Annotated in this window: 46 protein-coding genes, 1 pseudogene and 1 riboswitch (2 of these 48 running past the window's edge); of the genes and pseudogenes, 37 read left to right on the top strand and 10 right to left on the bottom strand. The window is 28.1% G+C overall.

Features of this window, described 5'->3' with window-relative positions; genetic code table 11:
* On the top strand, positions 1–300 hold the 3' end of the coding sequence (gene orr, locus KGF41_RS08135) for an ornithine racemase Orr (protein ID WP_227856557.1). It extends 765 nt beyond the left edge of the window; the window shows 300 of its 1065 coding nt (coding positions 766–1065); the start codon falls outside the window, past its left edge; the stop codon is at positions 298–300.
* Positions 301–329: 29 nt separating this feature from the next.
* Positions 330–1751: a Na+/H+ antiporter NhaC gene (nhaC, locus tag KGF41_RS08130; protein ID WP_227827848.1), complete on the top strand. Its 1422-nt coding sequence runs from the start codon at positions 330–332 to the stop codon at positions 1749–1751.
* 134 nt (positions 1752–1885) lie between these two features.
* On the opposite strand, the gene KGF41_RS08125 is transcribed toward nhaC, so the two are convergent.
* From KGF41_RS08125 to KGF41_RS08115, 3 genes are all read right to left on the bottom strand, one after another.
* The gene (locus KGF41_RS08125) at positions 1886–3241 is read right to left on the bottom strand and encodes an APC family permease (RefSeq protein WP_227856556.1); all 1356 of its coding nucleotides are present in this window, start codon (positions 3239–3241) and stop codon (positions 1886–1888) included.
* A gap of 36 nt (positions 3242–3277) precedes the next feature.
* A complete protein-coding gene (locus KGF41_RS08120) occupies positions 3278–4498 on the bottom strand; it encodes a M20 family metallopeptidase (protein ID WP_227827846.1) in 1221 nt (406 codons plus the stop codon).
* Between the two features lie 368 nt (positions 4499–4866).
* Positions 4867–6855 (bottom strand): sigma 54-interacting transcriptional regulator, encoded by a 1989-nt coding sequence (locus KGF41_RS08115; protein WP_227856555.1) that lies wholly within the window; start codon positions 6853–6855, stop codon positions 4867–4869.
* Positions 6856–7467: 612 nt separating this feature from the next.
* Between KGF41_RS08115 and KGF41_RS08110 the strand changes: the two genes are divergently transcribed.
* Positions 7468–8118: a Crp/Fnr family transcriptional regulator gene (locus tag KGF41_RS08110; protein WP_227842670.1), complete on the top strand. Its 651-nt coding sequence runs from the start codon at positions 7468–7470 to the stop codon at positions 8116–8118.
* A 149-nt stretch (positions 8119–8267) separates the two neighbouring features.
* On the opposite strand, the gene KGF41_RS08105 is transcribed toward KGF41_RS08110, so the two are convergent.
* Complete coding sequence (locus KGF41_RS08105; protein WP_227856554.1) at positions 8268–9644, bottom strand: MATE family efflux transporter; 1377 nt, start codon at positions 9642–9644, stop codon at positions 8268–8270.
* A 15-nt stretch (positions 9645–9659) separates the two neighbouring features.
* Complete coding sequence (locus tag KGF41_RS08100) at positions 9660–11573, bottom strand: ABC-F family ATP-binding cassette domain-containing protein (RefSeq protein ID WP_227827842.1); 1914 nt, start codon at positions 11571–11573, stop codon at positions 9660–9662.
* Positions 11574–11708: 135 nt separating this feature from the next.
* Between KGF41_RS08100 and KGF41_RS08095 the strand changes: the two genes are divergently transcribed.
* Positions 11709–12341, top strand: coding sequence for a redox-sensing transcriptional repressor Rex (locus KGF41_RS08095; RefSeq protein ID WP_227434586.1), 633 nt, complete (start codon positions 11709–11711; stop codon positions 12339–12341).
* A 137-nt stretch (positions 12342–12478) separates the two neighbouring features.
* Entirely contained in the window at positions 12479–13033 is a 555-nt protein-coding gene (locus KGF41_RS08090) for an FmdE family protein (RefSeq protein WP_227827841.1), read from the top strand.
* 213 nt (positions 13034–13246) lie between these two features.
* Here the strand turns inward: KGF41_RS08090 and KGF41_RS08085 are convergent, their stop codons facing one another.
* On the bottom strand, positions 13247–13417 hold the full coding sequence (locus KGF41_RS08085; protein ID WP_009888017.1) for a DUF362 domain-containing protein: 171 nt from the start codon (positions 13415–13417) through the stop codon (positions 13247–13249).
* A gap of 283 nt (positions 13418–13700) precedes the next feature.
* On the opposite strand from KGF41_RS08085, the gene KGF41_RS08080 reads away from it, so the two are divergent.
* The 4 genes from KGF41_RS08080 (at position 13701) to KGF41_RS08065 (ending at position 18507) form a co-directional block, all read left to right on the top strand.
* Positions 13701–14768: a CapA family protein gene (locus KGF41_RS08080; RefSeq protein ID WP_227827840.1), complete on the top strand. Its 1068-nt coding sequence runs from the start codon at positions 13701–13703 to the stop codon at positions 14766–14768.
* Positions 14769–14938: 170 nt separating this feature from the next.
* Positions 14939–16840, top strand: a complete 1902-nt coding sequence (gene cooS, locus KGF41_RS08075) for an anaerobic carbon-monoxide dehydrogenase catalytic subunit (protein WP_227856553.1) — start codon at positions 14939–14941, stop codon at positions 16838–16840.
* Positions 16833–17306, top strand: coding sequence for a 4Fe-4S dicluster domain-containing protein (locus KGF41_RS08070; RefSeq protein WP_227842666.1), 474 nt, complete (start codon positions 16833–16835; stop codon positions 17304–17306). The genes cooS and KGF41_RS08070 overlap by 8 nt, the downstream gene beginning before the upstream one ends.
* Positions 17281–18507 (top strand): NAD(P)/FAD-dependent oxidoreductase, encoded by a 1227-nt coding sequence (locus KGF41_RS08065; RefSeq protein WP_227850258.1) that lies wholly within the window; start codon positions 17281–17283, stop codon positions 18505–18507. The genes KGF41_RS08070 and KGF41_RS08065 overlap by 26 nt, the downstream gene beginning before the upstream one ends.
* Positions 18508–18637: 130 nt before the next feature.
* Here the strand turns inward: KGF41_RS08065 and KGF41_RS08060 are convergent, their stop codons facing one another.
* Positions 18638–19825: an SAM-dependent methyltransferase gene (locus KGF41_RS08060; protein WP_227827836.1), complete on the bottom strand. Its 1188-nt coding sequence runs from the start codon at positions 19823–19825 to the stop codon at positions 18638–18640.
* 267 nt (positions 19826–20092) lie between these two features.
* Here KGF41_RS08060 and KGF41_RS08055 point away from each other — a divergent pair, with 267 nt between their 5' ends.
* The 16 genes from KGF41_RS08055 (at position 20093) to KGF41_RS07980 (ending at position 38020) form a co-directional block, all read left to right on the top strand.
* On the top strand, positions 20093–20917 hold the full coding sequence (locus KGF41_RS08055) for an ATP-binding protein (RefSeq protein WP_227827835.1): 825 nt from the start codon (positions 20093–20095) through the stop codon (positions 20915–20917).
* Positions 20918–21044: 127 nt separating this feature from the next.
* Complete coding sequence (gene gluD / locus KGF41_RS08050; RefSeq protein ID WP_227434603.1) at positions 21045–22310, top strand: Glu/Leu/Phe/Val family dehydrogenase; 1266 nt, start codon at positions 21045–21047, stop codon at positions 22308–22310.
* 406 nt (positions 22311–22716) lie between these two features.
* Positions 22717–23091 (top strand): M56 family metallopeptidase, encoded by a 375-nt coding sequence (locus tag KGF41_RS08045; protein WP_227827834.1) that lies wholly within the window; start codon positions 22717–22719, stop codon positions 23089–23091.
* Between the two features lie 113 nt (positions 23092–23204).
* Entirely contained in the window at positions 23205–23858 is a 654-nt protein-coding gene (locus KGF41_RS08040) for a M56 family metallopeptidase (protein ID WP_227856552.1), read from the top strand.
* 195 nt (positions 23859–24053) lie between these two features.
* A complete protein-coding gene (locus KGF41_RS08035) occupies positions 24054–25187 on the top strand; it encodes a M56 family metallopeptidase (RefSeq protein ID WP_227827832.1) in 1134 nt (377 codons plus the stop codon).
* Between the two features lie 440 nt (positions 25188–25627).
* Positions 25628–26656 carry an NlpC/P60 family protein gene (locus tag KGF41_RS08030; RefSeq protein WP_227827831.1) on the top strand — a complete coding sequence of 343 codons (1029 nt, stop codon included), beginning with the start codon at positions 25628–25630 and terminating at the stop codon, positions 26654–26656.
* A 291-nt stretch (positions 26657–26947) separates the two neighbouring features.
* Entirely contained in the window at positions 26948–27868 is a 921-nt protein-coding gene (gene pyrB, locus KGF41_RS08025) for an aspartate carbamoyltransferase (protein WP_227827830.1), read from the top strand.
* A 40-nt stretch (positions 27869–27908) separates the two neighbouring features.
* Complete coding sequence (locus KGF41_RS08020) at positions 27909–28601, top strand: dihydroorotate dehydrogenase electron transfer subunit (RefSeq protein ID WP_227827829.1); 693 nt, start codon at positions 27909–27911, stop codon at positions 28599–28601.
* Positions 28594–29496 (top strand): dihydroorotate dehydrogenase, encoded by a 903-nt coding sequence (locus tag KGF41_RS08015; RefSeq protein ID WP_227827828.1) that lies wholly within the window; start codon positions 28594–28596, stop codon positions 29494–29496. Before KGF41_RS08020 ends, KGF41_RS08015 begins: the two co-directional genes overlap by 8 nt.
* Before the next feature lie 87 nt (positions 29497–29583).
* On the top strand, positions 29584–30168 hold the full coding sequence (gene pyrE, locus KGF41_RS08010) for an orotate phosphoribosyltransferase (RefSeq protein WP_227827827.1): 585 nt from the start codon (positions 29584–29586) through the stop codon (positions 30166–30168).
* Positions 30169–30388: 220 nt separating this feature from the next.
* Positions 30389–31315, top strand: coding sequence for a ketopantoate reductase family protein (locus KGF41_RS08005; protein WP_227827826.1), 927 nt, complete (start codon positions 30389–30391; stop codon positions 31313–31315).
* A 106-nt stretch (positions 31316–31421) separates the two neighbouring features.
* Complete coding sequence (locus tag KGF41_RS08000) at positions 31422–33515, top strand: alpha/beta hydrolase family protein (RefSeq protein WP_227856551.1); 2094 nt, start codon at positions 31422–31424, stop codon at positions 33513–33515.
* 18 nt (positions 33516–33533) lie between these two features.
* Positions 33534–35489, top strand: coding sequence for an alpha/beta hydrolase family protein (locus KGF41_RS07995; protein ID WP_227856550.1), 1956 nt, complete (start codon positions 33534–33536; stop codon positions 35487–35489).
* Between the two features lie 15 nt (positions 35490–35504).
* Positions 35505–35696 carry a hypothetical protein gene (locus KGF41_RS07990; RefSeq protein ID WP_227827823.1) on the top strand — a complete coding sequence of 64 codons (192 nt, stop codon included), beginning with the start codon at positions 35505–35507 and terminating at the stop codon, positions 35694–35696.
* Positions 35697–35705: 9 nt separating this feature from the next.
* Positions 35706–36695: a permease gene (locus tag KGF41_RS07985; RefSeq protein WP_227856549.1), complete on the top strand. Its 990-nt coding sequence runs from the start codon at positions 35706–35708 to the stop codon at positions 36693–36695.
* A 590-nt stretch (positions 36696–37285) separates the two neighbouring features.
* On the top strand, positions 37286–38020 hold the full coding sequence (locus KGF41_RS07980; RefSeq protein WP_227850263.1) for an MBL fold metallo-hydrolase: 735 nt from the start codon (positions 37286–37288) through the stop codon (positions 38018–38020).
* A gap of 235 nt (positions 38021–38255) precedes the next feature.
* On the opposite strand, the gene KGF41_RS07975 is transcribed toward KGF41_RS07980, so the two are convergent.
* Complete coding sequence (locus tag KGF41_RS07975) at positions 38256–39152, bottom strand: LysR family transcriptional regulator (RefSeq protein WP_227827820.1); 897 nt, start codon at positions 39150–39152, stop codon at positions 38256–38258.
* 190 nt (positions 39153–39342) lie between these two features.
* Here KGF41_RS07975 and KGF41_RS07970 point away from each other — a divergent pair, with 190 nt between their 5' ends.
* The 8 genes and pseudogenes from KGF41_RS07970 (at position 39343) to guaA (ending at position 49394) form a co-directional block, all read left to right on the top strand.
* Entirely contained in the window at positions 39343–40374 is a 1032-nt protein-coding gene (locus tag KGF41_RS07970; RefSeq protein ID WP_227827819.1) for a YeiH family protein, read from the top strand.
* A gap of 293 nt (positions 40375–40667) precedes the next feature.
* Entirely contained in the window at positions 40668–41543 is an 876-nt protein-coding gene (locus tag KGF41_RS07965) for a DNA-3-methyladenine glycosylase family protein (protein WP_227827818.1), read from the top strand.
* Between the two features lie 19 nt (positions 41544–41562).
* On the top strand, positions 41563–43053 hold the full coding sequence (gene cls, locus KGF41_RS07960; RefSeq protein ID WP_227827817.1) for a cardiolipin synthase: 1491 nt from the start codon (positions 41563–41565) through the stop codon (positions 43051–43053).
* A 192-nt stretch (positions 43054–43245) separates the two neighbouring features.
* Complete coding sequence (groES, locus tag KGF41_RS07955) at positions 43246–43530, top strand: co-chaperone GroES (protein WP_003420907.1); 285 nt, start codon at positions 43246–43248, stop codon at positions 43528–43530.
* A gap of 32 nt (positions 43531–43562) precedes the next feature.
* Positions 43563–45191 (top strand): chaperonin GroEL, encoded by a 1629-nt coding sequence (gene groL, locus KGF41_RS07950; protein WP_227827816.1) that lies wholly within the window; start codon positions 43563–43565, stop codon positions 45189–45191.
* Between the two features lie 266 nt (positions 45192–45457).
* Positions 45458–46198, top strand: coding sequence for a nickel pincer cofactor biosynthesis protein LarB (larB, locus tag KGF41_RS07945; protein WP_227827815.1), 741 nt, complete (start codon positions 45458–45460; stop codon positions 46196–46198).
* Between the two features lie 47 nt (positions 46199–46245).
* Positions 46246–47471 (top strand): annotated as a pseudogene (gene larC / locus KGF41_RS07940) (nickel pincer cofactor biosynthesis protein LarC).
* A 59-nt stretch (positions 47472–47530) separates the two neighbouring features.
* Positions 47531–47632, top strand: a riboswitch (purine riboswitch).
* A 223-nt stretch (positions 47633–47855) separates the two neighbouring features.
* On the top strand, positions 47856–49394 hold the full coding sequence (gene guaA, locus KGF41_RS07935; RefSeq protein WP_227856548.1) for a glutamine-hydrolyzing GMP synthase: 1539 nt from the start codon (positions 47856–47858) through the stop codon (positions 49392–49394).
* 192 nt (positions 49395–49586) lie between these two features.
* Here the strand turns inward: guaA and KGF41_RS07930 are convergent, their stop codons facing one another.
* Positions 49587–50051 (bottom strand): MarR family transcriptional regulator, encoded by a 465-nt coding sequence (locus KGF41_RS07930; RefSeq protein ID WP_227842655.1) that lies wholly within the window; start codon positions 50049–50051, stop codon positions 49587–49589.
* Between the two features lie 194 nt (positions 50052–50245).
* On the opposite strand from KGF41_RS07930, the gene KGF41_RS07925 reads away from it, so the two are divergent.
* Complete coding sequence (locus tag KGF41_RS07925) at positions 50246–51127, top strand: hypothetical protein (RefSeq protein ID WP_227827813.1); 882 nt, start codon at positions 50246–50248, stop codon at positions 51125–51127.
* A 168-nt stretch (positions 51128–51295) separates the two neighbouring features.
* Here the strand turns inward: KGF41_RS07925 and KGF41_RS07920 are convergent, their stop codons facing one another.
* Entirely contained in the window at positions 51296–52129 is an 834-nt protein-coding gene (locus tag KGF41_RS07920; protein WP_227842653.1) for a serine aminopeptidase domain-containing protein, read from the bottom strand.
* A gap of 582 nt (positions 52130–52711) precedes the next feature.
* Here KGF41_RS07920 and KGF41_RS07915 point away from each other — a divergent pair.
* The 3 genes from KGF41_RS07915 to KGF41_RS07905 form a co-directional block, all read left to right on the top strand.
* Positions 52712–54955, top strand: a complete 2244-nt coding sequence (locus tag KGF41_RS07915) for a GGDEF domain-containing protein (protein WP_227842652.1) — start codon at positions 52712–52714, stop codon at positions 54953–54955.
* Between the two features lie 435 nt (positions 54956–55390).
* On the top strand, positions 55391–57421 hold the full coding sequence (locus KGF41_RS07910; RefSeq protein WP_227856547.1) for a PTS sugar transporter subunit IIA: 2031 nt from the start codon (positions 55391–55393) through the stop codon (positions 57419–57421).
* Positions 57418–57671 carry the 5' portion of a fructose PTS transporter subunit IIA gene (locus tag KGF41_RS07905; protein ID WP_227827809.1) on the top strand. It continues 199 nt past the right edge of the window, so 254 of the gene's 453 nt are visible here — the first part of the coding sequence; its start codon is at positions 57418–57420; its stop codon lies beyond the right edge, outside the window. Before KGF41_RS07910 ends, KGF41_RS07905 begins: the two co-directional genes overlap by 4 nt.

Raw genomic sequence — 57671 nt, 5'->3', positions numbered from 1 at the left:
TCAGTTCCTATTGGCGAAATAGGAGTGGATGCTTTTAGAAATAAACCTGTTTATGAAGACAAGGGAATCTTAAAAAGGGCAATCATAGCAATAGGTAAACAGGACATAAATATTGACTCTTTAATTCCAATAGACACTGATATAAAGATATTAGGGGCAAGTTCAGACCACATGATATTAGATGTAAGTAATACAAAATATGACTATAAATTAGGCGACAATGTAGAATTTTTATTAACTTATGGAGGCATCGTGTCATCTAGTACGAGCGAATATGTTTCAAAAAAAATTATAGTGTAGTGTTCAAATAATTAGGAGGAAATTATTTTATGAAAGAGCGAGAATGTAGAAAAGCAAATCTGTTTGATGCAATGATACCAATTACTTGCTTGATATTATTTTTAAGTTTAGGGGTATTAATGTATGGTTCATCACCTCATGTACCACTAATAGGAGCTGCAGCAGTAGCAGGACTTGTGGCTGTATATAGGCTTGGCTTTAAATGGAAAGACCTAGAATTAAGTATGTTCAATAGTATAAAGATGGCAATGCAAGCAATCTTAATCATAATTATAATAGGTGTACTTATAGGAACTTGGATAGTAAGTGGAGTAGTTCCATGTATGATTTACTGGGGACTAAAAATTTTATCACCAAATATTTTTTTAGTAGCATCAACGCTAGTATGTGCAATAGTATCTCTTGCAACAGGTTCATCTTGGAGTACAATGGGTACAGTAGGTGTAGCACTTTTAGGAATTGGCCAAAGTTTGGGTATGCCAACTGGATTAATAGTTGGTTCTATAATATCTGGAGCTTACTTTGGAGATAAACTATCACCTTTATCTGAAACGACTAACTTAGCTCCAGCTATGGCAGGAACAGATTTATTTACACATATAAAATATATGCTATATTCAACTATACCATCATTATTAATTTGTTTAGTAATTTATGGTGTAATCGGAATGAAGTATTCAGGTCAAGCATTAGACATAAAACAGATAGAGTTAATTAGGTCTACATTAGATTCTACATTTAATACTTTATCACCAGTATTATTATTAGCTCCAGCAATAGTAATTGGATTAGTTATATTTAAAGTTCCTGCGATACCAGGGCTTATAGTAGGTGCTGTATTAGGAGTATTGTTTGCAATAGTTTTCCAAGGAGAATCTATGAATGTAATATTAGACGCAGCACAAAATGGATATGTTTCATCAACACAAATAGAAGAGGTAGATGCTTTATTATCTAAAGGTGGGATTATGAATATGATGTCCACTGTATCTTTAACAATATGTGCTTTATCTCTTGGAGGTATTTTAGAAAAAACAGGCATGCTTGAAGCAGTAGCTTCTTCTTTACTAAGATTAGCAAAGGGTGTATTTGGAACAGTATTATGTACAATGGTAACTTGCACGGTTACTAACATAATAGCAGGTGAACAATACTTATCTATAGTTATACCAGGAAGAATGTATAATAAGGAATATAAAAAGAGAGGTATACACCCTAAGATGTTGTCAAGAGCTTTAGAAGATAGTGGAACTTTAAGTTCTCCACTGGTACCATGGAATACATGTGGAGCGTATATAACAGCAACATTAGGGGTATCTGCATTAACATATGGTCCATATGCATTATTAAATATTATAAATCCATTGGTATCTCTAGCATTAATTGCATGTAAGTTTAAAATAGCAAAAATAGAAGATGAACCTGAAACTTGTTTGAATTTTGATGTTTGATTATAGTATTTAATATATGTTACTTATTAGAAAAAATAAAGACCTAAACTTTGTGTAAATAACAAAATTTAGGTCTTTATTGACTTTTTCTATAAATTTAAAATAAAAAAGAATGTCAAGTAATCTATAAAATATTACTGAATTTTTTCTCTTGGGATATACAATTTTGAATCTTCTGATTTATTTTTGCACTCACATTCATTTTTTTTATTTTTTTTCATAAGTACATATAAAGGTGCTATCAATAACATTGCTCCTAGTCCTATCAAAACCCTATTTTGAGTTACAGGTTTTGACATATCTTCAAGCCAAGCTTGTTGTAACAACCATAAACTACCTAATATAGCTACTGTTGGTATAACAGGACCAAAAGGAATTTTAAATGAAGCCTGAATATCTGCTCTTTTTCTTAAAACTATTACTGACAAACAAGTTGGTATGTATTGAGCAAATCTGGCAATTACACTCATTACTGCAAGCTGTTCAAAACTTCCAGTTAATACAAGTGGTATACAGAAGATTAAAGACATTATTATTGCTACATATGGAGCATCATATTTATTTGTTTTTCCTATAAATGCTGGAAGAGAACCTTCTTCTGCTAGAGCAGAGCCACATTTAGGAGTTACTATTGAAGAACCTATATTTATTCCGAATATAGATATTAATGTTGCTACAGATATAAAGACTTTGCCATAATTACCTAAAAATACGCTTGAAGCGTCTGCGATTGGAATACTATTTTCAAATAGTTTGTCTCCAAGTATACCCATACAGACAACTTGAATTAAGATATAAATTATTGCACATATAAATATTGTAGTTATTAATGCTATTGGAAGATTTTTTTTAGGATTATCCATTTCTCCACTTGCTACAACAAATGATTCAAATCCAGTAAACGCGTAAAATACTAATATTATAGCTGGTCCTATACTGGAATTTAGAACATTACCTGAAGGAACAACATTATCAAATTTTATAAAGAATATTCCGATTATTACAAAAATTATTAATGGTACTAATTTAGCTATAGTTATTACATTATTCATTATCTTTGTGCTTTTAATTCCAAATAAGCTGTTTATTGAAAGTAATGTCACTAATGTCACTGCGATATACCCTTTATATTCAGTAGCAGCTTCTGGCCAAAATGCGCCTAAAGCTGTTGCAAATCCTACTGCCAGTGTAGACCATGATATGATTCTAATGACCCAAGACATTGTACCAACTTCAAAACCTATAAAATCACCAAATGCCTTTTTGGAGTATAAATATGCACCTCCATTTTTGTCAAACATACTTCCAGCCTCTGCAAAACATAAAAGTATTGATAGAACTAGAAGTGTAGCAAAAATATATATAAATATACTATTTTGGCTTGCTAGATTGTAAACTTTACCTGGTAGTAAGAATATACCTGAACCTATGATACTATTAATTCCTAATAATATCATACTAAATAACCCTAATTTTTTAGCTTTTTCCATATTAATTTATCTCCTATTCTTTTATTAATTACCATATTAATTAAAATATAAAGTATTCATTACATGTATCATAACTCCTATTGGCAGACAATCCTCATCTACATTAAATTTAGAGGTATGAAGAGGTGAAGTCAGCCCTTTTTCCTCGTTTTTGCACCCTAAATGGAAGAACGCTCCTTTGCAATGTTCTGTATAAAAAGAAAAATCTTCTCCACCTAATGAAGGGTTTGTTCTCAGTATAAATTTTTCTTCTCCAAGTAATTCCTTAGTACTTGAAATAACAGTATCTACTAATTCCTTTTCATTTATAACAGCAGGGTAATTTTCGTCACTCACATATAATGTTCCAATACATCCAAATGCAGATGCTGTATCTTCAACAATTTTAGTAATCTTATTAATTACAAAATCCCTTGTCTCACTATTTAAAGTTCTCAATGTACCTTCTAATTTTACATCTTCACATATTACATTATGTGCATCACCACCATATATTTTGCCTATAGTCAAAACTGCAGCATTATTTGGTTCTAGGTTTCTACTTATTATGGTTTGTAGTGATGTAACAATTTGTGAAGCTGTGACTATTGCATCAATACCATTTTCAGGGTATGCACCATGAGCTCTTTTACCCTTAACACTTATTTCTATAGTATCAACACTTGCATTTAATGTGTCGTATTTTGTTTCAATAAATCCTGTTTTAATGTGTGGCATGACATGAAGCCCAAATATATAATCAGCTTTAGGGTTTTCTAAACACCCATCTTCAACCAAGAATTTTGCTCCACCAAAACCTTCTTCTGCTGGTTGAAATAAGAATTTTACATTTACATTTAGACTATCCTTCATTGAATGAAGTACTTTACATGCTCCAAGTAGCATTGTTGTATGCGCATCATGACCACAAGCGTGCATTTTTCCATTATGTATTGATTTGTAAGGTATATCGTTTTCTTCTTCTATAGGAAGCGCATCCATATCTGCTCTTATACAAATAGTTTTATCTGCATTTTCTTTTAAAATGTATGCCATAATTCCATTGTGTTTTGTAAATTCCATATAATCAATTCCTATTTCTTTTAAATAAGAAATGACTTTTTGTTTTGTAAGATTTTCCTCAAGAGCTAATTCTGGAATTCTGTGTAATTCTCTTCTAACATCTATTAACCAAGGTTTTATAGAATTACAACTTTCTATTACAAAATCTTTTTCTAATTCTTTAACTTGATTTTCTAATTTTAAAGTTGGTTGCATTTTTATTCCTCCAATTGCTTTTTATTGTTTTGTTAATATAGTTAAGCAATTATTATGCCATATTTTTTTGCTTAAGAATTTTGTTTTTTATAAAAATATTGAATAAAAAAAATCATTATATTGTATGAAAAGTATGAAAAATAAATATTATATTGCAATTTTCAGTAAAAAATCTTATTTTGGATAAAGATTATGCTATATATAAGTGTTTATAAAGAAAATAGGAAAATTTTTATTTATCCTATTCCTATTAATTCCTATTAATTAGATAAAAATAAACTATAATTTTGATGTATTTAGCAAACAAAAAAATCTACTAAGGAAACAAATTATTCCCTAATAGATTTTTTATTTAATAGTTGATAAACTTATAGAGTTTCATACTTTAATTTATTATAAAAGGTTTCTCCTTTTTGAGTTATTTTACTTCCATATCTTCCTGAATTACAAATTATAAATTCTTCTTTTTTTAGATATTCAAATATTTTTTTTATTTTCCCTTCGGTAATTTGAATATTTTTATCTAGTAATCTTTGTAAAATTAGTCCTCTACCAATACCAACATCTGATTCTTTATTTAAAATTAACACTTCTAGTATATTTAAAATATCGTTTTTATTATACTTTAGTTTTAATGGGGAATTCTTATTATCTAAAGTTCTTAAGTTTGGAGGTAAGTCCTTTTCAAGTACAATATCATCACACATAATATTTAAATAAGATGTTACATTTTGGAGTTCTCTTATATTACCTTTCCATTTATAGTTTTGTAGAAGCTCTTTTGCTTCTGGTGTAATCAATAACTTTTTATTAATTAAATCTTCCATAATAATTAAGATATCTTCTTTTCTTTCCCTTAAAGGAGGTATATTTATTGGAATTGTATTTAATCTATAATATAAATCCTCTCTAAATTTACTATTATCAATCATTTGTTCTAGATTTTTATTAGTAGCTGATATGATTCTAACATCTATATTAATTATATTATGAGAACCGACAGGCATTATTTGTTTTTCTTGAAGAACTCTAAGGAGCTTTGTTTGTAGTTCTAAGGGCATGTCGCCAATTTCATCTAAGAATATAGTTCCATTGTTTGCTAGCTCAAATAATCCTTGTTTTCCTTCTTTTAGACCACCAGTAAAAGTACCTTTATCATATCCAAATAACTGACTTTCTAGTAAGTTTTCGGGAACAGCTGCACAATTTACTGCTATAAATGGCTGATTTTTTCTAGTTGAATTATTGTGTATAGATTGGGCTATGAGCTCCTTACCAGTTCCACTTTCACCTCTAATAAGTATACTTAAATCAGATTTAGAAACTTTTTTAGCTAAATCTATGCATTCAAGCATCTTTGGGCTATTTGTTTTTATATCTTTGAATGTATATTTTGCTATTTGTCCTTTTTCTCTTAATTTTTTAGTTAAATTTTGTTCTAGCTTTTTTATGTATGTTATTTCTTGTAAACTGTAATATGTGCCCATTTTTTCATCTTTATTGTATATGTTTTTTTTATTTACATTTATATACTTTTTATCAAATATAACAACCTTGTCCAATATCTCTTTTTCATTTAATAAAACCTTTAAACTATCTATAAACACTTCTTCAATATGTTTACCATAGATATCTTCTTTTGTATTTAAGATGTCTTTTACTTTACTATTATATGTATTTATTACACCATCTTTTGATAAGTTCAATATTGTATCTAATTCTTCTATCTTTAAAAACAGTTCCTTATATTTATCTTTTATACCTGTGTCTAAACTTATTATTTCTTCTGAGTATTTAACTAGATTAGATTGTATTTCTTTTGAATCGATTTGTAATAAGTTTATTATTTCTATAAAGGTAGAAATATCTATATATCTATGACCTAAATCAAAAATATCTGAGATAAAACTAGGGACTTTTTCTGGAACTCCTGGAGTTATAGCTATCTTTATATCTTTATAATTATTTTCGTTCATATATGGAACTGGTCTGATATTAGTTACTCCAATCTTATAAAATAAGCTTATAGTCTCTAAAGTAGTTTCATCAGAATCATTTACAATTAAAGCATTTGTACCTTGTGGTAAGGATAATAAATCATATACTTTATCTTCCTTAAAAGTTCTTCTTATTACAATAACTTTTTTCCTGTCCAATATATTATTTATAATTTTATCTAATCTCTCTACAGACATTACTAATATTACATCATCGTTTATAATATCATCATCATTTATTTCATTTATAAAATATCTGTTAATTTTTATGTAATCTCCAAAAACTAACTTTAAGTTATTTTCCAAAAAATCTATTAAATCTTTTCTGCTATCATTTATCAAAGCTACTGATTTTTTCATTGATTTCTCCTTATTTATATAATAAATAGTTTTTAATAATATTTACAGGAAGGTTATTTCCATAATCAATATATCTCATTGTATCTAAAATGGTACAAAACTTATACAATATTAATACTTAAACTATTCAACATTATTAATACTATAAAATAATTTAATTTTAATATCTTTTTTATGTAACATCAATAATTTTATATCTAACTTTTTAAATTTAATAGAGTTTTATACAAAAAAGAAGGTGCCTAGATATGATTTTTTGAGAATCATACATAGAAACCTTCTTCCTTATAATTAAATCTTGTCACCAAATCCCCCTAATTGTTGCTTAAAATCTAAAATGTATGTATATTTTTCATTTCTATTCGATTAAATTATAATATACATCTAAAAAATTTATTTTAACAAATTCTATTGATAATACAATTTCATAAATATAGAATTATATTAAAATAAATAATATATGAAAATATATATGTATAAGTTTATTCTGCTTGAGTAGAATAGATTTGTCAAGATTAATTTAATTGTTATATTATCTTTTGTTAAAAATTAGTCTAAATTAAAATATATAAATAGAATATTTTACATAATATATCATAAAAGGAGAATTTAATGAAAGCAGAAGAAACGAGCATATACCCAATTATTAAAAATAACTTAAATCAAGTATCCATTGTTGAATATAAAAAAGGGCAAAGATTTGTAGCGTCAGATGAAGATTTACAAGAAGTCTTTTTTATAATAGAGGGAGTTGCATTAGTAGAATGCTCTACTAGAGGAGGAAATAAATTTCTTGTTGATATTGTACCAGAAAATGAATTTATAGGTAAAATTAGTTATATATATGAACATAATTTGAAATGTGATATCTTTGCGAAAACTAATATAAAATTATTCCGATTTAAAAAAGATGTCTTTGATGAGTTATACCTTAAAAGAGATTTTATTGAATTATTTCACAGTAAATGTACAAGAAGAATATATGAGTTGTACAAGACTAGAATGGTAAGAGAATTATTTTCTTGTACAGAAGTCATTGCATATTGTATATTAAAAAAACAAGAGAATAGTACATGTAAAGCAAAGTATATTCGTAATTTTAGTGAAATTTATTCAATCAGTAGAAAGAGTAGATACCACTCCCTATTGAATTTAATTGAAAAGGGTATAATTAAAAAAATAGATAGTACATATGAAGTTTTGAACTATGATAAATTATATAGATTAGCCTTTGAAGTAAAGGAATTTTTAGAAGATAAATAGTTATAAATATTATTGTTATTTCACTTAAATATAATATAATAATTTCTATAAAAAATAAAAAATAGCTTCACTGAAAACCAGAAATAATTTAGCTGTTTTCAGTGAGACTATTTTAAAGTATTATATACTACTAAAATATACTATTGTTATTAATCAATTTCTTTAACTATGTTAATAGCCCATTTTTTAGATAATGCTCTAGGTACACCAAATATAAATTTTACAACTTCTTCACTGTAAGTGAGTAGAACAAGGATAAATATAGGTGCCCCTTTAAATGCAGCTATAAAAGTTAAAGGAAGTGAAGCTAACCACATACATCCTAATTCTAAAAATAGAGCATATTTAGTATCTCCACCACTTCTCAAAATACCAATTATAATTAATGTATTAAATGATTTTAGAGCCATTAGTATACCCATTATAAAAAATATTTTAGTTATATCAGAAGACAAGCTATCAGAAACACTGAACATCTTTAATAATAATGGGATATTTAAAATTAAAATAATTCCAAGTATTAAACCAGCTAAAAACACTAGTATAGAAAATTTCTTAGCATATTCAATGGCTCTTTTGATATGGTCAGCACCAAGTTCATTACCAAGCATAATAGATGCACCAGATGCAATACATACAGCAGTCATTATAAAAAAGTTACCTGTACTAGTTGCTATTTGACTTGCCGCTATAGCAGATGTACCTGCCCTTGAATAGGCAACAGAATACAGAACAGTTCCAACTGCCCATGCAGAGTCATTTACAAATATAGGGAAACTCTTTGATGAAAAAGATTTGATAAAAATCTTATCAATAGTCTTTAGATTTTTCAAACCAAATTTTAATATATAGTCTTTTTTATAAAAATAGACATAAGTAAGCATTAAAATTAATTCGCATATTCTTGCAATTACAGTTGCTAAAGCAGCTCCTTTTACGCCTAATGCAGGAAGCCCTAAATTACCAAATATAAATCCATAATTTAAAATAACATTTGTTACAAGAGCAAATGCACTGCAAATCATACCTAACTTAGGATTCCTAACACCTCTAGAACCAGTACTAAACACTGTACTTATAGCTATTAATGGATAACTAAATACTGCAATACTAAAATACTCTATACAAAGTCTTACAACCTCTGAATCATAAGAAAATATGTGTATTATTGGTTTTGGCGTTAGTAGAGCAGGGATAACAAATACAAAACTTAAAGCTAGTGCTAATATACAGGTAAGACCTGTAACCTTTCTTATATTACTAATATCTTTCTTTCCATAAAACTGTGAAATAAAAACTCCAGCTCCACCTGTAATACCAGACAGAGACATATTAAAAAGGAAGAAAAATTGGTTTGCAACTCCAACTGAAGCTACAGATACTTCACCTAAACTACTTATCATAACTGTATCTATTACATTTACAGACGTAGAAATTAAGTTTTGTATGATAATAGGTATACATAAAGATAGAAGTATCTTGTAAAACCTTTTATTTTCATCCTTTAAAGAAAACAATGCTTGCAAATAATCCTCTCCTTTTTACATAAACTCTTCCCACTCATCATATAGAGAGGAAAGGTCATTTTCTAAACTGATTTTTTCTTGACTGACTTCTTTAGCTTTCTCAGGATTAGAGTATACTTCTTCTTGACACAATAGCACATCTAATTCTTCAATTTTAAGTTCTAGTTTTTCAATTTCTTTTTCTATACTTTGCCTTTTTATTCTATTTTTCTTTTCTAATTCTCTTTGTTCTCTTTCTTTTCTTTTTTCATCCTTTATTTGAGTCCTTGTTTTTTCTTCTTTCTCTTCAACAATACTCATTTCCTGAACTTGTCTTTTCTTATCAATATAATAATCATAGTTACCTAAATATTCAGTAACTCCATCTTCATCTAAAACAAGAATCTTATCTACAACAGTATTTAGAAAATATCTATCGTGTGATATTGTAAATATAGTACCATCATAATTAGTTAATGCTTCCTCAAGAACCTCTTTAGAATCAATATCTAGGTGGTTAGTAGGCTCATCTAACAATAAGAAATTTGCATTGGATAGTATAAGTTTAAGTATAGCCACTCTGGCTCTTTCTCCACCACTTAATGTAGAAATTTTCTTGAAAACTTCTTCATCAACAAATAAAAATGCTCCTAACATATTTCTTAAAGTGGTTTGAGTAAGATGATTATTATTTTCCCAAATTTCATCAATTATGGTGTTATCCAAATTAAGAGTTTTTTGTTCCTGATGGAAGTAAGAAACATGGACATTAGTTCCAAACTTAATATTACCATTAAGAGGTTGTAGTTCGTTAGTTATTATTTTAAATAATGTAGACTTACCAATACCATTTGCACCTATAAGAGCAACTTTTTCTCCTCTATATATGTCTAAGTTTAAATCTTTAAAAAGTATTCTTTTTCCATATCCCATAGATACATCTCTAATTTGAAGGACATCATTCCCACTTTGAACAGAGGGAGTAAACTGTATACGAGCTTTTTTTCTATAAGCTTCTGGCTTATCTAAAACATCTACTTTGTCCAATGCTTTTTCTTTGCTTCTCGCACGTTTTAGGTGCTTTTCCCGACCATACGCTTTTAGTCTTTCAATAGATTCTTCTTGTTTTTTTATTTCTTTTTGCTGGTCTTCGAATTTTTTTAGTTCTAGTTCTTTTTCTATTTTAGACAGCTCAACAAATTTAGAATAGTTACCATTATATACTTTAAGTCTTTTATTGTGAATTTCAAAAATTCTATTTACAGCTTGGTCTAAGAAATATCTATCATGAGATATTAGCATAACAGTACCTTTGTATTGTTTTAAAAATACTTCTAACCATTCTATTGCTTCAGAATCTAAGTGGTTAGTAGGCTCGTCAAGTAATAATAAAGTTGGTTTTTTAAGAAGTAATTTTCCTAAAAGAACCCTAGTTTTTTCACCACCAGAAAGTATACTTATTGGTTTATCCATATCATTGTCACTAAATCCTAATCCTTTTAAAACTCCTTTAGCTTCAGACTTATATCCATATCCATTTAAATCTGAAAATAATTCTAACTTATGTGAATATTCATCCATGATTTTTTCTAAAATTGGAGAGTTTGTTTTTGTGCTTTCCTCAGATATTTTAACTTCCAATTCTCTTAAATAGGATTCCATATCTATCAAATCTTTAAAAACTTCCAACACTTCTTCTAAAATGGTATTATCCGAATAAAAATTGGTATTTTGTTCTAAATATCCGATTTCACAATCTTTAGAAGTGTAAATATCTCCACTATCATAGCCATAAATTCCCGATATTATTTTAAATAAAGTAGTTTTTCCAGTACCATTAATGCCAATTATACCAATTTTATCCCCTTCATTTACTGTAAAACTAATATTTTCCAATATAGAATCTATACCAAAACTTTTATTTAAGTTGTTGCATGACAAAACAATCATAAATTTCTACCTCCTTGAACTATCTAAAATTATAATGTTTTGATATAATATAATCAAGGTTATATGTATTAGTTTTGAAAAAGAAATATTTTATTGTGAATCAAACAAAAAAGAGGACACTTTTAGGAGGTGAAAATGTTGGGAAATAAAAATATATCAATGGCAGTTATAAGAAGGCTCCCAAAATATCATAGATATCTTGGAGACTTATTAGATAGGGATATACAAAGAATATCTTCTAAAGAATTGAGTGATATAATAGGTTTTACTGCTTCTCAAATAAGACAAGATTTAAATAACTTTGGTGGATTTGGACAACAAGGGTATGGTTATAATGTAGAGGCTCTTCATACTGAGATAGGTAAAATACTTGGATTAGACCGACCATATAATGCAGTTCTTGTAGGAGCGGGTAACTTGGGACAAGCTATAGCCAATTATGCAGGATTTAGAAAAGCTGGATTCGAGATAAAAGCTTTGTTTGATGCAAATCCTAGAATGATAGGTTTAAAGATAAGAGAATTTGAAGTGTTAGATTCAGACACTTTAGAAGAGTTTATAAAAAACAATGATATAGATATTGCTGTATTATGTATACCTAAAAATGGAGCACAAGAAGTTATTAATAGAGTTGTAAAAGCTGGAATAAAAGGTGTATGGAATTTTGCACCATTAGATTTAGAAGTTCCGAAAGGTGTTATAGTTGAAAATGTAAACCTAACAGAAAGCTTATTTACTTTATCATATTTGATGAAAGAAGGAAAGTAGACAACTTAAACATATTAATAATAAGTAACTATGAAGAGTATTGAGAAAGTCAGAAGATTTAATATTAAATCATCTGGCTTTTTAAAATATAAAAGCTAAAATTGATATAATATAGAAGTAAACTTAATATAAAGGGAGTGATATTAGTGGAAGAGTTATGGCAAAAAGCTATTGAATTTCATGGTCATGAATGTCCAGGTCTAGCTATAGGATTTAAAGCGGCACTTGCAGCGAGAAAATATTTGGAATGTAATCAGTCAGGGGATGAAGAGATTGTATGTATTTCTGAAAATGATGCATGTGGAATAGATGGTATACAAGTGGTATTAAGTTGTACGATGGGTAAAGGGAATTTGCTGCTTAGAATGACAGGTAAATCAGTATACCATTTTTTTAATAGGGAAAATGGAAAGTCTATAAGAATATATGTGAAATCAAAACCATTTGATATGGATAGAGAAGGGTATAAAAAATACTTATTAGAAAGTGAATTTGAAGATATATTTGAAATTACAGACACAAAATTAAGACTTCCAGAAAAGGCAAGAATATTTAAGTCTCTTAAATGTGAAGTGTGTGGAGAGTTTGCACCTGAGCAATATATAAGAATTCAAGATAGCAAGAAGGTATGCCTTGATTGTTTTAGCAAATACGAAAGATTTTATGAAGAAGGAAAAGAAACATCAAATTAAAAATATTAGGTTTATACATAGCAATGAAAGAGTCACAGCAAAGGATTATATACAATATTATTAAATTTATATAATAGAAATAAATGCTTTATTTTAATGGAGTAAAGTGATGATATTTAAAAATAAATGTTATTTAATTTATGCATAATAAAAAGAGACTGATTAATATTGATAAAATCAAATTAAGACAGTCTCTTTATGAATAACCAATTATTATTCTGGTTGAGGTGCATCTACAGGACAAGCTCCTGCACAAGAACCACAGTCTATACAAGAACCAGCATCTATAACATATGCGTCGTCTCCAGCTGATATACAGCTAACAGGGCATTCAGCCTCACAAGCACCACAGCTTATACAAGCGTCAGTAATTTTATATGCCATTTTGAAATCCTCCCTTTTATATGTATTGTAATTCAATAACATTATAACAAATATTATTGAATATAACAATTAAATTAATTCTACAATAAAAACTTTATTGTGATATTCTTATTTTAAAGTTTTACAATAAATTTTAATCTGCTTATATTTTTATTTATCTTAGAGAAGTTTACCTTAAAAATAAAATTAAAGTTTAAAAGTTATGTATGTAGTACATTTAAAAATGTTATACTCTTAAAGAGTATATTTTATTAAGAATTTGTTGATTTAAAGGAGATTTAATATGAAAAATAAGTCAGTTTACATATGTATTATGAGTTTATTGTTGCTTGTAGTAGGGTGTTCTAATAATTCGAATAAAGAAAACAATATTAAAAAAGATTCTAATAATAACCAAAGTCAGGTTGAAGAACAAAAAAGAGAGCCTATAATAAAAGATATAACTATAAGTTTTGCTGGTGATGTAACTATGGGAAACTATAAAGGTTCATCATACTATGGTAGTTTCGACCATGAATTTGAAAGACAAGGAAAGGACTATGATTATTTTCTTAAAAATGTAAAACCTATATTTGAAAAAGATGATTTGACAGTAGTTAACTTAGAAGGTCCTCTTACCAATGCATCAAAGGCGAAGGAGAAGAAGTTTGCATTTAAAGGCAAACCAGAATATATAAACATTTTGAAGTCTGGAAGTGTAGAGGCAGTAAGTGTTGCGAATAACCATTCAGAGGATTATTTTGAGGAAGGTATGAAGGACACTAAGTTCATATTGGATGAAAATAAGATAAATTACTTTGCTTTAGGTAAAGATGCAGTAATAGATGTTAATGGAATTAAAGTAGGTTTATTGGGATATAATGGATTGTCAACTGAATACAATGAAAAAAACTTAAAACAAATGGAAGATGAGATTAAAGCCCTAAAAGAGAAGTCAGATGTTGTTATGGTTTATTTTCACTGGGGAATAGAGCTGGAATATTCTCCAGATAAAAAACAAAAAGATTTCGCTCATTATGTGATAGATAAGGGTGCAGACTTAGTTATAGGTTCTCATCCTCATGTAGTTCAAGGTATAGAAAAGTATAAAGATAAGTATATAGCCTATAGTTTAGGAAATTTTTGTTTTGGAGGAAACAAGAATCCTTCTGATACAGACAGTTATATATATCAACAAACTTTTACCTTCTCAGATAATAAACTATCTTCAATTAAAGAGCCAAATATAATACCAACAGCAATAACATCTAGTAGCTCTAGAAATAATTATCAACCAAAAGTACTAGATGGAAGTGAGAAGGATAGGGTTTTAAATAAGCTAGAAAAAATAAGTAAAGATTTGAACAATTAAAAGTGTAAAAAAAAATAAATATATATATTTATTTTAATAATTTATATTTTGTTTGAAGCTTGGGAAAACGTGGTATCAAATAAGTAGATTTTAATAGTTAAATTGTAGTCAATCACTATAATGCTATTAAATCTACTTTTTTAATATAAAAATATAAGGGGGAATTTGTAATGGCTTGTAACACTTGTAAAATGTGCGAAAGCGCAGACAAGAAATTAGAAAGTTTTGTAGCTTCAAAGGATGTTGAAACAGCATTTCATAGAACTGAAGATCAAAAGGTTAAATGTGGTTTTGGACTTCAAGGAGTCTGTTGTAGACTCTGTTCAAATGGACCATGTAGAGTAACTCCAAAGTCACCAAGAGGTATATGTGGAGCAGATGCAGATACTATAGTAGCAAGAAACTTTTTAAGAGCAGTAGCATCAGGGGCAGCTTGTTATTTACATGTGGTAGAAAATACAGCTAAGAATTTAAAAAATGTTGGAATAACTAAAGGTGTTATTAAGGGAGAAAAAACATTAAATCAATTAGCAGAGATGTTTGGAATAGAAAGTGATGAAAAATACGATAAATGTATAAAAGTAGCTGATAAAGTTATAAATGATTTATATAAATCAAGAGATGACAAGATGGAATTAGTAGAAAAAATAGCTTATGCACCTAGAGTAAAAAAATGGAAAGAGTTAGGTATAATGCCTGGTGGTGCAAAATCAGAAGTGTTTGATGCAATAGTAAAATCATCAACAAATTTAAACAGTGACCCAGTAGACATGTTAGTCAACTGTTTAAATTTAGGAATATCAACAGGGTTATATGGTCTTACTCTAACTAATCTTTTAAATGATGTTATGTTAGGAGAACCAGTTATAAGAATGGCTCCTGTAGGATTTAATGTAATAGACCCAGACTACATAAATATAATGATAACAGGTCATCAACATTCAACATTTGCAAATTTCCAAGACAGATTAAAAGATGAAGATGTTATAAAATTAGCTCAATCTGTTGGGGCAAAAGGATTTAAATTAGTAGGATGTACATGTGTTGGTCAAGATTTACAATTAAGAGGAGAACATTACCAAGAAGTATTTGCTGGTCATGCTGGTAACAACTTTACAAGTGAAGCTGTTTTATCAACTGGAGCAATAGATATAGTTCTTTCTGAATTTAACTGTACTATACCTGGACTTGAGCCAATAGCAGATAAATATAAAGTAAAAATGGTTTGCTTAGATGATGTTGCTAAAAAAGCAAATGCAGAATATATAGAATTAGATAGAAGCAATTTAGATGAACTTAGTAATTCATTAATACAAAAAGCACTAGAATCTTATAAAGATAGAAGAGGAAGTGTTGAAATAGATATACCAAAAGACCATGGATTTGAGCAGTCTTTAACTGGTGTAAGTGAAAAGAATCTAAAAGCATTTTTAGGAGATTCATGGAAACCTCTTATTAATTTAATTGCAGGAGGAAAAATTAAAGGGGTTGCAGCTGTTGTAGGATGTTCAAATATGACAGCAGGAGGTCATGATGTAAATACTGTTGAATTGACTAAGGAGTTAATTAAAAAAGATATTATAGTACTTTCAGCAGGATGTTCTACTGGAGGATTAGAAAATGTTGGTCTTATGTCACTTGGAGCAGAAGAATTAGCAGGAGAAAACTTAAAAGAAGTATGTAAGACTTTAGGAATACCACCAGTATTAAACTTTGGGCCATGTTTAGCTATAGGAAGACTTGAAATAGTAGCAACAGAGTTAGCAGCTGAGCTTGGAATAGATTTACCACAATTACCATTAGTGCTTTCAGCTCCACAATGGTTAGAAGAACAAGCATTAGCTGATGGAGCTTTTGGACTTGCTCTTGGTTTACCTCTTCATTTAGCATTACCTCCATTTATAACAGGAGGAAAATTAGTAACAGAGGTATTAACAGAAAAATTAAAAGACTTAACAGGAGGACATGTTATAGTGAATCCAGATCCTAAATCTTCAGCTGATCAATTAGAACAAATAATAATAGACAGAAGAAAAAATTTAGGGTTAAAGGATGTGGAATGTAATGCATAGAATTTTTATAAATAAAGATTTATGTACAGGCTGTAAAAGTTGTGTATTAGCTTGTATGTTAAAGCATAATAAAGATTATGACATGTATACTCTTGATTTAGAAAATATAGATAATGATAGTAGAGGGCATATAGAACTAGATAGCAAACATAATAATCCAGTTCCAATTCTTTGTAGACACTGTGATGAACCGGAATGTGCCTTAGCATGTATGAGTGGTGCAATGCATAAAGATAGTCAAAGTGGAATTGTTTCATATGATGAAGAAAAATGTGGTTCATGTTATATGTGTGTGATGTCTTGTCCATATGGATTATTAAAACCAGATGATAGAAGCAAGCAAAATATACTTAAATGTGATTTATGTAAAGATGAGGAATATCCTAGATGTGTAGCTAATTGTCCAAGTGGGGCAATTGAATTACAGAAGGAGGAAAATGATGAATTATGTAGTGTTAGGGGCTAGTGCTGCTGGTATAAATGCAGCAAAAACATTGAGAGAATTAGATAAAGATTCTAGTATAGTGATAATTTCTAAAGATGAAAATATATACTCAAGATGTATGCTACATCATGTTATATCTGAACACAGAACTTTAAAACAAATAAACTTTGTTGATGAAGACTTTATGGAGAAAAACAATATAAATTGGATTTCAGGTAAAACTGTTAAAGGAATAGACACAGATAAAAAACTAGTTCAAATGGAAGATGTCACTGTAAATTATGATAAGCTTTTAATAGCTACAGGTGCATCTTCTGCTATTCCTCCTATAAAGAATTTAAGAGAAGGAAATTTTGTATACTCTGTAAGAAACATAGATGATATTTATAAAATAAAAGAGAAGGCAGAAAAATCGAAGAAAGTTGTTATAATAGGTGCAGGACTAGTTGGGATAGATGCTTTAATTGGTTTATTTAAATATGAACAGCTAGATATTTCAGTGGCCTTTATGGAAAAATATATTTTAGATAGACAATTAGATGAATATACAGCATCAGTATATGAAAATAAATTTAAAGAAAAAGGCGTAAAATTTTATCCAAGTGCATCAATACAAGAAATTGTTTTAGATGATAGCAAAGATGTTAAAGGTGTTGCATTTTCAAACGGAGAAATTCTTGATGCAGACATGGTAATCGTAGCTACAGGAGTGAAACCTAATGCTGACTTTTTGGATGAAACAGGAATAGAATATGACAGAGGCATAATAATAGATGATAGATGCCAAACAACACGAGAAGATATCTATGCAGCAGGGGATGTTGTAGGTAAAAATGCCATCTGGCCTATAGCTGTAAAACAAGGAATTATAGCTGCACACAATATGGTTGGAAAAGATAAAAAGATAGAAGATGAATTTGCTTTTAAAAATAGTATGAATTTTATGGATATACCAACCATTTCTATAGGCATGAATACACCTGTAGATGATAGTTATAAAGTATTAACTAGACATGGAAATGATTGTTATAAAAAGTTTGTTTTTAAAGATAATATAATCTATGGAGCAGTTATACAAGGAGATATTTCATATGTAGGTGTATTAACTCATTTGATAAAAAATAAGGTTGAAATATCTGATTTAGAAAATAGGATATTTGATGTATGTTATGCAGACTTCTTTAACATAAAAGAAAATGGAGAGTTTTGTTACAGTGTATAATAGCTGAATTAAAACTTATAAATAAATAGAGCTATTTTAAGATAAAAGATTTTAGTTTATAAAAAGCTTTACTTAAATATAGCTCTATTTTTATAATTAAGTTCAAATTTTGATTAATTTATAAAAGTACCTATTTTGAACAAGAGTACATATAATCTCTAGTTAGAGGTAAATCATTTTTGATACCTTTAGTGAAAAGTATCTGATGTATATCTATAATACCAGTATTGAAAGCAGCAGCACAAGAACAAAGATATAAATCCCACATTCTTATAAATTTATCATCAAACATTTCTTTAATCTTAGGAAGACTATCATAGAAGTTTTTATGCCAAGATAATAAAGTTTTTACATAATGTAATCTTAAACTTTCAACATCTATAGTATGATAGTTATAATCGCTACAAATATGTATCATTTCTCTTAAACTAGGAATAACTCCACCAGGGAAAATATATTTTTTTATCCAAGGGTCTCCATAAGATTCTTTTAAGCCACTTATATAATGAAGCAAAAATAATCCACTATCTTTTAAGACAGCATTTACATTTTTAATAAAAAGCTCATAATTTTCTCTGCCAACATGTTCAAGCATACCAACGCTAACAACTCTATCAAATGTAAGATTTGATTCTTTAAGTTCTCTATAGTCCATAAGTTTTACTTCAAGGTAATCTTGAAGATTCTCTTCTTTAATTCTAATATTAAACTCTTTAAATTGTTCTTCGCTAAGTGTAATTCCCACACCATGAATTTTATATTTTTTTGCTGCTTCTATTAATAGAAATCCCCATCCACAACCAATATCAAGAAGACTCATACCTTCTTCTAAATTTAGTTTAGTTAATATGTGATGAACTTTATTAACCTGAGCATCATAAAGATTATCATTATCATCTTTAAAATATGCACAAGAATAACTAAGTGTTTTGTCTAGCCATAAACTATAAAAATCATTTCCAATGTCATAATGAGCGTGTATTTCTTTTTTTTGATGTCTCATCGAATTAGATGAATGTAGCAAATGTTTTACAGCTGAGTTATCAATATTAAATTTGTCTATCTGTTTTAGAAGTAGATTTAAGGTTAAAAATAAATCTCCTTCAACCTCAATGTCTCTATTTATGTAGGCTTCTCCAAGTGCTAAAGATGTACTTTTTAATAATTCAGATTTGCTAATATCATTATTTACAATAACTTTAAATTGAGGAGAGCTATCTCCAACTAGAAATTCTTCCCCGTCTTTAAGCCTAACTAGAAATGGTGTTTCATTAAATCTTTCTAAATAGTCTTTTAAAAAATTTTTTGTAATGTTCATATTACCAGCTCCTTTTAATGTAAATCCAGTAAGTTTTCCTTGCTTAAAGTATATTATATTCCTTTTTTTAAAAAAGTAAAATTTTTTTTTGGTTAATTTTTACTTGAATGAACTTTTTATTTTATAAAGGAATTTTATCTTGTGATATTTTATTTTATAAATTTTAGTATTGGATATAATATTCAATTAGTAATGATATAATAATTTTAATTAATAATAAAGTTTTGAAGCAATTAGTTTGAAACTATTTAATGAAGGAGATATCAAATGGAAGTATATGCTTTAGTTGGGTCAAGTGGTACAGGAAAAAGTTATAAGGCACTAGAGTTTGCATATGAAAATGACATAGATTATATAATTGATGATGGGATTTTAATATATAGAAATAAAGTTTTAGCAGGTATATCAGCAAAACAAGCAAAGACTACTATTGAGGCAGTTAAAAGAGCTATTTTTTATAATTTAGAACATCGGCAAAAGGTTAGAGAGGTAATAGAAAAAGAAAACATAAATAAGGTTCTTGTTATAGGAACTTCAAAAAAAATGATTAATCAGATTGTAGAGAGATTATCAATCGGAAAAGTTTATAAATTTATAAATATTCAAGATATAAGTACTAAATATGAAATAGAAATAGCAAAACAATCTAGAAAAGAAGGAAATCATGTAATTCCTGTTCCAGCAGTTGAAATAAAAAATATGACAAGTGGTCTTAGTATAAATCCATTAAAAAGGTTTTTTAGAAAAGGAAATAATATAAATATGGTGGTTTTAGAAAAGACAATTATAAGACCTACTTTTAGTTACATTGGCAAAGTTTATATTGATGCAGATGTAATTAAACAAATAATTGAATATGAAGTGTACAACTTTGGAAGCATTGATAGAATAAATAAAACCAATATAGAGAATTGCAACAATTTTATGAATATTTTTGTAAGTATAAATATCAATGATTTAGAAGTTATAAAAAAAATTGAAAGTATGCAACATATAATAAAAAAGTCTATTGAGAGAATGACTTTAGTTAATGTACAAAAAATAGATATTAACATTCATAAAATTAAAAAAATAAACTTCCTCCCATGTTAAAAAATAAACTGAGAAAATGATATACTAATTTGCAATAAAGTGTGCTATAATTAAACTGTAAATTTAGGAAATGGTTTTTCTAAATGGAGTATACATAATTATAACGTATTTATAAGGGGGCTTTCAAATGTCAGGAAAAGATGTAAATGTCTTCGAGATGGCGCAATCTCAAGTAAAAAATGCATGTGATAAATTAGGTATGGAACCAGCAGTTTATGAATTACTAAAAGAACCTATGAGGGTTATTGAGGTTTCAATTCCAGTAAAAATGGATGACGGTTCTATAAAAACTTTTAAAGGATTTAGATCACAACATAATGATGCAGTAGGGCCAACAAAAGGTGGAATAAGATTCCATCCAAATGTTTCAAGAGACGAAGTAAAAGCTTTATCTATATGGATGACTTTCAAATGTTCTGTAACAGGTATACCATATGGTGGAGGTAAAGGTGGAATAATAGTAGATCCATCAACTTTATCTCAAGGTGAATTAGAAAGATTAAGTAGAGGATACATAGATGGAATATATAAATTAATAGGTGAAAAAGTTGACGTTCCTGCACCAGACGTAAACACTAATGGACAAATAATGTCTTGGATGGTTGATGAATATAATAAATTAACTGGACAAAGTGCTATAGGTGTTTTAACTGGTAAACCAGTTGAATTTGGTGGTTCTTTAGGAAGAACAGCTGCTACTGGATTTGGTGTTGCTGTAACTGCAAGAGAAGCTGCTGCTAAATTAGGAATAGATATGAAAAAAGCTAAATTAGCTGTTCAAGGTATAGGAAACGTTGGTTCTTACACAGTTCTTAACTGTGAAAAACTTGGTGGTACTGTTGTAGCTATGGCTGAATGGTGCAAATCAGAAGGTTCTTATGCTATATACAATGAAAATGGTTTAGATGGTCAAGCTATGTTAGACCATATGAAAGAACATGGTAACTTATTAAACTTCCCAGGAGCTAAGAGAATATCTTTAGAAGAGTTCTGGGCTTCAGATGTTGATATAGTAATACCAGCTGCATTAGAAAACTCTATAACTAAAGAAGTTGCTGAATCTATAAAAGCTAAATTAGTTTGTGAAGCTGCTAATGGACCAACTACTCCAGAAGCTGACGAAGTATTTGCTGAAAGAGGAATAGTTCTTACTCCAGACATATTAACTAATGCTGGTGGAGTTACAGTTTCTTACTTCGAGTGGGTACAAAACTTATATGGATACTACTGGTCAGAAGAAGAAGTAGAGCAAAAAGAAGAAGTAGCTATGGTTAAAGCATTTGAATCTATTTGGAAAATCAAAGAAGAATACAATGTTACAATGAGAGAAGCTGCTTATATGCATTCAATTAAGAGAGTTGCTGAAGCTATGAAATTAAGAGGATGGTACTAGAATTACTCTTAATAAATAATAGGATATAATTATTTAATATATAAAAGGGCTGTACTATGTACAGCCCTTAAAAGTTGTATGACTCAAAATAATTTGGGTCATTTTTTATTTTGTAAGATATATTAATGTAATCTATGCAAAAAAATTAAATACAACTATAATCAATAAAACTAAAGTTGATGTAATTAAAATTATTTACTTTCAAAACACTTATAATGTAATATTAGTAGGTTTTAGATAGAGTCTATATATTATAACTTAAACTAATTCTTGTCAATTGACGCACTAATTATGAATAAGATATAATTAAATAAAAATAGTTTTATAAACTTAATTGAAAAAATATTAAATAAAAATAAATATATTTCTAAATTAAATATGTTTCAAATGAGATAGGAGAGAGTTGATGGCTAACTTAATTCTAAATGGGATTTCTAGAACAGTTATAGTGAGTAGTTTATGTATATTTTTAATATTAATTTTTAAGCAAACGATATTTAAAAGATTTAGTAAGAAGTTCAATTATTATATATGGTTAATAGTAGTTCTTAAGTTGTTACTTCCATTTACCTATTATACCTTTACAGTTAATATTTTAAGAAATAAAACGAAAGCCAATATTGATAATATTAACTTAGAACATTTTAATAGTGTTTCAACTTTAAGTAATAGTATTTTGATATATGTTTGGATTTCTACTGTAATAATATATTTAACTTATACTATCTTTAAATACATAAAACTAAAAAACTTAATAAATGACTTATCTTATGATGTTTAGGATGAAGAAATAATAAATCTTTATGTAAGTATATTAAAAGAATTTAATATCACAAAAGATATAAAGTTAAAATATTCTTATGAAGTTGAAACACCAGCATTTTTGATTCATGTGTGCTTTTACCACCACATGATTATAAACTAAAAGAACTTGAATGGATTTTTAGACATGAGCTTATGCATTTTAAGAGTAAAGACCTCTGTTTGAAATATGTAGTGTTGTTTTTAAAAATAGTTTATTGGTTTAATCCAGTTATATATATAATGGATAAACATATGGATTTAGACTGTGAACTTTATTGTGATGAGAGGGTTTTAAAAAAGTTTAGTACAGAAGATAAAAAAGACTATGCTTTAACAATTATAAATGCAATGAGAAGAAGCTCAAATTCTTCAAACAAATTTGTAGCTGGGTTACATAAGAAATCTGATATTAAAAAGAGAGTAACGAATATGTTTAATGAAAAATATAAGAATGGTATATTAATAGCTTTAATTATATGTTTATTGTTTTCTGTTACGTTCTTTAAATTTGATTCAACTAGTCTTATTGAAGATACTGCTCCTTTAAATAAATCTGAGTGTGTATTTGAAGGAAGAGAGGAAGGAATGTTTATAACTATAGATTTTACATATGCAAATGCACCTGAAAAATTAAGAAGAGAGCATGAAGAAAACTGTAGAGCAGTTGGAATTATACCTAAAGATTCAGATTCAATAGAAGTTTTTCCCAGAGATTTTAGATATTGTTTGGATTTAAAAAAATAAAATTAACATCATAGAAGCTTTATATTTAAATTAAACAGTTAAAAAATTTAAGATTAATTACTAGAATATGATTTAAATAAGAAAAGAAGTAGTTTAGATTTAGTTTAAAAGGAGACATTTATATTAAGGATATAAAACTTAAAAAATAAGTAAATTGAAATACAAAATACTAATAAATAAGTTAGGTGAAAATATATGGTTAATTCAATTCTAAATGGGATTTTTAGAACTGTTATAGTAAGTAGTTTAAGTATTTTTCTGATATTGATTTTTAAGAAAAATGTATTCAAAAGATTTAGTAAAAAATTTAATTATTACATATGGATGATAGTTGTTATTAAGCTGTTGCTACCTTTTACATACTATACCTTTACAATAAATATCTTGAGAAGCAAAGAAAATATCAATATTAATAACATAAATTTAGAGGGCTTTAATAATATTTCAAATTTAAAGAATAACATCTTATTGTATGCTTGGATTATAACTGTAGCAATATATTTAATTTATACTATATTTAAATACATAAAACTTAAAAACTTAATAAATGATTTATCCTATGATGTTGAGGATGAAGAAATGATAAATCTTTATAAAGATATATTAAAAGAGTTTAATATAACAAAAGATATAAAACTAAAGTATTCTTATGAAGTTGAAACACCAGCATTTTTTAATTCATGTGTACTTTTGCCACCACATGACTATAATTTAAAAGAGCTCAATTGGATTTTTAGGCATGAACTTATGCATTTTAGGAGTAAAGACCTTTGTTTAAAGTATGTAATGATATTTTTAAAAATAGTATATTGGTTTAATCCATTTGTATATATAATGGACAAACATATAGATTTAGATTGTGAACTTTATTGTGATGAAAGAGTCTTAAAGAACCATAGTGAAGAAGAAAAAAAAGATTATGCTCTAACAATTATAAATGCAATGAGAAGAGGTTCAAATATTTCAAATAAATTTGTGGCTGGATTACATAAACAATCTGATATTAAAAAAAGAATAATGGATATGTTTAATGAAAAATATAAAAATGGTATTTTAATGGCATTAATTTTATGCTTATTATCTTCTATTACTTTTTTAAAGATTAGCTTAACTAGTATCATTGATTTGAATATATTGCCTAAAGATGTAAAAGTTACAGGAAACATTTTTTCTATGACAGTTTCAACCATACCATTTACATATGCAGATGCTCCTGAAGGTATGCGAAGAGATCATAAAGAAAACTGTGAAAGTATAGGGTTAACTCCTAAAGATTCTGATAGAATTGAGATTGTGGTAGAATTTTATGATGTATTAGTAGAACCATAAGTAAATTTAGAAAAAACTATAATCTAAAAGTCACTTTTATATGAGTGACTTTTTATTTAGAATAAGTTAAAAAATTCACTATATTTCTAACTTTATAGAAGTTTTATTAAAAAATATACGATACATAAAAACGCACAAAAAAACACATAAAACAATATTTATGCGTACTTTAGCTTCAAAAGGTACAAAATTCTTTACTTTTACAAACTCATATTATATAATTAAGTAAATAATGTATATTTAGGTGACATATTGGATAAGCTAATTAATTATTATTTATTAATATAATGATACTATAAAAGTTATATAAAGAGGTTTACAAAAAAGTTACAGATAGAGCTTTTATTAATGTATTGTGTATTAGTATTTTATCCTTAGGTACACTTCACCTACAAAATAGAATCATAAGATAATTATGGGAAAATTTTAGGAGGTTTATCGTGAAGAAAAAGATATTAATACCAGTATTTGCATCAGTTATGGCATTATCAGTAAGTTCAATTGTAAATGCAGATGAAATAAATGATTCATCTCAAAATAAAGATGATAAAACAAATACTGAATTAAATTTAGGCGAATATAAAGAAGTAAAATATAAAGTTGCAAGAATAAAAGATGGAGTAGCTATAAAGATAAGAGAAGAAGGTCAAGTTCAAAATATAGCTTATTCTGGAGACGAATTTACAGTTCTAGGAATCCAAGGAGAATGGGTTAAAGTTAAAGTTGAAGATGGCGAAGGTTGGTTGGCTACTAGATATGTAGATATATCTGAAGGGGTAGGATATACTAATGCTGATAAAGTAAACTTAAGAAAAGATAAAAGTGAAAATTCAGAAGTAATTGGGGAGCTAGAAAAAGGAAGCTCTTTATTGGTTTTAGAGGAAAATGGAGATTGGTTAAAAGTTAAAGATGGAGAAACAGAAGGATATGTAAAATCTTCTTATGTAACTGATAAAGCTCCAGTAATAGAAGAGCCACAAGTAGACCAAAATGTTACTCAAAATGGAGATTCTACAAACACAAATAACAATCAACAAAACAATACAAATAATAATCAACAAAATAATAATTCCAATGTGCCAACAGCTAACTCTAATGCAGTTCAAGCTGTGCTTAATTTGGCTTATTCTAAGCAAGGTTGCCCATATGTTTGGGGAGCAGAAGGGCCAAATACTTTTGACTGTTCAGGATTTACACAATATGTATACAGAAATGCAGTAGGAAAGAAGATACCAAGAACATCTAAGGCACAATCTAATTATGGACAAACTGTAAGTAAGGCAAATTTACAGCCAGGAGACTTAGTATTCTTTACAACTAATGGTTCTGGTTCTGTTAGTCATGTTGGTATATATGTAGGTGGAGGTAATATGATACATTCACCATCAACAGGAAAAACAGTTCGTGTAACTAGTATAAATTCAGCATACTATACAGCAAGATTTGTTACAGCAAAAAGAATCTTATAATCGATTTGTACTATAATAAATTGATAAATACATAAATACAAATGCTCTATATTATATTTAATTTAATCAGAAAATCTAAAATGATTATATGTTAAATGCAATATAGAGTTTTTTTGCGTTATCTTAAATTTTGATGTGGATTTATATTAATATTACTATTAAATAGTATTCTTTCCAGATAATGATTATTTGTGCAATACCTTGACAGGATAAGGTAAAGGTGATAAGCTACTAACAGTACAAAAATACTTTTAATTTTAGTTCAGAGAGGCTAAAAAAGGAGGACGAAAGATGTTAAAATCAAGAAATTTAATCCAACCAGAAGACTTTTCAATAGAAGAAATAGATGAAATATTAGAATTAGCTCAAAAAATAATTGACAATCCGTCAAAATATTCTCATATATGTGAAGGTAAACTATTAGCTACATTATTTTATGAACCGTCAACAAGAACAAGATTAAGTTTTGAATCTGCTATGAACAGACTAGGAGGTCGTGTCGTAGGTTTTTCAGAGCCAAACTCATCATCTGCATCAAAGGGTGAAACTTTAGGTGATACGATGAGAATAGTATCTAGTTATGTTGATATAATAGCTATGAGACACCCTCAATCAGGTGCAGCTATAGAAGCATCAAAATTCACAGAAGTACCATTTATAAATGCAGGAGATGGCGGAAATCAGCATCCAACACAAACACTTACAGATTTACTTACTATAAAATCATTAAAAGGAACTTTAGAAAATCACACAATAGGATTATGTGGTGATTTAAAATATGGAAGAACTGTACATTCTTTAGTTAAGGCTATGGCAAGATACAAAAATACTAAGTTTGTATTTATAGCACCTGAAGAACTAAAAATGCCAGACTATATAAAAGAAGCTATAAAGGGACATGCTTACTATGAAACTAATAATTTAGATGATGTTATAGGAAGTTTGGATGTTTTATATATGACTAGAATTCAACAAGAAAGATTTGAAGATAAATCAGAATACGAAAGACTGAAAAACTATTATATTTTAAATAAAGCTAAATTAGAAAAAGCATCTGAAAGTATGTTAGTAATGCATCCATTACCAAGAGTAAATGAAATAGATGTTGATGTAGATACAGATGATAGAGCTGTTTATTTTAAGCAAGCTAAATATGGAATGTTCGTTAGAATGGCATTAATAATAAAGCTTCTAGGTATAAATGAAGGCTAGTAGTTACATTATATAATAGTAAAGTAAAGGAGATTTTGGGATGTATAAAATTCTAGAAAATATATACATAGGTGAAGATATGTATAGAATGAAAGTAAAAGGTACTTTTGAAGGTAAGATGGGGCAATTTTATATGCTAAGAGCATGGGATACTTATCCAGTACTTTCAAGACCTATAAGTATACATGATATAGATGAAGAAGGTATAACTTTTCTTTATAAAGCAGTAGGAGAAGGAACTCAAATTATTAGTAATCTAAAAGTGAATGATACTATAAAGCTAGAAGGTCCTTATGGAAATGGATATAGTAAAGTTGATGGAAAAGTAGCTCTAGTAGGTGGTGGAATCGGTGTAGCACCATTGTATTTAGTTGCTAAAAATATAAAAGACTGCGATGCTTATCTTGGATTTAGAGAAGATGTTATATTAGAAAATGAATATAAAGAAGTTTGTAATGAGGTATATACAACAGTAGGAAATACGTTTGTAACAGATATAATTGATGTAGAAAAATATGACTATATATTAACATGTGGGCCAACTCCAATGATGGAAAAATTGGTTAAAATGGTAGAAGGTACTAAAACAAGGATTATGGTGTCACTTGAAAATCATATGGCATGTGGAGTAGGAGCGTGTTTAGTATGTACATGTAAGACTACTAAAGGAAACAAAAAAACTTGCAAAGATGGTCCAGTATTTTGGGGAGAGGACGTGATTTTTAATGGCTAATTTGAACATAAAATTTGGAAATATTGATTTTAAAAATCCAGTAATAATGGCGTCTGGGACTTTTGGATTTGGAAGAGAATATAATGAAATTTATGAGATACAAAAACTTGGTGGGATAAGTAGTAAAGGTCTTACTTTAAATAAAAAACCTGGTAATAATGGTATGAGAGTTCATGAGACACCATCAGGTATGATGAATAGTGTTGGACTTGAAAATCCTGGAGTTCAAGGATTTATAGACAGTGAACTTCCTTTCTTCAGTGAGTTAGATTTAGTTAGAATTGCTAATGTTGGAGGCGGAACATTAGAAGATTATCTACTTGGGGTTAAGCTGTTAAATGACAAGCCTGTAGATATTATTGAATTAAACATATCTTGTCCAAATGTCAAAGCAGGAGGAATGGCTTTTGGTATAAAAAATGAAGTGGCAAGAGAAGTTGTTCGTGAGGTAAGAAACGTAACTAAACTACCTCTAGTAATAAAATTATCGCCTAATGCTGAAGATATTGTGGGTATGGCAAAAGTTTGTGAAGAAGAAGGTGCTGATGGAGTATCTTTAGTTAATACTTTTAAAGCAATGGCAATTGATATAAAAAATAGAAAGCCAGTATTTGAAAATGTATATGCTGGATTATCTGGACCAGCTATAAAGCCTATAGCTCTTAGAATGGTACATGAAGTTTGTAAAAATGTAAATATACCAGTAATGGGAATGGGTGGAATAACTAAAGCTACAGATGCCATAGAATTTATAATGGCAGGAGCTACTTGTATTCAAGTTGGAACTGCAAATTTCATGAATCCTAAAATTGGTCTTGAGATAATAGATGGAATCAATGAATTTATGGATAGAGAAGGAATAAAGAGTTTAGAAGAAATAAGAGGAATTATATAAGTCAGTGTAGGTATGATAAATAAGTATAACTAAATCAAATAATATAAATTAAAATAAATATAATATTAACATGGAGGAAAAAATAATATGAGTAAAGTAGATGTAGTAGATATATTAAAGAAAAGTGATGCATTATTAGAGGGACATTTTTTATTATCTTCAGGAAAACACAGTAACAGATATGTGCAATGTGCAAAGTTATTAAGATTCCCAGAGTATGCAGCTGAGGTATTAAATACAGTTGTTGAACAAATTAAAGATTTAGGTATAGACTTAGTAGTTGGGCCAGCTATGGGTGGAGTAGTAGTTTCTTATGAGTTAGGAAGACAGTTAGGAAAAGAAGCTATATTTACTGAGAGAAAAGATAATACAATGGAGTTAAGAAGAGGATTTGAAGTTAAAAAAGGTGCAAAAATAATAATTGCTGAAGATGTTGTTACTACTGGTAAGTCAACTATGGAAACAAAAAGAGTATTAGAAGCATTAGGTGGAGAAGTTATAGGTGTTGCCTGTATAGCTGATAGAACTAATCATGATATAGGTATGCCTATATATAGTGCAGTAAAACTTGATATTCAAGTTTATGAAGCTGGTGAATGTCCTTTATGTAAAGAGGGAAAATTACCAGTTGTTAAACCTGGAAGTAGAGAGTTTAAAGAATTAGGAATGTAATAACTAATTAATTAAATTTAACATTATTTGAGGAAATACAAATTTTTTTGACTAAAAAAATATCAATTTAAATATATAAATAAGAGATAATAAACAGCTAGCTTTCATTTAAAAGGCTAGCTGTTTTTTGTTGAAAATATATTTACAAAACAGTAGCTAGTAGCAGTACAATATAATTATAAAATAAAAAATTATTATATATATTGGGGAGGGTTTCGGTATGAGTAATCAATTAAAGAAAAATCAAAAAAAGGTTGTATTTTTTGGTGTTGGTGCTGTTGGAGCTACCTTTGCAGAACAATTTTTAAATTCTAAATATGATTTTAAAATTCTTTGTGACCAAAAAAGAAAAAAAAGATATTTAGAAGATGGTTTTATAATAAATGGAAAAAGATATGACTTCGATTATATAACTAAAGATGAATATAAACAAGAAGCTGATTTTATAATTATAGGTTTAAAATACAATAACCTAAAAGAAAATATAGAAGAGTTAGATGGATTGGTTGGAAAAGATACAGTAATAATGTCTTTATTAAATGGAGTTAATAGTGAAGAGATAATAGGAGAAAGATTTGGAATTGAAAAAATGGTATATTCATATGTAACAAATATAGATGCAAAAAAAATAGAAAATAATATTATACATACTACAGATGGAATAATTGTATTTGGAAATAAAGATAATAGTGAAGATAGAAAAACAGATATAATAACTGAAGTTTTTGATAGTGTAAATATAGAATATGTATTATCAAAAAATATTCAACGAGATATGTGGTGGAAATACATGGTTAATATTGGGGTAAATCAAACTTCAGCTATACTTGGAGCTTCTTATGGAGTGTTTCAAGACTCTGAATATCTAAGAGAGTTAGCAAAATCTGCAATGAGAGAAGTTGTTGATATAGCTCAAGTAAAAGGTATATGTCTTACAGAAGATGATGTAGAAAATTCATTACATAGAATACTAGAACATTCAAGAGAAGGTAGAACATCAATGCTTCAGGATGTAGAGGCTCATAGACTTACAGAAGTAGATATGTTTTCTAAGAATATTTGTGAACTTGGAAGAAAGTATAACATACCAACTCCTATAAATCAGACTCTTTTTTATATGATAAAAGTAATTGAAAGTAGATTTTAGAAAATTTTTAGAAAAAAATTGAGGCTGTGAGTAAATCTGTGTAAAACAAATTTATCTACAGCTTTTTTAGTAGACACAATTGGTAAAAATGGTTATACGTCAAATTATGAATACTAAAAAAATAAAAAATTTTAAATTTAAAATAAAAAATTTGAAAGGAATTTTGAATAAAATTATTACAGAAAGGATAGAAAATACTATGAAAAAGCTATTTACAAGTGAAACATTTTTGGAATTTCAGTTTATCAGTGACTGCCAACTGTCTCCAGATGGAGGATATACAGCCTTTGTTGTAAAGAAAGCTGATATCAAAGAGAATGGTTACACAAGCCAACTTTATGTATTAGACAATAAAAGTGGAGAATTGAAACAAATAACTTCTATAGATTCTGTAGGAGCATATGCTTGGGAAAATGAAAATACGATTTTGTTCCCTGCTTTGAGAAATGAAAAAGTAAAAGAAGATATTAAAAATGGCAAGCACTGTATGAGTTACTATGCTTTATCTTTACATGGTGGAGAAGCAGAAGAACTTTTTAGATTACCCATCAAAGGTGGTAAATTGAATCCTATAGGAAAAGGTTTGTATGCAGTAATTGATTCTTATGATAATGACCAACCTGCTATGGAAGGATTGTCAGAAGAAGAACAGCAGAAAAAAATAAATGCTTATAATAAAAGACAATATGAACACTTTAAGGAAATTCCTTATGCTGTCAATGGTGAAGGATATATTAGTAGGAAAAGAAAGCGCCTGTACTTATATAACAATAATACAAAGGAATTAAAGCCAATTACAGTCCCAATGTTTAATGTGGTAGGTATGAAAATAAATGATGGCAAAATATTATATGTAGGACAGGAATTTGAAAATGTAAAAGGTTTAAAAATTGGAGTTTATGTGTTTGATACTAAGAATAATACAAATGTTTGTATATTAGAAAAAGATAATTATATTATAAAAGGTTTTGAATTATATAAAAATAAAGCAGTGTTAAATTTAACAGATGCTTTGTCTTATGGTAATGGCGAAAATGGAGATTTTTATACCATTGATATTGATACAAAAGAAATGAAACTTCTTTCAGAACATCAACATCATTGTATAGGAAATACAATAACATCTGATATTAAAATAGGTACAGGGCAGACAACAAAAGTAGATGGTGAATATATTTATTATACTTCTACAGTAAATATGGACTGCATTATTGAGAGAATACATATTCCAACAGGAAAACAGGAAAAAGTTACAAAAACAGGCTCTGTTGATTTTATCGATGTGAAAGATGGCAATATTGTATGTGTAGCTTGTACAGGAAATCAATTACCTGAAGTTTATACAGTAGAAAATGAAACTTTATGCAAGAAAACATATTTGAATGAACATATTCTACAGGAATATAAAATTTCTGAACCAGAATATATGGAATCAAAAGGAAGTTCTAATTGGGAAATACAAGGATATGTATTTAAACCAGTAGATTATGAAGTAGGAAAAAAATATCCAGCTATATTGGCAATTCATGGTGGGCCAAGATTGACATATGGACCATATTTTATGAATGAAATACAGGTATTTGCAAGTTCAGGATATTTTGTATTCTTCTGTAATCCAAGAGGTTCCGAAGGTCGAGGAAATGATTTTGCTGATATTAGAAAACAATTTGGAGATATTGATTACATAGATTTTATGGAGTTTACAGATGCTGTACTTGAAAAATATCCTGATATTGATGAAACGAAGTTGGCTGTAGAAGGTGGAAGCTATGGCGGATTTATGACAAACTGGATAATTGGTCATACAAATCGTTTTGCTGCTGCTTGTGCTCAACGTTCTATTGCAAACTGGAGTGGTATGGAGGGTACAACAGACATTGGTTATTATTTCTGCAAAGGGCAAACAGGAGCTTCTCACATGGAAAATCATGAGCTTCAATGGAAACAATCTCCTCTTGCTTACGCTGATAAATGTGTTACTCCAACTTTATTCTTACATGGGGAAAAAGATTATCATTGCTATATGCAAGAAGCATTCCAGATGTTTTCTGCATTGAAAATTCATGAATGCCCTACAAAACTTTGTCTTTTTGCAGGAGAAAATCATGAGTTATCACGTTCTGGTGGACCAAAACAAAAACTGCAAAGATTCGTAGAAATGTTAAATTGGTTTTCAATATATGTTAAAAAAGAGCAGTAAAGAGAGGAGAATATAAAAATGGAAAAACTAAAAATTGAAAGTTCAGATATTTATGAATATTTATTTCCTCATGATATTTCTTGTTCCCCTGATGGAAAGTATATTGCTTATATTATATCAAATATCAATGAGGAAAAAGATTGTTATGAACATGACTTATATGTTATGGAAATAAAAACAAAGAAACAAATACATTTAACTCAAACAAGAGATGTAACAGCATTTAGCTGGATTTCTAATACAGAATTATTTTTTACTTCAAAAAGAGATAAACCAAAAGCAGGTACAACAGATTTTTACACTATTTCTATACAAGGAGGAGAAGCAAAAAGAGCATTTTCTATTCCAAAAGCCTGTGGTCTACCTGTATCGTTGGGAAATAAATTGTGGTTATTGATGACAAAAAATCCAAAAGATGCTAAAAAATCAGAACCAGATAGAGCGGTAGAAGGTGTGGACTATTGGACATTTACAGATAAACCTTTTATAAGAGATGGAGAAAATTTTTCTCAAAGAAGACGTGTTACTTTAGAGTTGTATCAAGAAGGAAAAAATGAAACAAAAGCTATTACACCAAAATATTGTGAGGTAGCAAGTTTAGATGTTTCTTCTGACAAAAAAAGAATTTTATATATTGGTCAGATTTATGAAGATTGTGCGACACCTTTTTCTGGTCTTTGGGAGTATCATTTAGAAACTGGAGAAACAAAAGAACTTGTTCCACAGGGAAAGTATCAAATTAGCTTGGCTAAATATGTTGGTGAAAATAAAGTAATGTTGCAGGCTTCTACATTAGACCGTTCTATTACACAGAACCATGATATTTTTATGCTTAACTTGGAGAATGGTGAAATTAATATGATTGCAAGTACAGATGGTATGTATGCTACATTATTGGATGTAGATGCTGTATATGGTGGTGGGCGTAGTAATAAAGTCATAGGAGATAAGTTTATTGGTGCAAGAATTTGCAGAACTATGACAGAGTTTAATGAATTTGACACAAAAACAGGTAATATACGCATTATTACAAAAGTAGATGCTTTTACCTCTTTTGATGTTTATGACAACACAATGTATGTAGTTATGTTGAAAGACTATGAATTAGCAGAAATATACAGCATTGATATGATGACAGGAGAAATGATAAAAATGACTACTTTTTCTAAATCATACTTAGATAGTCATAAAGTATCTTTACCTGAAAAATTAACATTTGTGGCAAAAAATGGAGAGGAAGTAGATGGTTTTGTAATACCACCTGTAGATGTTAAAAAAGGTGAAAAATATCCAGCTGTATTATTTATCCATGGTGGACCTAAATGGGCATATGGTTATATGTTTACACATTTGAAACAGTGTGTAGCGTCAAAAGGAATGTATGTTATTTACTGTAATCCTCATGGAGGCGATGGATATGGTGAAAAATTCTTGGAGATGGTAGAAAGATGGGGTTATGTTGATTATGAACATCTCATGGAATTTGTAGATACCTGTATTGAAAAATATCCTGGTATTGATGCAGACCGCCTAGGTGTGACAGGAGGAAGTTATGGTGGTTATATGGCAAACTGGATAATTGGCCATACAGACCGTTTCAAAGCAGTTGCTTCTCAAAGAGGTATTAGTAACTTAGTTACAGCATCTTTGATTATTGACTTTGGTGATAGAATTATGAAGCAAACTTGTGGTGATAAGACACCCTGGAATCATGAGGAAGTTCTTTGGAATCATTCGCCTATTAAATATGTAAAAAATGTTAAAACACCAACTTTGTTCTTACATAGCGATAGAGATTATAGATGTTTTATGGGAGATACTTTCCAAATGTTCACAGCATTAAAACAGCTTGGTGTAGATACAGAAATGTATTTATTCCATGGAGATACACATGGATTGTCTAGAAATGGCAGACCATCTAATAGAATTGTACGTGCTGATGCCATTGTAGATTGGTTTGAAAGATATTTATAATAAGGGGGTTATTTTATGAGTGAAATGTTATTATGGTTTAGTGTTGTATTAGTTTTGTTTGCTATTGGAGATTTAATTGCAAGTAAAACAAAAGCAAAAGTTTCTGCTGTATTTGTCACATTACTTTTATTTTTGATTCTCTTTGTCACAAAAGTGATACCAGCAGATATTATTGAAAAAGCAGGTATGACTGCAGTGGCAAGTTAGAGTGTTCCAATGATTATGTTCAGTATGGGAACAATGTTGAATGTCAAACAGTTCATAGACGAATGGAGAACTGTGTTGACAGCATGGCTTGGAATTTTGGCAGTTATCATTTGTGTTTCATTGTGTATTCCTCTGTTTGGAAAAGCAACAGTATTGACAAGTATACCAGTTATAAATGGGGCTTTACCTGCTACCATTATTATGACGCAGGAAGCGTTAGAAAAAGGATTGACACTTGCAGCAGCTACAGCAACAGTTGTATTTGCAATTCAGAAATTTGTTGGTACACCAATTGCCTCTAGAGCTGCACTACAGGAAGCCAACCGTCTTTTAATAGAATATCATGAAGCAAAAGGAAAAGGAATTGATTTAGCAAATGTGAGTGGTGAAAATAAAGAAACAGAAGGTACAGCAAAAAAAGCAAAACAGGTTTTCTGTGAAAAATATGATAAATATTATTCTACAAATGTTTGTATATTTTTTATAGCTATATTCTCTTATTTAGGATATGAGTTTTCAGAGATTATTCATATGAATTATTCGATTGTATGTCTTGTTGTTGGTGTTCTTGTAACGCGTATTGGTATTGTACCAAAAGACATTTTAGAAAAAGGAAAAATAAAGGGGTTTATCAACATGGTTGTGTTTGTGGCTGTTATTCTTTCTTTAGCGAAGGTTTCTTTGACAGATTTAGTTAGTCTTTTTGTACCAATTGTAGGTATGTTTGCAGTTTCTATTATTGGTATATTTATTACAATGAAGGTATTACCTGGATGGAAAATTATTGGTTCTAAACCTCTTGCCTTTGGTGTAGGATTTTGCCAGATGCTGGGATTCCCAACAACATATTTGATTTCAAATGAAGTATGTAATGCCACTGGAGAAACAGAAGAAGAAAGAGCATATTTGATGTCTAAAATAATACCTAAGCTAGTAGTTGGTGGTATGGCTTGTATGATTTCTATAGTGGTAGCTGGTATTATTGTACCAATGCTATAAATAAATTTTGTAATTAAATAGTAAATAGGAAAAGGGATAATTATTTATTGGGATAGGTTATAATATAAAAAGGATTCTAAAAGTCATAAAAAGCTTGTAGAATCTTTTTTTATGTTAACTTAAATAATGAATGCATAAGTTTAAGGGAAATACTCATAGCTATAACATGAGAATGATAAATAAAATTAAAAATTCTAATACATATGCAGTATTTAAAATTTCTTCTGTTATGTCATGTTTGATTTTTAATAACTCTTTCACGTTTTATCTAAAATAAAAACCACTCAAATATGACTAAGAGCGGTTTGAAATTCAATGTTAATTTAATTTTAGAATTATCCATCTTATAATATATAAAATATGAATTAAAAAATATTTTTAATAGCTATAACTATTGATATTACTTATTTTTATATTAATTACTATATCATAAAATAACAAAAAAATCAAGTCGAGTAATCTCTCTGTTTCGGTGATATACTAGGTTTTAATAGTTTTTAATAAACATAATGTAACTAGAGGATAATCTATGTTTTTTAATTTTTTTGATTAAAGTTACCTCTAGCTCAATAATTATAAGGAGAAATATTATGAATTTGAAAAAAGGATTAGATATTTTAGAAATTCCATCAAGTATATTAGGTAAGGGTAAAGTTATATATATTCCAGTAATCTATACAGAAGATGAGGCAACCATTGTTGATACTGGACTTCCAGGTCAAGGAGAGTTAATAATTGATGCTCTTAATAAGAGTAATACAAGTTTTAATAAATTAAAAAATATCATAATAACTCACCATGATATAGACCATATAGGAAATATAAAATATTTAAGAGAAAAATCTAAAAATGATATAAAGGTATATGCATACAAAAGTGAAGTTAACTATATAACAGGTGAGGAAACGCCATTTAAACTTTGCATATTAGAGCAAGAGATAGATAATCTTAATGACAAAATGCTTGATATGTTAAATGCTATAAAACTTGGATTTAAGTCATCATATACTACAGTAGATGTATCTTTAAATAACCATGAGGTTTTACATTTAAGTGAAGAAGTAGAGGTTATACACACAGGTGGTCATACTAGGGGTCATATATGTCTTTATTTAAAGAAATCTAAAGTACTTATTGCTGGAGATTTATTAGAGATAAAAGATGGTAAACTTAGACCAGTTGATGTAATGCATAGTGACAAGCGAGAATTGATAAAAGCTATTAAGAAATTAAGTAGCTATGATATAGAGGAAATAGTTTTTAGTCATGGTGGATTATATAAAAAAAATATAATTGAAACATTAAAAAATATAGTTATTGAATAATGTTACATGATTGAAAATACTTTCCAGCTCTTTATGAAAAATTTATCTATATAGTAATTAAATATGAGAAGGAAAGAAACAAAAAATGTATAAATAATTATTTACTTGATATTTTGAGAATAAAAATATTACTGGAATCAGAAATTTCCAGTAATATTGAGTAGGAAAAAATATATTTACACAAATCTATAAACATTCTCAAAAAACTTATAATTATTGTTAGTTTTAAATTATATTAATCTTCAATGCTATTTAAATTACTAAATATTTTTAACTCTTCAATGAAAATACTTGCTGCTTTTGATAAAGTTATATCTTTTGGAAAGATATATGAAAAATGTCTGTTATAGTTGCTTCCAAGTTCTATAACAGATAGTTCGTTATTTAAAACAGGTAAGCTTGTTACTAGATTAGATACTATTGTAATCCCTAAATTATTTCTAACTGATTCTTTGACAGCATAGTTACTTCCAAAGACCATCATACTTTTTGGAATAATTTCCTTAACACTTAAAAACATATCCAAATAATCTCTAGTACCAGAACCATCTTCTCTGACTATCCATTTCTGATTTTGAAGCTTATCAAAACTAAAATCTTTTAATAAAGGACTATTATATGGAAGTGCTAAAACCATCTTATCTTCAAAAAAATATTCTTGCATAAATGTGGGTGAAGAACAAGTCCCTTCGATAAGTCCAATATCTAAAATATAATCCTTAACATGAGAAGATACAATAGATGTATTTTCTATGAAAATTTCTATATCTATGTCAGGATACTTTTGAGAAAATAGTGCAAGAAAATTAGGAAGAATATATTCTCCAATAGTTAAACTTGCGCCAATCTTTAAACGTCCAGTTATAGCATCTGAAACCTGATTTACATCATGATATGTAACACTTAAAAGATTTAGTATTTCCTTGGCTCTTTTATATAATATTTGTCCACTTTCTGTGATAAAAATAGTTTTCTGTTTAATAGACCTATTTATAAGCACAACTTTAAAGTAATTTTCTAAGTTTTTAATATGTTTACTTACACTTGGTTGTGATAAATTTAGATATTCACCAGCCTTGGTGAAATTTTTATATTCAACAACAGCCACAAACGTTTTTAATTCTTCAAACAATTTTTTATATCTCCTTTGCATAACAAAAATTTTGTATTTTTTATAAGTTACTTACAGATAATTGTAATATATACATTAATCATTAAAAATATTAATCATTACGATATTATATATTTATTTTACTTATGGTTATTACAATTATATACTATTATTGTAAAGAAAACTATATTAATTGGAAGGTAGGTATATTATGTTAAAAAATAAAAGTAGTTTTACATTAAAGAATATAAAAGAAATATTACCTGGATTGTTTGTATCAGTATTAGTAGGTTATATTAGTATATTTATTTCGACATTAATACCTAAGGTAGGAGCAGCATCAATCTCTATATTTTTGGGTATGTTTGTAGGAAATTTATTTTTAAACCAGAAAGTATTTCAAAAGGGTTATAAATTTTCAGAAACAGATTTGCTATCATATTCAATAGTATTATTAGGAGCAACACTTAGTATATCTACTCTAATAGATTTAAAGATTTCAGGTATATTGTTTATAATATTACAAATGACAATAACAATAGTATCAGCACTTTATATAGGTAAAAAGCTAGGTTTTGGTGAAAACTTTAGATTTCTTATGGCAAGTGGAAATGCAGTATGTGGTTCTTCTGCTATAGCAGCAACAGTTCCAGTAGTTAATGCTACAGACAAAGAAAAAGGAATAGCAATAACTATTGTAAATGTTACTGGTATATTTCTTATGTTTTTACTTCCAATAATATCTCAATTCTTATATAGTCATGAACTTGTAAAAACATCAGCAATGATAGGTGGTACATTACAATCAATTGGTCAAGTTGTGGCAAGTGGAGCTATAGTTGGGGAAAATGTAAAGGATTTAGCAACTATTTTCAAAATAATGAGAGTAATATTCTTAGTTGTAGTTGTTTTAGTATTTGGTCATTTGAAAAATAAGTCTAACAGTGAAATTATTGAAGAAGAAAAAGATGAAATAAAAAAGAAAAAAATAAATATACCATGGTATGTAATTGGTTTTTTCATAACTTGTGCACTTTTTTCAATTAATATCATACCAAAAGAAGTATCTGTATTGTGCAAAGAAATAAGTAATAAATTTGAAATAATAGCACTAGCAGCAATTGGATTAAAAGTTAATGTAAAAGACTTAGTAAGACAAGGTAAAGCAGTTTCTTTATATGGTTTATTTGTAGGAACAGTACAAGTTATATCAGCGATAGTTTTGATAAAGATATTTATATAGAATAAAAGTATTGATTATAATATCAATCTACTTAATCAAAATAATATGTTATTAATAATCGATAATATAAATAAAAAATGAATTCTAATAAGCGTAGATGGGTATAAGCTTATTGGAGTTCATTTTTTATTTATAGTGAAAATTTAAAGTAAAATATTATTTTACATAATAATAACATTATAAATTTTGAAATTAGTTATCTTTGTGTTAAAATAAGAAAAATGCACATATCACAGTTAAGTATTTAAGCAGATAAATAAAATAAAAATATAAATATTAAGGAGATTTTTTATATGAATGTTTATGAAAAGAATAATGTAGTTATACTAGAAGGAGTAACAGATTTTGATCCAAAACATATATTTGAGTGTGGTCAATGTTTTAGATGGCAAAAGCAAGAAGATGGCTCATACACAGGAGTTGCGAAAGGTAGAATATTAAATGTAAAAAAAGAAGATGATAAAGTATATTTAAATAATACAAATTTAGAGGAGTTTAATAGCATTTGGTATAATTACTTTGATTTAGGGACTGATTATACAGAAATAAAAAACAATCTAAAAAGTATGGATGAATATTTAAATAAAGCTACTGAATTTGGATGGGGAATAAGAATATTGAGACAAGATGGATGGGAAATGCTTATATCATTCATAATTTCTTCTAATAATAGAATTCCTATGATACAAAGAGCTATAGAAAACTTATCAAAAAGTTTTGGTAAATACATAGGTGAGTATGAAGGTAAAGAATACTATGCATTTCCAACACCAGAAGAGTTAAATAAAGCCTCACAAGAGCAAATAAGAGCATGTCAAACAGGTTTTAGAGACAAGTACATAAAGAGTACTACACAAGCTGTTATAGAAAATAATGATAAGGTATCTGAATATGTAAATCTAAGTACAGATGATTGTAGAAAAGAGCTTTTAAAATTTAATGGAGTAGGTCCAAAGGTATGTGATTGTATTGCGTTATTTGGCATGCAAAAATATGATTCTTTTCCAGTTGATGTATGGGTTAAGAGAGTTATGCAAGAGTTCTACATAAATGAAGATATGAGTTTACCTAAAATGAGAACTTATGGGATTGATAAATTTGGAGAAATGTCTGGATTTGCACAACAATATCTATTTTACTATGCAAGAGAGCTTGGTATAGGAAAATAGACTTAAGGGGGAAGGAATTATGGGAGTGATAGGCACAATATTTCTGTTCTATTTAATTATATCATATCTAGCTGGAGCCATAATTTCTGTAATTATATTACTTGAAAATAGAGATCCTGCAAAAACCATGTCTTGGTTATTGATGTTTATCATATTTCCTGGGATAGGGTTAATTATATATGCTATTTCGGGTAGAAATATTAGAAAACGAAAATTATTTAAAACTCAAAAACTAGCTAATAATATAAAAGAAAAGAAACTTTTTGATACATTAGAAAAGATAACAGAAATTGTTGAACTAGAAAAAGAATCTATAAGGCAAAATAAGCTTTTAAGAGATGAAGAAGATGGTAGCTATAGAAAAAGAGTCATAAGCATGCTACTAAAGACTGGGATGTTTCCATTTACTAAAAACAATAAAGTAGATGTTTTTGTAGATGGAAATGAAAAATTTAAGAGACTTATAGAAGATATAAGAGAAGCTAAAGACCATATTCATTTAGAGTACTTTATAATCAAAGACAGTGAAATAGGTAGGGTGTTAAAAGAAGAACTTATAAAAAAAGCTAAGGAAGGTATTAAAATAAGAATTTTATATGATGATGTAGGGTGTTGGAGATTTTGGTTTAATAGAAAATTTTTCCGAGAAATGAGAGAAGTAGGTATAGAAATAGCAGCTTTTTTACCTACAAAATTCCCTATAATAGGAGGAAAGTTAAACTATAGGAATCATAGAAAAATTGTTGTTATTGATGGAATAATTGGATATACAGGTGGAATAAATATAGGAGATGAATATTTAGGAAAAAATGAGAAGTTTGGGTATTGGAGAGATACTCATATTAGAATTAAAGGAATTTCTGTATATATGCTTCAAATGACATTTTTGATTGATTGGTATTATACAACAAAAGAGGTTTTAGTCACTAAAAATTACTTTCCAAGTGTCGGAAATGTAGGTGAAAGTATGATACAAGTGGTAGCTAGCGGACCAGATAGTGATTGGGAAGACATTCATTATGCTTATTTTTCTGCTATATGTCAAGCTAAACAAAATGTTTATATAGAAACTCCATACTTTATTCCGGATGAGAGTCTGCTGAAAGCTATAAAAAGTGCTGCACTTAGTGGTGTAGATGTAAGAATAATATTTCCTAAAATTGCAGACCACAAAATAGTTAATATAGCATCTTATTCATATTTTGAAGAAATATTAAGAGCAGGTGGTAAAGTCTATTTGTATAAAAAAGGATTTATACATTCCAAAGTAGTAATAATAGATGATAAAATTGCTTCTGCGGGTACAGCAAACATGGACTTAAGAAGTTTTATGCTCAACTTTGAAGTGAATGCTTTTATTTATGATGAAGATGTTATCAAGGTAATGACAGATGATTTCTTTGAAGATTTAAGTCATTGTGAAGAGCTTAATTTAGAGGTATTCATGAACAGAAATATTGTACAAAAAATTAAAGAATCTGTAGCCAGATTATTTTCACCAATATTATAAAAAATTATTAAAAAAGGTATTGAAAATTATGTGTGATTGGTATATTATAATAATTGTTAGCACTCTAGTAGATAGAGTGATAATAAATAAAAAGTATATATATAAATCTACATACAAAAGTAGTATTAATTTAAAAATAACTAAAAACATAGGCAAACTAGTCTATACTTAATATTTTAGGAGGCGTGAATAATGAAAATAAGACCATTAGCTGACAGAGTAGTAATTAAAAAAGTAGAAGCAGAAGAAAAGACTGCAAGTGGAATAGTTTTACCAGGAGCAGCTAAAGAGCAACCTCAAATAGCTGAAGTTGTAGAAGTTGGACCAGGTGGAATAGTTGAAGGAAAAGAAATAAAGATGGAATTGACAGTTGGAGACAAAGTTATATTCCAAAAATATTCTGGAACAGAAGTTAAAATAGAAGGGCAAGAATATACAATACTAAGACAAAGTGATGTATTAGCTGTTATTGAATAAATATAGAATAAATTTATTAGGAGGGGTTTAAAATGGCTAAAGAAATTAAATTTTCAGAGGAAGCAAGAAGAGCTTTAGAAGCTGGTGTAAATAAATTAGCAGATACAGTAAAAGTAACATTAGGACCTAAAGGAAGAAATGTTATATTAGATAAAAAATTTGGTTCTCCACTTATAACTAATGATGGTGTAACTATAGCAAAAGAAATAGAATTAGAAGATAGATTTGAAAATATGGGAGCTCAGTTAGTTAAAGAAGTAGCAACTAAAACTAACGACGTAGCTGGAGATGGTACTACAACTGCTACAGTTTTAGCACAAGCTATAATCAGAGAAGGTTTAAAAAATGTAACAGCAGGTGCTAACCCAATACTTTTAAGAAAAGGAATACAAAAAGCAGTAACAGTAGCAGTAGAAGAATTAAAAAATCAATCAAGAATAGTAGAAACACAAGAAGCTATATCTCAAGTTGCTTCTATATCTGCTGGTGATGAAGAAGTTGGAAAATTAATAGCAGAAGCTATGGAAATAGTAGGTAAAGATGGAGTTATAACTGTTGAAGAATCTCAAACTATGAATACTGAATTGGATGCTGTTGAAGGTATGCAATTTGACAGAGGATTCGTTTCTGCATATATGGTTACAGATGTAGACAAGATGGAAGCAGTTTTAAACGACCCATATATATTAATTACTGATAAAAAAATATCTAACATACAAGAACTATTACCAATTCTTGAACAAATAGTTCAACAAGGTAAAAAGCTACTAATAATCGCTGAAGATGTAGAAGGTGAAGCATTATCTACATTAGTTGTTAATAAATTAAGAGGAACATTTGATGTAGTAGCAGTTAAAGCTCCAGGATTTGGAGATAGAAGAAAAGAAATGCTTCAAGATATAGCTATACTTACAGGTGGTCAAGTAATATCAGAAGAATTAGGATATGATTTAAAAGAAGCTGATTTATCTATGTTAGGTAGAGCTTCATCTGTTAAAGTAACTAAAGAAAATACTACAATAGTAGATGGTTCTGGAGATAAAAAAGCTATAGAAGATAGAGTAAATCAAATCAAACATCAAGTAGAGCAAACTACTTCAGATTTTGATAGAGAAAAATTAATGGAAAGATTAGCTAAGCTTGCTGGTGGGGTAGCTGTTGTAAAAGTTGGAGCTGCTACAGAGGTTGAGTTAAAAGAACGAAAATTAAGAATAGAAGATGCTCTTAATGCAACTAGAGCTGCTGTAGAAGAAGGAATAGTAGCTGGTGGAGGAACTGCTTTTGTTAGTGTTATACCAGCAATAGGAACACTAGTTGATAGTTTAACTGGAGAAGTTAAACTAGGAGCTCAAATAGTTAAAAAAGCATTAGAAGAACCATTAAGACAAATAGCTATAAATGCTGGTCTTGAAGGTGCTGTAATTGTACAAAATGTTGTTAATGCTGAAGCAGAAACTGGATTTGATGCTTTAAATGAAACATATGTAAATATGATAGAAGCTGGTATAGTTGACCCAACTAAAGTTAGTAGAAGTGCTTTACAAAATGCTGCATCAATAGCAAGTACTTTCTTAACTACTGAAGCTGCTGTTGCTGACCTTCCTGAAAAAGAAGATGTAGGAATGCCAGGAATGGGTGGCGGTATGCCAGGAATGATGTAATCTTAAAATATTTAAAAATATAAATTTTAAGATAGAGAACTATTTTGACTTAGATTTTAATATCTAAGTTGAAATAGTTCTTTTGTATATATCTAATTTTTTATGTATTTACAACTTTAATATATATATTTGGATAATTAGTATCTAGACTATAATAATATCTTTGAAGTGGTATTGTTATTTTTTAGGTTATGATGTTAGATATATATTAATTAAGGTATAATTGTTGGTAGAGAATAAATCAAAGTTTAAAAGGATGCGATAATATGGATTTAAGAAAATTGCTTGAACAGGTTAAAAATGAAAACATTGATATAGATGTTGCATTAGAACAATTAAAAGATTTACCCTATGAAGACCTTGGATATGCAAATATAGACCATCATAGAGAATTAAGAAATGGATATCCAGAAGTAATTTATTGTGAAGGTAAAAGTGATGAACATATTTTAGGAATTATTGATAAAATGAATCAAAAAGGTTCTAATATATTGGGGACAAGATGTAGAAAAGAAACATTTTTAAAAGTTAAAGAAATTTATAGTCATGCTGAATATGAGGAATTATCTAAAATTCTTAAAATTCAAAATCATGTTATAGAGAATGTTGGAAAAGGCAAAATTGTAATTGCAACAGGAGGAACTTCTGATATACCAGTAGCAGATGAAGCATATTATACAGCTAAATTTTTAGGTAATGATGTTGATAGAATATATGATGTTGGAGTGGCTGGTATACATAGACTTTTAAATAAGAGACATAAAATAGATAGTGCCAGGGTAGTAGTAGCTGTTGCAGGAATGGAAGGTGCACTTGCAAGTGTAATTGGAGGTCTAGTTGATGTTCCAGTAATAGCTGTCCCAACATCTGTCGGATATGGAGCCAATTTTGGAGGATTAGCAGCATTATTGGCTATGTTAAATAGTTGTGCGTCTGGAATATCTGTTGTAAATATTGATAATGGTTTTGGAGCAGGATATTTGGCAGCTATGATAAACAAATTATAATAAATATATTGATATAAATTAGACATAAATTATACGATATTAATCTAATGTTTATTAGATTTTTCATTATTAAAACTGAGGAGAAATATATGAGTGAAAAAATACTTTATTTTGATATAGTAAGTGGTATATCAGGGGATATGACCCTTGCAAGCTTATTAAATTTAGGTGTACCTAAGGAAATTTTTTTGGAGGAAATTCATAAACTAAAAATGAGCGATGAATTTAATATAAATATAAGCTCAAAAAATGAAAGTGGAATATCAGGTACAACAGTAAAAGTAATTACGAAAGAAACACATATTCACAGGAATTTAGTGGATATATTTGAAATTATAGATGAAAGTGATTTAAATGAAAATGTAAAATCTAATGCTAAAAAAATATTTATGGTAATTGGAGAAGCAGAAGCAAAGGTTCATGGAACTACGATAGATAAGATACACTTCCATGAGGTAGGGGCTATAGATTCAATTGTAGATATCGTAGGAGCATCTATATTAGTTGATTTACTTTGTATAGATAAGATTTATTCTAGTACAGTGTCTGTTGGCTCAGGATTTGTAAAATGTGACCATGGAGTCATGCCTGTACCTGCACCTGCAACTATGGAAATATTAAGAGGTGTACCAATTAAATTAAATAATGTAAGAGGAGAATGTACAACTCCAACAGGAGCTGCAATAATAAAAGTTCTGTGTGATGAGTTTATAGAGGATTTTGAGTTTTCTCCAATACAAATTGGATATGGAATAGGTCATAAGAAATTTGAAGTACCTAATATGCTAAGAACAGTATTAGGCGAAAAAAAAAAGAAGAATTAATTTATGAAATTAGTGCAAATATCGATGATATGTCTTCGGAAGTATATTCTTATTTGTATGAAAAAATATTAGACGAGAAAGCGTTAGATATTTATACAGAAAGCATTTATATGAAAAAGAATAGACCTGCAACGAAAATATCGATTTTATGTAATAAAGTAGATTTAGAAAAATTTATTGAAATATTGCTTTTAGAAACTAGCACTTTTGGAGTACGATATAATGCGTACAACAGAGAAATTTTAGATAGAAAGTTTGTAAAATTAGATACAGAATATGGATTAGTTACAATAAAACTAGGGTATTACAAAGATAAATTAGTTAAAGCTACTCCAGAATATAATGAATGTAAAACTATAGCAAAAAATGAAGATATTCCTATAAAAAAAGTGTTTGCTGATATAAATTTTAGAATAAAAGAAGAATTTAGTGAAAACTTATTGACATAAGTAATAAATTTTGATAAATTAATACTCAGCCTTAATAAATAAAAGTAAACAGAAAAAAATATATAAAATATAAACTCACTCGTATATGCTCAGAGATATGGTCTGAGAGTCTCTACCAAGATACCGTAAATATCTTGACTATGAGTGAAATTATTATACCAAAAGACCTAGTTAAGTAAATGTGTAGGCTGAGTTATACTCCCTATGTGTTGGCTATAAGATAAGGGTCATTTTGGAAGCCTGTATAGTAATTTCACTTTTGTTAGAAATTATGGAAGTTACTATACAGGTTTTTTGTGTAAAAAGATTTAATATAATTTAGACTGTATTGTGTTAAAATAAATATATATAAAAACTATATTATACAAGGAGAGATGTAAATTTATGAAACATGAATTAGTACTTGTAATAGATTTTGGAGGTCAATATAATCAGTTAATAGCTAGAAGAGTTAGAGAAAACAATGTATATTGTGAAATACTTCCATGTACTGCAAGCATAGAAAGAATAAAAGCAAAAAATCCTAAAGGGATAATATTTACAGGTGGGCCAAATAGTGCATACTTAGAGGATTCTCCAACAATATCAAAAGAAATATTTGAACTAGGAGTACCAATACTTGGTATATGTTATGGAGTTCAAATAATGTCTCATGTATTAGGTGGAGTTGTAAGAAAAGGCAACAAACAAGAAAAAGAATATGGAAAAACATCTATAACTTATGGAAAATCATTATTATTTGAAGGGATTACTACAAATAGTGTTTGGATGAGTCATACTGATTTAATAGAAAAGGCTCCAGAAGGATTTACTATAGTTGCAAACACTAAAGATTGTCCAGTAGCTGCTATGGAAAATGTAGAACAAAAACTATATGGAGTTCAATTCCATCCAGAAGTAGAACATTGTTTAGAAGGGGATAAGATACTTAAAAATTTCTTATACAATGTATGTGAAGTAAAAGGTGACTGGACTACAGATTCATTTATAGAAGATAAAATAAAAGAATTAAAAGAAAAAATAGGCGACAAAAAAGCTTTATGTGCTTTAAGTGGAGGCGTTGACTCTTCTGTTGCCGCAGTTCTTATTCATAGAGCAATTGGGGATAACTTGACTTGTATATTTGTTGACCATGGTTTGCTTAGAAAAAATGAAGGAGACGATGTAGAAAGAATATTCAGAGAGAAATTCGATATAAATTTAATAAGAGTTAATGCAGAAGATAGATTCTTATCTAAATTAAAAGGAATTTCTGAGCCAGAAGCTAAGAGAAAGATAATTGGTGAAGAATTTATAAGAGTATTTGAAGAAGAATCAAATAAATTAGGAAAAATGGATTTCTTAGTTCAAGGAACAATTTATCCAGATGTTATAGAAAGTGGACATGGAAATGGTGCTGCTACTATAAAATCTCACCATAATGTTGGTGGAATTCCTGAAGATGTAGATTTCCAAGAAATAGTTGAGCCATTAAGAGAACTATTTAAGGATGAAGTTAGAAAAATAGGATTAGAGCTTGGTATAGAAGAAGGATTAATATTTAGACATCCTTTCCCAGGACCAGGTCTTGGAATAAGAGTTATAGGTGATGTAACTAAAGAAAAATGTGATATATTAAGAGAAGCAGATGCTGTTTATATGGACGAGCTTAGAAAAGCTGGTTTATATAGAGAAATATGGCAAGCTTTTGCAACATTACCAGATGTTAAGACTGTTGGAGTTATGGGAGATGAAAGAACATATGCTTATTTAGTTGGTTTAAGAGCAGTTACTTCTTCTGATGGAATGACTTCTGACTGGTATAAGATGCCTTATGATGTTTTAGAGAAAATTTCTAATAGAATAATCAATGAAGTTGATGGAGTAAATAGAGTAGTTTATGATATAACTTCTAAACCACCTGGAACAATAGAGTGGGAATAGTTAATAGTAAGCTAGAAGGCCTTTAAATAGGGCATTTCTAGCTCTTTTTCTGTCCATTTTTTACGTGTTTTCATACATATCATGCTGTATAACTATTCTTTTAGGTTATATTTATGTTTTTAACGGAATGCGTAAAATTCAAAGTCATAATATATCTTAGTTGAGCTAGACTTTGTGCTATAAATAATTATTTTACTCATAATGTTTTTCTTCTCTTTCAACTCCTGTATATAGTTTTGTAATCATTTGATAAAACAGACTGATTTCTTCATTTGAATAATCTTGAAATATATTGTTTAATTTCTCAGTATGGAGTTCCTGTACTTTTTGTGAATATTCATCTGCTTTTTTTGTTAATACAATAGAAGTATTTCTTTTATTATTGGGTTCATGCTCAATAGCTATAAATCCTTTGCTTTCAAGAGAAACAGCTAGTTTTTTTATATTTTGACGTGAAGACCCTAAGAGTTTTCCAAGATAAGTAAAAGTAGTTTTTTCATCAGCATGCTTTACCATTGTAAGAAGCATAAATTGTTTTAAAGTAAGATGTTCATCTGCTTTATCAAAAATAGTTTGTAATCGGTTCTGTAAAATAAATATGCTTGCAAAAATACCTCGAACTTCATTATTTCTTTCACCACTAAAATTTTTAATCATATTTTTAATTTGCATAAGATATTCCTTTCATGTGAAATCTACTATTTACATTATAGTAATAAGTTGCTATAGTGTAAATAGTAACTTATTACTATAATTTACACAAGGTATTTTTCAGTTGACTTAACTAACAACACTCAGAATCTTTAAATACTTTACCTTAGGGAGGAAATCAAATGATAAAGAAAAAACAAATGACCTGGCTAAATATTTCAGCAACCATTATATTCATACTATTGCTAATCATTACAGTTTGTGGAATATTTTCATTCTCTATAGATAATAAATATGAGGCAATAAACCTATATGGGCAAGTTATTGAGATGTATGGTACAGGTATCTATCAATATGACTCATATTTCAAGGCACCTATATTGATAGGTTCAGACTTAGTAATGTTTTTAATTGTTGTTCCAGTTATTGGTTCATACATATTTCGTGATATAGATACAGTAGAACAAAAAACAAATTTTCTCACAATTCTAGGTATCGTTTTGTATTATGCTTTTAGTATTTCGTTTGGTGTTGCACATAATCAGTTACAACTAGTATATATTTTGTTAACTTCAATTTCATTTTTCACTCTATTTACTTTACTGATGGATATTTATGGAATATCACTTTGCTATAACTGTTCTTTCCATTTAAGAAAGGTAGAATACATGTTTTTGATATTAGCAGGTACTTCAAATATTGTTGCATGGTTACCAGATGTATTACATTCATTATTTACAAGTAGTACACTTGAGAGAATAGAAATGTATACTACAGAAATTACTTATGTGCTTGATATGGGAATTATTAGCCCTTTGGTTTTTATTATTATTTATCTATTAATAAAAAAGAAAAGCTATATTTCATTAGTTTTATATAGAATGATATTAGTAACATTAAAAGTTATTGGGGTAATGCTTCCAATACAAACTCTTGTACAGCTACGAGCAGGCATTTATATTCCAATTCCTGAATTGGTTACGAAAGTTGCTATTTTTGTGACACTTGCGATAATCTCTATCTATTTTGATAAGTTAAATAAAAAAAGAATTATAGTGATTCTGTCAAATAATAATTTTTAGTTTCACAGGATGCAAGCTCAAAACAAGTAGAATATATCATGGTAGATTGTTTTTATCATATGAATTTTAAAAGGTAGATGTCGTAATGACTTATACCTCTTACTCAGTTTACTTTATTATATATTAATCATTAAACTTGAATTTTATGTTTAGTATTTTTGTTGTATTCTATTGATTTTCTATAAACCACTCATATACTGTCTGACAAAACTTTTCACTATTTAAATAGTAGCTATTATGAACATCATCAATTTCAACAAGCTTCTTTTTACAGCTCAACGAATTATAATAGCTATCAAAATACTTAGGTTTGAAATATCTGTCATGAAGCGTTTTAAAAACAAGTGTTGGAATATTAACTCCATTTTTTATTACACTATCTTGTGCGACAAAACATTCTAACATTGTATTCATTACCTTTGTGCTATTTTTCCAAATATTAGGGTTGTCTTGCTCAATCATTTTGTAAAACGCATTATCATGGGCTTCATTATAACCTTCATATTTAGGTGGTTTTACTGTTATATGAAAATTAGGAAGGAGTTTGAGGAAAAAGTTTAATAATTTAACAGTGGGATAAGAATAACCTACCCCTGACGTATTTTTATAATCAACACAGGCAAACTGGGCAAAACTTTTTAACTTATTACTTGTACATGCATAATACTGTGCAAACATGCCACCAATACCTGCATTTCCGTATAGATGTATGTTGGAAGAATAATTCTTTTCTATATACGCAATGACAGAGTCTAAGTCTTTTACAATTGAATTACGTGAAAAATCTTTTTCATTACCACCGCTTTTACCTGTTCCTGAAAAATCAAAGGCAAAGACATTTACATCATATTGCGAAAGAGGTTCGTATGCTAACTGTAAATCAAGCGTAGTTACAATAGGAGTATGTGTAACAATAATATTCGTAGATGATTTTCCACTAATGAATGAATTACAAAAAATCACTGTATTTCCGTTTGGTATTTTTATATGTTGCCAACTCACTTACTTTTCCTCTCTTTCATATGTAAAATATTAGAATAATAAAATTATAAATTATTTATTGGTCATATTTTATCACAGTTACATATTAAAGTCATTTATTTTTTAGTTGTATTATAATATTAATAATAAAGCAGTATATTAGAATGAAATTTATATAGTGAAATTCATATAATAAAATTTATTTTCAGGATAATTAAAAACTACCTTTTAATTTTAGATTAAAATCTTGATATTTTTACAAAGGTAGTAGAGCAAAGAATAGTCTCTGTACATTATGATAAGCTATTGTTTTACTATTGTTGATATTAAGGATATAGAATTTGTTAGTATTGAATAAATAGAAATATAAATTTAGATTATGAATTTTATTTTTAAACAATATTCTACAATAATATAATAGAAAATATTACATAAATAAAATGAATAAAGAGATTATCCGTGAATTATTATTGGAATATAAAGGAGTTTTGTTGAATATTGGTAAATAGAATATTATAATATAGTGTGGATAGATTTTTAGTAATAAAATTTGTAGAGTTAGTATTTATACTAAAAATGGACTTATAATTTGGAGGACAAAAAATGAAATTATCAAGGTACGAAAAAAACAATATGGTTTTGTCTATAATTTTATGTGCACTTATTATTTCAATTCTTGTAATTACTGTTTTTACTACTGTAAAACTGTACAACATATCTAATAAGCAAACTAAAAACTATTTAAACGATGTATCTACACAAATTGTATCAAATGTTGACAATCAAATTGAGTTTATTTTGTCTGATTTAAGACTAATGGCAGATTTTATTAAACAATATGAAGGCGATAGTCGATATGATTACTTAGCAAAAAGAAAAACTAGTTATGAATATTCTGATATTGGGATAATTGATTTAAAAGGTGAAGCAGAGTTTTTAAGTGGAAAAAAATTGGACTTAGAGAATACTGTTTCATATAAAAAGGGAATAGAAGGTAAAGAATATACAGAACTTATAGAGTCACTAGACGTTGTACTCTACAGTGTACCTATATTTGATGATAAACATGAGGTATCTAGTATTTTAGTCGGCGTTTCTCAAAAAGAAAGTGTGAATAATATTCTTAGTATTGACAGTTTTAATGGAGAAGGAACTATTGAAATTGTTAATACTAAGGGGAAACCTCTCTTTATAGGTAAAAATAGTGAGTTGATAAAGGATATTAGTCATAAATATAGAGGTGCTATAAATGAGCATTGGGTTCCCAAAATGATGGATGACTTTAAGAGTGAAGAATCAGGAGAAATTATAATAACTTCATCAAAAAATGTAAAGTGTTTGCTAACTTATCATCCAGTAACAAAAGATTTAAATGATTGGTATTTTGTTCTTATAGTGCCTGAAGAAGCTGTTTTAGGTGAATTGAATAAATTAAACATTTTTACAATAATAATGACATTTATAATTATTTTTATTATTGGAATTATAACATGGATTTTATATACTATTAGAAGAAAATATATAAAACAAATCGAAGATATTGCTTATTTAGATAATATAACAAATGGTATTAATTCAACAAAATTTAGTATGTTAATAAAACCTTTAATTTCTAAATCTCCTGATAGCACCTACATGATGATAGCAATAAACATAAAAGATTTTAAGCTAATAAATGATTGTTTTGGTAGTGAAAAAGGAAATAATGCACTTAAATATATTTATAATGTATTGGAAAAGAATATTATTAATGATGAAGAGTTTGTATGTCGTCATGATGCAGACTTATTCTATCTATTTATAAAGAATCGAGCAGTATTAGAAGTTTTAGAATTATTGTATAAAATAGAAAATGAGATTAATTATTTTAATAAAGACAAAGAAAACCCATACTTTTTAAGAATATCAGTAGGTATTTACACTATTGAAAATCATAATGAAGATTTAATAACAATACAAGACCATGTAAATACAGCAAGAAAAAGTTTTAATAAAACTCATAAAAGTGATTTTAATTTTTATAGCGATATAGAAAAAAATAGATTGATATTTGAAAAGGAATTATCAAATTTAATGGAAAAGGGTCTTGCAGATAAAGAATTTTTTATATGCTTACAACCAAAGGTTGATATAAAAACTGGAAAAATTAGAGGTGCGGAGTCTCTTGTTCGTTGGAATAGTGTAGAAAAAGGAATGATTTATCCAAGTGATTTTGTTCCTCTTTTTGAAAAAAACGGATTTATATGTGAATTAGACTTGTATGTGCTTGAAGAAACATGTAAATTGATTTCTAAATGGATAAAAGAATGTAAAGAGTTATTAATAATTTCTGTTAATGTATCAAGGCAACATTTAAAGGATAAATTATTCTTAGAAAAATATGAGATGATATGTAATAAATATAATGTGCCTACATGGCTAATAGACTTAGAACTTACTGAATCTATTTTTTTAGAAAGCCCAGAAGCTATTGATGTAATAGATGATATTCATAGTAAAGGTTTTAAATGTTCTATAGATGATTTTGGATTTGGATATTCATCATTAGGAATATTAAAGGATTTTAAAGTTGAGATAATTAAATTAGATCGTTCATTTTTTGTGAATAAAAATGATATAGAACGTGGTAAAATTGTTGTAGAATCTGTTATTGAACTTAGTAGAAGGCTTGGCATGAAAGTAATTGCTGAAGGTATTGAAGAAGTTGAACAAGTACATTTCTTAAGAAGTATTGGATGTGATTATGTTCAGGGTTATGTTTTCTCAAAGCCATTATCAATATCTGAGTTTGAAGAATTCACATATAATGATAATAAAATAAAAAATTTGAAAATATCTAATGATTAGAGTTCTAAAATAAAATATTTAGGCAAGTTATATAATTTAAATATATAGCTTGCCTTTTTTACTTGTATGGTTAAATATTCAGATATAGTTTTACTTTTAAGTAAAACCTTTAACTATTTAACTATTGACCATATAGTTATAGATGTATAGTAGTTATCAATAAAGCGTTGAAAATACTATGTAATATTAAAATGTATTGTAATCAGTAGATGATATAAAGTTTTAAATATAAATATTATATTTTTTGATAAAAATATGTCTACAGATTTTGTAAAAACAATTTTCAAATATTGTAAGTTGTGGTTAAAGCTTTATTGTATTATTCTGAATATAGAAAGATAGTTACTATTTTTAGACATAAAAAAACTAAAATATACAGAATAACATAAAATTTGCAGTATTAATAACTCTAATTATTTTGAAAGGAGGGAAAATATGATAAGTGGAAGAATGTTACTCATTATGAATTTTCTAAAGGAAAAAGAGAAGACAAGTTATAGGGAGATTAGCCAACAACTAAGTATAGAAGAAAGAAAAATTAGATATGACATAAATAATTTAAATATTGTTTTACAGTCACTAAAGAAACCATTAATACAAAAGATAAATAAAGGCGTATTAATTATTCCTAAAGATTTCCAAGTAGTATATATAGATAATAATGACTATGTATTTTCTTTAACTGAGAGAGTATCTATTATGAAAATTATATCAATGTTTAAAATAGATAAGCTAAATTTAGAAAAGTTGAGCAAAGAATTCCAGGTTTCTAGAAGTTCAATTAAAAACGACCTTAATGTTTTATCAAATGAATTAGAAAGAAACAAAATAACTATTACATATGATAAGACTTTCAAAATAAGTGGAGATGAAAACACTATATATAAACAAAGATTAAGTATATTAAAATCATATTCTTACCTATTTGGTAAAGAAAAGTCTGATTTAAGTGTGTTTGAGCAGTATTTAGTGAAAATTATTGAACAAATATTCAAAGGAATTTGTTTGAATGATATATATAACTGGTCAACAGATTTACTTTCCCAAATGGATTGGACTTTAAATGATGAATCTTTTACGTGGTATGTTTCAAATATTTTTCTTTTTACATGGTACATACATTCAGATGAAAAACATCCTTTAGAATCTTCTTCATTAAGTGAGCCGTATTTTGAAAATAAGTTTGACCAAGAATTTGAACAAATCATTCAAAAGAAATTGACCAAAGAACAAATTTTATTGTTAAAAAGTTTTGTGTTTTTTACAAATAAATATGCAAGTTTAAATGAAGATATGGATTTGATTAGTACAGAAATAATAGTTCAAGATTTAATTTACAATATGTCAGAAATACTAAGTGTTGATTTCAAAGAAGATATGATTCTTTATAAAGGTTTGCTTAATCATATTGCTCCATTAATAGAAAGAATCAAACAAAACATACAAATCTATGAAGAACTATTCCATGTTATACCAGATAAATATCAATATGTACTTGAAGCTACTAAGGTTTCTATACAAAAGAATAGGATGTTAAATCAAATAAGAAATGAAAATGAAATAATACTTTTAGCAATACACTTTTTAGGAAGCGTACAAAGAAACGAGAGAAATAATTATAAAAATATATTATTAGTTTGTGGATTTGGATATGGTGTAATTGCTATGTTAAAAGATACTCTAATAAATGATTATCAAATAAATATATTGGACAGTATTCCAGCATATAAATTGCAAGATTATAAGGACTGGGAAAATATCGATTTCATTATAACAACATCAAAGATAGCTACAACTTTACCCAAAGTAGTTATTGAGATTAATCCATTTTTACAAGAAAACGATTATCTAAAACTTGAAGAAAAAGGAATAAAAAGAAAGAATGTCCTGACTAATTATATATCAATTAAAAAAAGGCTAGATTTCTTAGAAGAAGATGCTCAAAAAAGAGTGTTGAGTATCATATGGCAAGAGCTCGGATATAGTGATGAAAGGATATTATCTAGACAACTTAAATTAAGTGATTTAATAGGGGCTGATACTATCAACATAATTGATAAAGAAGTGAAGTGGGAAGATGCTGTTAAAATTAGTTCAAATATACTTGCTGATTGTGATTTTGTATCAACACAATATGCTGAGAATATTATAGATATTTTGAAAAATGTAGGTTTTTATGCTGTAAAAGATGAAGAGTTTGCTTTATTACATGGGAATGATAGTTCATTAGTTAAAGTGAGTTCAATAAGTTTACTAATATGTAAAGAGCCAATTAGTTTTGGTGATAAAAAGGTTAAAGTTATATTTTGTCTAGCAAGTAGAGATAAAAAAGAGCAAATTCCAGCAATAATTAATTTAACTAAAATGGTTTATAAGACTAATTTTATTAGTATGTTAGAAAGTGCAAGGACAAAAGAAGAAGCAGAAGGTTTAATTCATAAATATGAGGAGGAGGTCACTGTATGAGTAAATTAGTCAATGTAAAATGCTCATTCAAAATGAAAGCAGATTCAAAAGAAGAAGCTATTACATCATTAGTGGATGTAGTATCAAAAGAGGGGTATTTAAGAGATAAAAATCAATTTTTAGAAGATGTTTTAAAAAGAGAGGAAACATTATCAACATATATTGGGCATGGTATAGGTCTACCTCATAGTCAAAGTATAGGGGTCAAAGATTCTTGTATTACAATTGGAAAGCTTGATGTTCCTATTGA

Origin of the sequence: Clostridioides sp. ZZV14-6150 (genome assembly GCF_020657875.1) — a bacterium.
GTDB lineage: Bacteria > Bacillota > Clostridia > Peptostreptococcales > Peptostreptococcaceae > Clostridioides.
Note: the sequence above shows the minus strand (reverse complement) of the source record. Positions and strands in the feature narration are given on the sequence as shown.

What these genes read in the sequence shown, in the direction of transcription:
- nhaC (WP_227827848.1), top strand. Translation starts at nt 330, where the DNA reads ATGAAAGAGCGAGAATGTAGAAAAGCAAATCTGTTTGATGCAATGATA.
- KGF41_RS08125 (WP_227856556.1), bottom strand. Translation starts at nt 3,241, where the DNA reads ATGGAAAAAGCTAAAAAATTAGGGTTATTTAGTATGATATTATTAGGA.
- KGF41_RS08120 (WP_227827846.1), bottom strand. Translation starts at nt 4,498, where the DNA reads ATGCAACCAACTTTAAAATTAGAAAATCAAGTTAAAGAATTAGAAAAA.
- KGF41_RS08115 (WP_227856555.1), bottom strand. Translation starts at nt 6,855, where the DNA reads ATGAAAAAATCAGTAGCTTTGATAAATGATAGCAGAAAAGATTTAATA.
- KGF41_RS08110 (WP_227842670.1), top strand. Translation starts at nt 7,468, where the DNA reads ATGAAAGCAGAAGAAACGAGCATATACCCAATTATTAAAAATAACTTA.
- KGF41_RS08100 (WP_227827842.1), bottom strand. Translation starts at nt 11,573, where the DNA reads ATGATTGTTTTGTCATGCAACAACTTAAATAAAAGTTTTGGTATAGAT.
- KGF41_RS08095 (WP_227434586.1), top strand. Translation starts at nt 11,709, where the DNA reads ATGTTGGGAAATAAAAATATATCAATGGCAGTTATAAGAAGGCTCCCA.
- KGF41_RS08085 (WP_009888017.1), bottom strand. Translation starts at nt 13,417, where the DNA reads ATGGCATATAAAATTACTGACGCTTGTATAAGCTGTGGTGCTTGTGAG.
- KGF41_RS08080 (WP_227827840.1), top strand. Translation starts at nt 13,701, where the DNA reads ATGAAAAATAAGTCAGTTTACATATGTATTATGAGTTTATTGTTGCTT.
- cooS (WP_227856553.1), top strand. Translation starts at nt 14,939, where the DNA reads ATGGCTTGTAACACTTGTAAAATGTGCGAAAGCGCAGACAAGAAATTA.
- KGF41_RS08070 (WP_227842666.1), top strand. Translation starts at nt 16,833, where the DNA reads ATGCATAGAATTTTTATAAATAAAGATTTATGTACAGGCTGTAAAAGT.
- KGF41_RS08065 (WP_227850258.1), top strand. Translation starts at nt 17,281, where the DNA reads ATGAATTATGTAGTGTTAGGGGCTAGTGCTGCTGGTATAAATGCAGCA.
- KGF41_RS08060 (WP_227827836.1), bottom strand. Translation starts at nt 19,825, where the DNA reads ATGAACATTACAAAAAATTTTTTAAAAGACTATTTAGAAAGATTTAAT.
- KGF41_RS08055 (WP_227827835.1), top strand. Translation starts at nt 20,093, where the DNA reads ATGGAAGTATATGCTTTAGTTGGGTCAAGTGGTACAGGAAAAAGTTAT.
- gluD (WP_227434603.1), top strand. Translation starts at nt 21,045, where the DNA reads ATGTCAGGAAAAGATGTAAATGTCTTCGAGATGGCGCAATCTCAAGTA.
- KGF41_RS08045 (WP_227827834.1), top strand. Translation starts at nt 22,717, where the DNA reads ATGGCTAACTTAATTCTAAATGGGATTTCTAGAACAGTTATAGTGAGT.
- KGF41_RS08035 (WP_227827832.1), top strand. Translation starts at nt 24,054, where the DNA reads ATGGTTAATTCAATTCTAAATGGGATTTTTAGAACTGTTATAGTAAGT.
- pyrB (WP_227827830.1), top strand. Translation starts at nt 26,948, where the DNA reads ATGTTAAAATCAAGAAATTTAATCCAACCAGAAGACTTTTCAATAGAA.
- KGF41_RS08020 (WP_227827829.1), top strand. Translation starts at nt 27,909, where the DNA reads ATGTATAAAATTCTAGAAAATATATACATAGGTGAAGATATGTATAGA.
- KGF41_RS08015 (WP_227827828.1), top strand. Translation starts at nt 28,594, where the DNA reads ATGGCTAATTTGAACATAAAATTTGGAAATATTGATTTTAAAAATCCA.
- pyrE (WP_227827827.1), top strand. Translation starts at nt 29,584, where the DNA reads ATGAGTAAAGTAGATGTAGTAGATATATTAAAGAAAAGTGATGCATTA.
- KGF41_RS08005 (WP_227827826.1), top strand. Translation starts at nt 30,389, where the DNA reads ATGAGTAATCAATTAAAGAAAAATCAAAAAAAGGTTGTATTTTTTGGT.
- KGF41_RS08000 (WP_227856551.1), top strand. Translation starts at nt 31,422, where the DNA reads ATGAATACTAAAAAAATAAAAAATTTTAAATTTAAAATAAAAAATTTG.
- KGF41_RS07995 (WP_227856550.1), top strand. Translation starts at nt 33,534, where the DNA reads ATGGAAAAACTAAAAATTGAAAGTTCAGATATTTATGAATATTTATTT.
- KGF41_RS07990 (WP_227827823.1), top strand. Translation starts at nt 35,505, where the DNA reads ATGAGTGAAATGTTATTATGGTTTAGTGTTGTATTAGTTTTGTTTGCT.
- KGF41_RS07985 (WP_227856549.1), top strand. Translation starts at nt 35,706, where the DNA reads ATGATTATGTTCAGTATGGGAACAATGTTGAATGTCAAACAGTTCATA.
- KGF41_RS07980 (WP_227850263.1), top strand. Translation starts at nt 37,286, where the DNA reads ATGAATTTGAAAAAAGGATTAGATATTTTAGAAATTCCATCAAGTATA.
- KGF41_RS07970 (WP_227827819.1), top strand. Translation starts at nt 39,343, where the DNA reads ATGTTAAAAAATAAAAGTAGTTTTACATTAAAGAATATAAAAGAAATA.
- KGF41_RS07965 (WP_227827818.1), top strand. Translation starts at nt 40,668, where the DNA reads ATGAATGTTTATGAAAAGAATAATGTAGTTATACTAGAAGGAGTAACA.
- cls (WP_227827817.1), top strand. Translation starts at nt 41,563, where the DNA reads ATGGGAGTGATAGGCACAATATTTCTGTTCTATTTAATTATATCATAT.
- groES (WP_003420907.1), top strand. Translation starts at nt 43,246, where the DNA reads ATGAAAATAAGACCATTAGCTGACAGAGTAGTAATTAAAAAAGTAGAA.
- groL (WP_227827816.1), top strand. Translation starts at nt 43,563, where the DNA reads ATGGCTAAAGAAATTAAATTTTCAGAGGAAGCAAGAAGAGCTTTAGAA.
- larB (WP_227827815.1), top strand. Translation starts at nt 45,458, where the DNA reads ATGGATTTAAGAAAATTGCTTGAACAGGTTAAAAATGAAAACATTGAT.
- guaA (WP_227856548.1), top strand. Translation starts at nt 47,856, where the DNA reads ATGAAACATGAATTAGTACTTGTAATAGATTTTGGAGGTCAATATAAT.
- KGF41_RS07930 (WP_227842655.1), bottom strand. Translation starts at nt 50,051, where the DNA reads ATGATTAAAAATTTTAGTGGTGAAAGAAATAATGAAGTTCGAGGTATT.
- KGF41_RS07925 (WP_227827813.1), top strand. Translation starts at nt 50,246, where the DNA reads ATGACCTGGCTAAATATTTCAGCAACCATTATATTCATACTATTGCTA.
- KGF41_RS07915 (WP_227842652.1), top strand. Translation starts at nt 52,712, where the DNA reads ATGAAATTATCAAGGTACGAAAAAAACAATATGGTTTTGTCTATAATT.
- KGF41_RS07910 (WP_227856547.1), top strand. Translation starts at nt 55,391, where the DNA reads ATGATAAGTGGAAGAATGTTACTCATTATGAATTTTCTAAAGGAAAAA.